This window comes from Fibrobacter sp. UWR2, assembly GCF_002210285.1.
GTDB lineage: Bacteria > Fibrobacterota > Fibrobacteria > Fibrobacterales > Fibrobacteraceae > Fibrobacter.
Map to the genome: position 1 here is coordinate 57,672 of NZ_MWQE01000002.1, position 57,671 is coordinate 115,342.

General features: G+C 54.1%; 51 protein-coding genes, 1 tRNA gene, 1 other RNA gene and 2 pseudogenes (1 of these 55 only partly in view). 25 read left to right on the top strand and 30 right to left on the bottom strand.

Going from position 1 to position 57,671, the window contains the following annotated elements:
* Window positions 1-17: 17 nt before the first annotated feature.
* The 3 genes and pseudogenes from B7994_RS04390 to B7994_RS14340 form a co-directional block, all read right to left on the bottom strand.
* Entirely contained in the window at window positions 18-1,745 is a 1,728-nt protein-coding gene (locus tag B7994_RS04390) for a diguanylate cyclase (protein WP_088637279.1), read from the bottom strand.
* Between the two features lie 9 nt (window positions 1,746-1,754).
* Window positions 1,755-2,726: an extracellular solute-binding protein gene (locus tag B7994_RS14335; protein ID WP_369832753.1), complete on the bottom strand. Its 972-nt coding sequence runs from the start codon at window positions 2,724-2,726 to the stop codon at window positions 1,755-1,757.
* A pseudogene (locus B7994_RS14340) lies at window positions 2,665-3,261 on the bottom strand (extracellular solute-binding protein); the annotation flags it as partial. The gene B7994_RS14335 and the pseudogene B7994_RS14340, both read right to left, overlap by 62 nt.
* A 113-nt stretch (window positions 3,262-3,374) precedes the next feature.
* On the opposite strand from B7994_RS14340, the gene B7994_RS04400 reads away from it, so the two are divergent.
* The 7 genes from B7994_RS04400 (at window position 3,375) to B7994_RS04430 (ending at window position 9,650) form a co-directional block, all read left to right on the top strand.
* Window positions 3,375-3,764: an NUDIX domain-containing protein gene (locus B7994_RS04400; protein WP_088637280.1), complete on the top strand. Its 390-nt coding sequence runs from the start codon at window positions 3,375-3,377 to the stop codon at window positions 3,762-3,764.
* A 70-nt stretch (window positions 3,765-3,834) separates the two neighbouring features.
* Window positions 3,835-4,272, top strand: coding sequence for a DUF3332 family protein (locus tag B7994_RS04405; RefSeq protein ID WP_088637281.1), 438 nt, complete (start codon window positions 3,835-3,837; stop codon window positions 4,270-4,272).
* Between the two features lie 185 nt (window positions 4,273-4,457).
* Complete coding sequence (locus B7994_RS04410; RefSeq protein ID WP_233143019.1) at window positions 4,458-5,126, top strand: tetratricopeptide repeat protein; 669 nt, start codon at window positions 4,458-4,460, stop codon at window positions 5,124-5,126.
* Window positions 5,123-6,247: a serine/threonine protein kinase gene (locus tag B7994_RS04415; RefSeq protein ID WP_088637283.1), complete on the top strand. Its 1,125-nt coding sequence runs from the start codon at window positions 5,123-5,125 to the stop codon at window positions 6,245-6,247. The genes B7994_RS04410 and B7994_RS04415 overlap by 4 nt, the downstream gene beginning before the upstream one ends.
* A gap of 17 nt (window positions 6,248-6,264) precedes the next feature.
* Window positions 6,265-7,719: a sigma-54-dependent Fis family transcriptional regulator gene (locus B7994_RS04420; protein ID WP_088637284.1), complete on the top strand. Its 1,455-nt coding sequence runs from the start codon at window positions 6,265-6,267 to the stop codon at window positions 7,717-7,719.
* Window positions 7,720-7,890: 171 nt separating this feature from the next.
* A complete protein-coding gene (locus B7994_RS04425) occupies window positions 7,891-8,325 on the top strand; it encodes a hypothetical protein (protein WP_088637285.1) in 435 nt (144 codons plus the stop codon).
* Between the two features lie 29 nt (window positions 8,326-8,354).
* Window positions 8,355-9,650 carry a hypothetical protein gene (locus B7994_RS04430; protein WP_144063752.1) on the top strand — a complete coding sequence of 432 codons (1,296 nt, stop codon included), beginning with the start codon at window positions 8,355-8,357 and terminating at the stop codon, window positions 9,648-9,650.
* 61 nt (window positions 9,651-9,711) lie between these two features.
* Here B7994_RS04430 and B7994_RS04435 read toward each other — a convergent pair.
* A tRNA-Ala gene (locus B7994_RS04435) sits at window positions 9,712-9,784 on the bottom strand.
* Window positions 9,785-9,888: 104 nt separating this feature from the next.
* Between B7994_RS04435 and B7994_RS04440 the strand changes: the two genes are divergently transcribed.
* The 6 genes from B7994_RS04440 to hisB all read left to right on the top strand — a co-directional run bounded on the left by B7994_RS04440 (window position 9,889) and on the right by hisB (window position 16,634).
* Window positions 9,889-11,001: a hypothetical protein gene (locus B7994_RS04440; protein WP_233143021.1), complete on the top strand. Its 1,113-nt coding sequence runs from the start codon at window positions 9,889-9,891 to the stop codon at window positions 10,999-11,001.
* Window positions 11,002-11,093: 92 nt separating this feature from the next.
* On the top strand, window positions 11,094-11,909 hold the full coding sequence (locus B7994_RS04445; RefSeq protein WP_088637287.1) for a PDZ domain-containing protein: 816 nt from the start codon (window positions 11,094-11,096) through the stop codon (window positions 11,907-11,909).
* A 162-nt stretch (window positions 11,910-12,071) separates the two neighbouring features.
* Window positions 12,072-14,495 (top strand): putative LPS assembly protein LptD, encoded by a 2,424-nt coding sequence (locus B7994_RS04450; RefSeq protein WP_233143022.1) that lies wholly within the window; start codon window positions 12,072-12,074, stop codon window positions 14,493-14,495.
* On the top strand, window positions 14,492-15,058 hold the full coding sequence (locus tag B7994_RS04455; protein WP_233143023.1) for a nucleoside triphosphate pyrophosphatase: 567 nt from the start codon (window positions 14,492-14,494) through the stop codon (window positions 15,056-15,058). The genes B7994_RS04450 and B7994_RS04455 overlap by 4 nt, the downstream gene beginning before the upstream one ends.
* The gene (locus tag B7994_RS04460; RefSeq protein WP_233143025.1) at window positions 15,055-16,050 is read left to right on the top strand and encodes a RodZ family helix-turn-helix domain-containing protein; all 996 of its coding nucleotides are present in this window, start codon (window positions 15,055-15,057) and stop codon (window positions 16,048-16,050) included. Before B7994_RS04455 ends, B7994_RS04460 begins: the two co-directional genes overlap by 4 nt.
* A complete protein-coding gene (hisB, locus tag B7994_RS04465) occupies window positions 16,050-16,634 on the top strand; it encodes an imidazoleglycerol-phosphate dehydratase HisB (RefSeq protein WP_088637289.1) in 585 nt (194 codons plus the stop codon). Before B7994_RS04460 ends, hisB begins: the two co-directional genes overlap by 1 nt.
* Window positions 16,635-16,711: 77 nt before the next feature.
* Here the strand turns inward: hisB and B7994_RS04470 are convergent, their stop codons facing one another.
* From B7994_RS04470 to B7994_RS04525, 13 genes and pseudogenes are all read right to left on the bottom strand, one after another.
* Window positions 16,712-18,154: an NADH-quinone oxidoreductase subunit N gene (locus B7994_RS04470; RefSeq protein WP_088637290.1), complete on the bottom strand. Its 1,443-nt coding sequence runs from the start codon at window positions 18,152-18,154 to the stop codon at window positions 16,712-16,714.
* A gap of 3 nt (window positions 18,155-18,157) precedes the next feature.
* The gene (locus B7994_RS04475) at window positions 18,158-19,696 is read right to left on the bottom strand and encodes a NuoM family protein (protein ID WP_088637291.1); all 1,539 of its coding nucleotides are present in this window, start codon (window positions 19,694-19,696) and stop codon (window positions 18,158-18,160) included.
* A 7-nt stretch (window positions 19,697-19,703) separates the two neighbouring features.
* Complete coding sequence (nuoL, locus tag B7994_RS04480) at window positions 19,704-21,659, bottom strand: NADH-quinone oxidoreductase subunit L (protein ID WP_088637292.1); 1,956 nt, start codon at window positions 21,657-21,659, stop codon at window positions 19,704-19,706.
* Entirely contained in the window at window positions 21,652-21,957 is a 306-nt protein-coding gene (gene nuoK / locus B7994_RS04485; protein WP_088637293.1) for an NADH-quinone oxidoreductase subunit NuoK, read from the bottom strand. Before nuoK ends, nuoL begins: the two co-directional genes overlap by 8 nt.
* The gene (locus B7994_RS04490) at window positions 21,954-22,562 is read right to left on the bottom strand and encodes an NADH-quinone oxidoreductase subunit J (RefSeq protein WP_233143027.1); all 609 of its coding nucleotides are present in this window, start codon (window positions 22,560-22,562) and stop codon (window positions 21,954-21,956) included. Before B7994_RS04490 ends, nuoK begins: the two co-directional genes overlap by 4 nt.
* Window positions 22,562-23,035 (bottom strand): 4Fe-4S binding protein, encoded by a 474-nt coding sequence (locus tag B7994_RS04495; RefSeq protein WP_088637295.1) that lies wholly within the window; start codon window positions 23,033-23,035, stop codon window positions 22,562-22,564. Before B7994_RS04495 ends, B7994_RS04490 begins: the two co-directional genes overlap by 1 nt.
* Window positions 23,036-23,048: 13 nt before the next feature.
* Window positions 23,049-24,122 carry a complex I subunit 1 family protein gene (locus tag B7994_RS04500; protein ID WP_233143029.1) on the bottom strand — a complete coding sequence of 358 codons (1,074 nt, stop codon included), beginning with the start codon at window positions 24,120-24,122 and terminating at the stop codon, window positions 23,049-23,051.
* Between the two features lie 51 nt (window positions 24,123-24,173).
* Complete coding sequence (locus tag B7994_RS04505; protein ID WP_088637297.1) at window positions 24,174-25,313, bottom strand: NADH-quinone oxidoreductase subunit D; 1,140 nt, start codon at window positions 25,311-25,313, stop codon at window positions 24,174-24,176.
* Window positions 25,310-26,032 carry an NADH-quinone oxidoreductase subunit C gene (locus B7994_RS14425; protein WP_369832757.1) on the bottom strand — a complete coding sequence of 241 codons (723 nt, stop codon included), beginning with the start codon at window positions 26,030-26,032 and terminating at the stop codon, window positions 25,310-25,312. Before B7994_RS14425 ends, B7994_RS04505 begins: the two co-directional genes overlap by 4 nt.
* An 18-nt stretch (window positions 26,033-26,050) precedes the next feature.
* Window positions 26,051-26,569: pseudogene (locus B7994_RS14430) on the bottom strand (NADH-quinone oxidoreductase subunit B); the annotation flags it as partial.
* Window positions 26,560-26,940 (bottom strand): NADH-quinone oxidoreductase subunit A, encoded by a 381-nt coding sequence (locus B7994_RS04515; protein WP_088637299.1) that lies wholly within the window; start codon window positions 26,938-26,940, stop codon window positions 26,560-26,562. The gene B7994_RS04515 and the pseudogene B7994_RS14430, both read right to left, overlap by 10 nt.
* A gap of 63 nt (window positions 26,941-27,003) precedes the next feature.
* Window positions 27,004-27,594: a hypothetical protein gene (locus B7994_RS04520; RefSeq protein ID WP_088637300.1), complete on the bottom strand. Its 591-nt coding sequence runs from the start codon at window positions 27,592-27,594 to the stop codon at window positions 27,004-27,006.
* Entirely contained in the window at window positions 27,591-29,729 is a 2,139-nt protein-coding gene (locus B7994_RS04525) for a bifunctional (p)ppGpp synthetase/guanosine-3',5'-bis(diphosphate) 3'-pyrophosphohydrolase (protein WP_088637301.1), read from the bottom strand. The genes B7994_RS04520 and B7994_RS04525 overlap by 4 nt, the downstream gene beginning before the upstream one ends.
* Before the next feature lie 249 nt (window positions 29,730-29,978).
* Between B7994_RS04525 and B7994_RS04530 the strand changes: the two genes are divergently transcribed.
* The gene (locus B7994_RS04530) at window positions 29,979-31,550 is read left to right on the top strand and encodes a hypothetical protein (RefSeq protein ID WP_088637302.1); all 1,572 of its coding nucleotides are present in this window, start codon (window positions 29,979-29,981) and stop codon (window positions 31,548-31,550) included.
* A gap of 552 nt (window positions 31,551-32,102) precedes the next feature.
* Here B7994_RS04530 and thrH read toward each other — a convergent pair.
* Together thrH and B7994_RS04540 are read right to left on the bottom strand one after the other, a co-directional pair.
* Window positions 32,103-32,720: a bifunctional phosphoserine phosphatase/homoserine phosphotransferase ThrH gene (thrH, locus tag B7994_RS04535; protein WP_088637541.1), complete on the bottom strand. Its 618-nt coding sequence runs from the start codon at window positions 32,718-32,720 to the stop codon at window positions 32,103-32,105.
* 67 nt (window positions 32,721-32,787) lie between these two features.
* Complete coding sequence (locus tag B7994_RS04540; protein ID WP_088637303.1) at window positions 32,788-33,669, bottom strand: Hsp33 family molecular chaperone HslO; 882 nt, start codon at window positions 33,667-33,669, stop codon at window positions 32,788-32,790.
* A gap of 107 nt (window positions 33,670-33,776) precedes the next feature.
* Between B7994_RS04540 and B7994_RS04545 the strand changes: the two genes are divergently transcribed.
* From B7994_RS04545 to B7994_RS04575, 7 genes are all read left to right on the top strand, one after another.
* The gene (locus B7994_RS04545; protein ID WP_088637542.1) at window positions 33,777-35,090 is read left to right on the top strand and encodes a radical SAM protein; all 1,314 of its coding nucleotides are present in this window, start codon (window positions 33,777-33,779) and stop codon (window positions 35,088-35,090) included.
* 48 nt (window positions 35,091-35,138) lie between these two features.
* The gene (locus B7994_RS04550) at window positions 35,139-35,684 is read left to right on the top strand and encodes a DJ-1 family glyoxalase III (RefSeq protein ID WP_088637304.1); all 546 of its coding nucleotides are present in this window, start codon (window positions 35,139-35,141) and stop codon (window positions 35,682-35,684) included.
* Between the two features lie 44 nt (window positions 35,685-35,728).
* On the top strand, window positions 35,729-36,157 hold the full coding sequence (locus B7994_RS04555) for a hypothetical protein (RefSeq protein WP_088637305.1): 429 nt from the start codon (window positions 35,729-35,731) through the stop codon (window positions 36,155-36,157).
* Complete coding sequence (locus tag B7994_RS04560) at window positions 36,157-37,263, top strand: NAD-dependent epimerase/dehydratase family protein (protein WP_088637306.1); 1,107 nt, start codon at window positions 36,157-36,159, stop codon at window positions 37,261-37,263. Before B7994_RS04555 ends, B7994_RS04560 begins: the two co-directional genes overlap by 1 nt.
* Window positions 37,260-38,036, top strand: coding sequence for a glycosyltransferase family 2 protein (locus B7994_RS04565; protein ID WP_088637307.1), 777 nt, complete (start codon window positions 37,260-37,262; stop codon window positions 38,034-38,036). The genes B7994_RS04560 and B7994_RS04565 overlap by 4 nt, the downstream gene beginning before the upstream one ends.
* A gap of 397 nt (window positions 38,037-38,433) precedes the next feature.
* Window positions 38,434-39,315: a fibrobacter succinogenes major paralogous domain-containing protein gene (locus tag B7994_RS04570; protein ID WP_088637543.1), complete on the top strand. Its 882-nt coding sequence runs from the start codon at window positions 38,434-38,436 to the stop codon at window positions 39,313-39,315.
* A 15-nt stretch (window positions 39,316-39,330) separates the two neighbouring features.
* Window positions 39,331-40,266, top strand: a complete 936-nt coding sequence (locus B7994_RS04575) for a hypothetical protein (RefSeq protein WP_088637308.1) — start codon at window positions 39,331-39,333, stop codon at window positions 40,264-40,266.
* On the opposite strand, the gene slyD is transcribed toward B7994_RS04575, so the two are convergent.
* From slyD to B7994_RS04590, 3 genes are read right to left on the bottom strand one after another with little or no spacing between them, the layout of a single operon-like run.
* On the bottom strand, window positions 40,263-40,877 hold the full coding sequence (slyD, locus tag B7994_RS04580) for a peptidylprolyl isomerase (protein WP_088637309.1): 615 nt from the start codon (window positions 40,875-40,877) through the stop codon (window positions 40,263-40,265). The two genes, B7994_RS04575 and slyD, sit on opposite strands and share 4 nt — an antisense overlap.
* Window positions 40,878-40,936: 59 nt before the next feature.
* Window positions 40,937-43,507: a U32 family peptidase gene (locus B7994_RS04585; protein WP_088637310.1), complete on the bottom strand. Its 2,571-nt coding sequence runs from the start codon at window positions 43,505-43,507 to the stop codon at window positions 40,937-40,939.
* Window positions 43,508-43,521: 14 nt separating this feature from the next.
* Complete coding sequence (locus B7994_RS04590) at window positions 43,522-43,926, bottom strand: hypothetical protein (protein WP_088637311.1); 405 nt, start codon at window positions 43,924-43,926, stop codon at window positions 43,522-43,524.
* Window positions 43,927-44,029: 103 nt separating this feature from the next.
* On the opposite strand from B7994_RS04590, the gene B7994_RS14030 reads away from it, so the two are divergent.
* The gene (locus B7994_RS14030; protein ID WP_158213074.1) at window positions 44,030-44,197 is read left to right on the top strand and encodes a hypothetical protein; all 168 of its coding nucleotides are present in this window, start codon (window positions 44,030-44,032) and stop codon (window positions 44,195-44,197) included.
* Between the two features lie 14 nt (window positions 44,198-44,211).
* Window positions 44,212-45,126 carry a dTDP-4-dehydrorhamnose reductase gene (gene rfbD / locus B7994_RS04600; RefSeq protein ID WP_088637313.1) on the top strand — a complete coding sequence of 305 codons (915 nt, stop codon included), beginning with the start codon at window positions 44,212-44,214 and terminating at the stop codon, window positions 45,124-45,126.
* 25 nt (window positions 45,127-45,151) lie between these two features.
* Here the strand turns inward: rfbD and B7994_RS04605 are convergent, their stop codons facing one another.
* The 5 genes from B7994_RS04605 to ssrA all read right to left on the bottom strand — a co-directional run bounded on the left by B7994_RS04605 (window position 45,152) and on the right by ssrA (window position 51,823).
* Window positions 45,152-45,655 (bottom strand): RidA family protein, encoded by a 504-nt coding sequence (locus B7994_RS04605; protein ID WP_088637314.1) that lies wholly within the window; start codon window positions 45,653-45,655, stop codon window positions 45,152-45,154.
* A 206-nt stretch (window positions 45,656-45,861) separates the two neighbouring features.
* The gene (locus tag B7994_RS04610; RefSeq protein WP_088637315.1) at window positions 45,862-47,568 is read right to left on the bottom strand and encodes a sodium-dependent transporter; all 1,707 of its coding nucleotides are present in this window, start codon (window positions 47,566-47,568) and stop codon (window positions 45,862-45,864) included.
* 41 nt (window positions 47,569-47,609) lie between these two features.
* Complete coding sequence (locus B7994_RS04615; RefSeq protein ID WP_088637544.1) at window positions 47,610-48,893, bottom strand: chloride channel protein; 1,284 nt, start codon at window positions 48,891-48,893, stop codon at window positions 47,610-47,612.
* 149 nt (window positions 48,894-49,042) lie between these two features.
* A complete protein-coding gene (locus B7994_RS04620) occupies window positions 49,043-51,316 on the bottom strand; it encodes an aconitate hydratase (protein WP_088637316.1) in 2,274 nt (757 codons plus the stop codon).
* A gap of 147 nt (window positions 51,317-51,463) precedes the next feature.
* Window positions 51,464-51,823: a transfer-messenger RNA gene (gene ssrA / locus B7994_RS04625) on the bottom strand.
* A gap of 344 nt (window positions 51,824-52,167) precedes the next feature.
* On the opposite strand from ssrA, the gene B7994_RS04630 reads away from it, so the two are divergent.
* On the top strand, window positions 52,168-53,790 hold the full coding sequence (locus tag B7994_RS04630; protein WP_088637317.1) for a cellulase family glycosylhydrolase: 1,623 nt from the start codon (window positions 52,168-52,170) through the stop codon (window positions 53,788-53,790).
* An 8-nt stretch (window positions 53,791-53,798) separates the two neighbouring features.
* Here B7994_RS04630 and B7994_RS04635 read toward each other — a convergent pair whose 3' ends face one another.
* From B7994_RS04635 to B7994_RS04645, 3 genes are all read right to left on the bottom strand, one after another.
* Window positions 53,799-55,049, bottom strand: coding sequence for a VWA domain-containing protein (locus tag B7994_RS04635; protein ID WP_088637318.1), 1,251 nt, complete (start codon window positions 55,047-55,049; stop codon window positions 53,799-53,801).
* Between the two features lie 135 nt (window positions 55,050-55,184).
* On the bottom strand, window positions 55,185-55,673 hold the full coding sequence (locus B7994_RS04640; RefSeq protein WP_088637319.1) for a GNAT family N-acetyltransferase: 489 nt from the start codon (window positions 55,671-55,673) through the stop codon (window positions 55,185-55,187).
* A gap of 20 nt (window positions 55,674-55,693) precedes the next feature.
* Window positions 55,694-56,575 (bottom strand): LysR family transcriptional regulator, encoded by an 882-nt coding sequence (locus B7994_RS04645; RefSeq protein ID WP_088637320.1) that lies wholly within the window; start codon window positions 56,573-56,575, stop codon window positions 55,694-55,696.
* A 586-nt stretch (window positions 56,576-57,161) separates the two neighbouring features.
* Here B7994_RS04645 and B7994_RS04650 point away from each other — a divergent pair.
* Window positions 57,162-57,671: the 5' end (the start) of an N-6 DNA methylase gene (locus tag B7994_RS04650; RefSeq protein ID WP_088637545.1), read on the top strand. The gene runs 1,104 nt beyond the window's last position; 510 of the gene's 1,614 nt are visible here — the first part of the coding sequence; the start codon lies at window positions 57,162-57,164; its stop codon lies beyond the right edge, outside the window.

The window sequence follows — 57,671 nt, forward strand, 5'->3', positions numbered from 1 at the left end:
CAATCGGCGGGCTTTTTTTATTTCCTTGAGTCTCTTTCTATCTCGGCGGCCTTGTAGTCTTCTTGCGAGGTGCGTTCTGGCTCCCAGATGATAACCCTGTTGCGTCCGTTCTCCTTGCCTTCGTATAGGGCTCGGTCTGCCATTTGGATACTCCTGTCTGCCCCGAGGGCATGATCGTACTGGGAAACTCCCAGCGTAATGGTGACCTTGATGGAGAGCTTCCCGAATATGACGGTCGTGTCTTCGATGGTCTTGCGGAAACGTTCTGCGGCAATCTTTGCGCCTTCGAGGTCTGTCTCGGGGAGCAGCGTGAGGAATTCCTCTCCGCCATAGCGGGCGAGCACATCGTACTTGCGCAGCAGGTTACGGATTGTGGCCGCGACATGCTTGAGGACCTCGTCGCCACAGGCGTGCCCGTAGGTGTCATTCACATTCTTGAAGTGGTCGATATCGATGAATATGAAGCAGAACGGTTTCCTAGTACGCGTCACGCGCTGGATTTCGTTGTCGATGGTGCGTAGCATGTCACGACGGTTCGGTAGCCCGGTCAGTTCGTCTGTTCTCGAGATCAGGTCGAGTTTCTTGTTCGCTTCCTCGAGTTCCTTCGTGCGTTCCTGCACTTCCTGTTCCAGCATCTCCCGGTGCGCGTTCAGTTCGGCAATCTGGCGCTTGATGGTGTGGTGCATGATATTGAAGTGCTTCGCCAGGATACCTATTTCGTCTTGCCTCTTGCCGAGATCGATGTCCTCGGCCTCCATGTCACCTTCGGATATTTCGATGGTATGCTGGATGAGCCGCCCCATCGGGAGAACAAGCATACGGTAGAGCCAGAAAGATATGAGCAGGATAATGACGAGCGCTGCGGCGAGCATCACCTTGCTCACGAGCAGGAGCGAAGATACCTGCTCGTCGATTTCGGACTTGGGTTGCAGCGACAATAGTCCGATATCGTATGCGGCATCATATACGTAGTTCGCAAGGTAGGTTTCCCCGTTTGAAAGCGTATAGAACTTGATATTCTTGGTTTCATCGTTCTTGGGGTTGAAGTTCTTGATTCCGAGTTCCGATATCTTGTGGTGGCCGGTAAGCCATGTCTCGAGGTCGGGATGGTATATAATCTCGCCGTCGGAATTGATGGCGACGTAGTAACCCTTTTTGCCGACCTTGCTTTCGGATAGGATTTTCCAGAGCCTCTGGGCCGAGAAACTTGCAATGAGGCTGCCGTTGCCTTTCGCATTGTCGGCGACGACGGTAGCGAAAGCGCGCTTGGGCCTCATGTTGTCGGAATCGCGGTACCAGCCCGAGATATGGAGCCTGTGAGGAGTAATCTTCGAGAAGTCGATGGGGTACTTTGTCGGTACCGACGCAATCATGGAATTGTCGCAGATGAGGCTGTTGTTGCGACCGAATAGCGAAATCTTTTCACCCGATATGAATAGCGGCGAGATGTTGTAACTCTTGAGATAGCTTGTCGAGATGGAGGGGTCCATGCTCTTGATTTCCGACGTCTTGGCTAGCAGCATGAGCTGGTTGCCGAACTGGAACATCTCGTTGTGGAGGGTCGATGACATTTGCTGCAGGTGAACCTTGTTTGCCTCGTGGGTCGATTCCAGAGCCATCTGCGTCTGGCGGTTGGCAAAGTAGTACGTGCCACCGACGGTGACCGCGGCCATCGCGCACACCAGGAGCAGCAGGCTCTTGACAATAATGCTCTTGGATAGTTTTAGGACTTTTGCTTTGCTCATGGGTCTAGTTTACCTTTTTCTTTTACGAGTGTACGAAAAAAGGAAACTAACGATTAGTACAAAGCAGAATATGAAAGGAGTCGGGTTTAACCCGCTTGCTTCGGCCTGGGCCGCAGCTTCGTCCGTGTTCTCGGACTTTCCGGCTTTGCCCATCGCTTTTTCCCAGACTTCCTGGAATTCGGCAAACGTCATGGTGCTTGTAGGGGTGTAGCCAAGTTGGTTATTGATGATGTCCGAGTAGTTCTTTATAATTTCGTAGAGTTTTTCTTCGGAGTAGGGAACGGGAAGTTCCAGGTGGTCCCAAATGGCGCTGAACATGGAGACGAGTGACTGCTCGATTTCGCCCCATTCGGGGAGAGCTGGGTATGTCTTGCCTGTCTCGAGTTGCGTGACGAGGTTCTTGTACGCCTCGTCTTCGGCCCAGGATTCAAGAACCTTCTTGGATGTGGGGAGGAACCCTATCTGTTTTGTGTATTCGTCGAGAGTCTTGTCCTCGGTCAGGAAGAGCAGTAGCTGGATAGCCTCCTTCCTATTGTTCTTTGCCGGAATGGCAAGGTTCGAACCTCCGATAAAGCTGACGCTACCCGCTGTCCCCCTCGGGATGGGGAGTACGGCGACTCCGTCCGATCCGATTCGTGCATTCGACAGCCCGCCCTGCGAACTGTGGATGCGAGTCTGCATTACGACTTCGGCTGTGCTTACGATAAAGGCCAGTTCGCCGTTGTTGAACTGCTGTGCAATCTCTGCCGAGTTTGCCTGTAGTGACTCGGTAGAGACAAGCGAATCGATTACGAACGAGATGTATTTGGCAATCCCTTCGAGCGTGTGGGGGGGAGAGCATATTGGAGCACCATTTGCCGTTCTTGTCCTTGTCGACAAAGGAACCGCCGTAACTCCATATCCAGGGGGCAAAGTTGTGGGGAATGTTCCAGTCGCTCTTGCCGGGGAGCGCGTAGCCGCGAATCCTGGCGCCGTCTTCAAGAAATTCCTTGCCCTGGTTCACCTTCTTCACGGCTTCCGCGAAACCCTTGTAGTTCTGGATGTCTGCGGGCGTTATGCCGTATTTTTCCATGATGCGCTTGTTGCCGAGTACGGGGCGGATGTCGATAAACCAAGGGATGGAATAGATGTTTGTGTCGGCGTCGATGTGCGAGGTGTACCATGAAACCGGTACAAACCGGTTGGAGTCAATCTTGTCGAGACTTGCGTTCAGGGGCTTGAGCTCGCCACGTGCAGCGAAGTAGGGAACCCAAGTGGAGCCCAGCTGCAGTACGTCGGGTGCATCGTTGCCGGTCTCGAGCATTGTAGAGATGCGGTTCCAGGCCACGCCCCAGTCGAGTACGGTTACCTTTGTTGGTATGCGCGTCTTCTGGGTGAAAGCTTCGAGCTGCTGTTCCAGTTTTTCTTGTGGGGTGGCCCCGTTGGGCATGATCCAGATGCTGAGCGAATCGGCCGCAAGCGCCTGCGACGCAAAAATCGCTGCAGATAGAGCGAGTCTCCTAAACCTAAACACCATATGTTTTCCTTTTCCCTTTGGGGCTACCGGGCGATAGCGAGGTAATCCCTTGTTCAAATTATATAATAATTTGTAGATTCTGCATGGTAAAATTTGATAAAAGGAGTGTCTTTATGCTGGTTGCCTGTGGTATAGCCGAGCGTGACGGGAAGGTCCTTATTTGCAAAAGGCCGGCGGGAGTGCCGTATGCCGGGTGCTGGGAATTCCCTTCGGAGGTGGTGGAAGGCGATGAAACCCTTGAAAACTGCTTGGAAAAGGCTTTTTTCGGGAGGCTGTCGGTAAATTTGTACGTAACTCGCCTGATTGGCGCCCATGATTCCGTTTGCGATAAAAATTGCCGTATTTTTACGTTTAGGACCGATTTTTTGGGAAGAAAAACACTATTGACGGGCTATGATGGTGCTAAATGGGTGAGCGTCAACAAGTTACGCAACTTTAGGCTGTTCCCGGATACTGTGACATTTGTCAAAAAAATGGAAAATTTTTTTAAAATTTCTGTTTAAAAAGCTTTTTTTATTTATATTTTTCATGTCGTAAATACGATAAACTAAACCCCCTTAAGGAGATTGAAAAATGAAAAAAGGTATCGCTGCTCTCGTTTGCGCCGGCATGATCACCCTCACGGGCTGCTATGGTAGCAACGCTTGCTTCGAAAAGCTTCACAAGTGGAACGGCACGCTTGGCAACAAGTGGCTCAACTCTATCGTCCACTTCTTCCTCAACATCTTTGGTGTTTACATCATCTGCCTTGGCCTCATTGACGGCCTCGTGCTCAACACCATCGAATTCTGGACCGGCTCCAACCCGCTCGCTTCTGGCGACTCCTACTTCGAACAGGACGCTCAGGGCAACTCCATTGCCGCCGTGAAGAACTCCGATGGCACGATGTCTGTTGAAGTGACCACCGCTGCTGGCGAAAAGGCCAACCTCACGCTCCAGCGCGATGAAAACGTTGTCCGCGCTCTCGACGCCGAAGGCAACCTCGTCGCTCAGTACAACATCGAAAAGTAATTCTGCTTTAGACATGTTTCTGGAACCCTGGCTCTTGCCAGGGTTTTTCTGTTTGTAAACCAAAAAATGCGCTTTTTTTACGGTCTGGGGCGCATTTTTCCTGTTTTTTAATGTATTTTGGGGGTATGACAAGGCGTGTTTGTAACCAGACACATCTTTTTTGGCGTTTGGCATCATGGGCGGCAGTGTTTTTTACTGCAATCGCCCTTTGCGCCTGTGTAGATGACTATGTGAACCGTGGTAACGAGGCTTTGCGCATCGGGGACTTTGACCGCGCCGTTACGAATTTTTCGAAGGCGCTCGATGAACAGCCCGCAAATAGGGATGCCCGTTATGGCTTGGCACTTTCTTACTATGCCATTGCCGAAGACCGTGAACACCTCAAGTCGGCGACGACCGAAATGTGGGAACGTACGGTCAATGAATTCCGCATCCTTTCGAAGGTCGATTCCACGGACCGTATTGCACCGGCGTACTCGACAAGCCTTTTCTACCTAGCGCGTGCGACCCTGATGAAGAACGGGCGTGCCAACGTGATTTCGCTATTGGACCAGTCGATACGGCTTGACAGTGCTAATTACTTTAGTCACAACTTGAAGGCGATTTTGCTCGGGAACATGGGCCGTATCGAAGAAGCGAAGAAGATTTTCGTGTTCATCGTAACGAAGGAACCGAAGTTTGCATCGGCCTACCTGAACCTTGGAAACCTATACTGGGCCGAAGGCGACGTGGAGTCGGCGTGGGATATATGGTCGATGGGCCACGAGGCTGTGCCCGCAGATGTTGAACTAGCACGCTGGACCGCCACTGCCGAGGATTCTCTAAAGGCGCTTGTCTCGTCGGGAGAACTATGAGCGTACTTGCGGGGGTCGAACGTTGCGTGCTGTTGCACGAAGGCGGCGAGGCCCGCATTTACAAGGTATATTCCGGCTCCAAGGCGTATGCGCTCAAGTGGTATGCCGAAGGTTCCCGTATAGATGCCCGTGTAATGGATTGCCTGAGTGGCGAAAAGTTTGCGGGGGTCTACCATGTGCTTGAAACAGGCGAGAAGGCGGGCCGGCCTTACCTAGTATACGATTATGTGGAAGGCGTTCCGCTTGCAGGTACGTTCTCGCTGCCCGTCCCGTTTGCTATCTCTGTGGTGAGGAGCCTGGTGCAGTCGCTTGCCGGGCTTGAAAAGCGCGGCATCCATCACGGAGACTTGAATCCATCGAACGTGCTACTTGACAGGGGTGGCGGTCCGACGCTCATCGATTGCGGGATTGTCGGGCCGGGCGCGCTCCCTTATGCGGCGCCGGAAAGGTTCCAGGGGAGGGCGGCCGACACGAAAAGCGACTTGTACAGCTTGGGCCTGTTGCTGTATCGCATGGTGGCGGGAGAAGACCTGCTCAACTGCGCCCGGTACGAGGACTACGCGCAGGCGGCCTCGCAGATAGAATCTATGGAACCGACCTCTCGCCTGTACGGCAAGCGGATCGATGTGCAGGCGCTGTCGGCGCTTGACCCCTTATGGGGAGCGACTTTGCGTGCAAATCCGGACGACCGCGCGGAAGATTTCGAGGAGTTGGACGAACTGCTCGAAATCGCATTTGACAAGATTTGCGGGGGGAGCGTCTCCTGGAATTCTTTACGGGCGGGCCTTCTTGCGACTCTTGCCCCAAAAATTGGAACGAATCGTGACGAATCGGCTCATATTTGCGAACTACCGCGTGAATTTGTTGTGAGGAAGCCCACAAGTAGGCGAAAGGCCTTCCTTTTTGCGGGTGTTTTTGGTACTATATTGATATTGTTGTTGCTTTTCCTGGCGCTTTGGCCTAGGAATCCTTCTATCGACGAGACTGGGGCGCTTCTGCTCCAGAATTCGAGGACGATGGAAGATTGGGGGGCGCCTTCCGATTCTTCTGTCGAAGGCGTTTCCGGAAAAGTACTCGAGTCGCTTCCTATGCCAGGGGAGAGCGGTGAGGATGTTGAATAACGAACGGAGTCATGTGTATGAAATCGGAATCGATGCTTGCGACAGAGAAGATGCTGGATGTGGTCAAGACGCTCCTTGACGAGGAACAGCCGGAGAGCCTCTTCACGAAGATTCTGGAGGTCGCCAAGGGCGTGCTCCACGCGGATGCCGGCGTCCTGGATATTGCTGGCGAGACTCCGCTCCATTTCTCGAATCCTGAACAGGTAAGCATTTCTATTTCTGCGGTAAGGCAGGCGAAGAACGAGAAGCGCGCCGTAGTCTGGAACCAACTCGATGACGATGGAGCGGACCTTTCCAAATCTATCGTGCAGAACCAGCTTACGAGTATCATGGTTTCGCCGTTCCGCACTCCCGATAGCGAGTCGGGCTACCTCTATTTGCAGCGCGCCGCCCGCGAGGAGCCGTTTACCGAAGAGGACAGCCAACTGTTCGATGATTTCGTTGCGGTTTGCGAAAAGTTCGCGTTTGCCGCCTACGACCGCCTGCGCGACAAGGAATCGCTCGATATGCTCAAGAACGTGGTGCGCAAGGACGATATCGTTTATTCGAGCAAGGTCATGGCGGATCTCGTCGCCTTGGCCGAAAAACTGTCTACGCTCCCGCTCCCGGTAATCATTCGTGGCGAGACCGGTACGGGCAAGGAAGTGTTTGCGAGGTTCATCCACAAGCACAGCCCGCGCGCTGACCGTCCGTTTATCGCGGTCAACTGCGGCGCCATTCCGGAACACTTGATTGAATCCTTGCTGTTCGGACATGCGCGTGGTTCGTTTACGGGCGCTGTCGATACCCGCAAGGGCTTTTTCGAGGAGGCCGATGGCGGAACAATCTTCCTGGACGAAATCGGCGAACTCCCGATGAACATGCAGGTTAAGCTTTTGCGCGTACTGCAAGAAAAGCACATCACGCGTGTGGGCGATAACCGCGAGATTCCAGTGAATGTGCGTGTCATATCGGCGACACATGTGGATCTCGAGGCCGCAGTCCGCGAGAAGCGCTTCCGCGAAGACCTCTATTTCCGCATACAGGTGATGCCGTTGGTTATCCCGCCTCTGCGCGAACGCGGGCAGGATGTCGTTTTACTGGCCGAAGAATTCGTGAAGCGCTATGGTGCGGAGTACGGCCGAGGTCGCTTCAAGATGAGCCGCAATACCGAAAAGGCGTTGCTGGGCTACCACTGGCCGGGTAATGTACGCGAACTTGAGAACCGCATCCAGAAGGGCCTGGTTCAGGCGGTGCACGGTGTTATCCAGCCCAAGGACATCGGGCTTGACGAGGTGCAAAAGGAGGCGAAGGAGTCTCCCCGCACGCTCAAGGAAGCCCGCGAGGCTGTGGAGCGCGATGTTATCGGGCGTGCCCTGCGCGATAGCAATGCGAACCTGACGCTTGCCGCCACGATTCTCGGGATTGACCGCAAGGTCCTTCGCGAGGTCATGGAACGTTTGGGCATGAAGAAAGAGGATTTCAAGAGTTGATTGTCGGCCTGGTCACAAAAAAACGGAACGAAAAGTCCTGTGAGGGCGAAAAGTCTCGTTTTTTTACTTTGTCTTTTTGCACGAATAATCTATATTATGGCTAGAAAGGCTCAAAAAGCCTAAAAAGATAGCCGGAAGGAAAATTGGCACAGTTTTTGCAGTAGAAACAGTATGAAGTACGCAACTTTCATATCGATGGTATCCCTGGTGGCGACGATGTCGTTCGCCCAAGGTACTGCGATGCCTGCGTCCAGCGTTCCGACCCCTGCCGAAAACATGGAAGTCTCTAACGGGGCTCCTGATTTGGGTGCTAAGGAAAGTGCAGAATGGCAAAAGATGCGTGCTGAACGTAAACAAGCCCGCGAACAGATCCTCTCCCGCTTGAGAGAGAGCACCAACGCGGAAAAACAGCACATTCGCCAGGACGTTTCAAAAAAACGGAACGAAAATTCTCGCTTTGAGGGGAAACCGCAAAGACAGCAGCCTCGCGAACGTCAATCTTTTCATGAGAGACCCGATTCTCCTAATATGAATCCTGCGCAAGGCTATCAGCCCTATATACCACCCTGTCCGTGGTGCATATGGCCTCCGATGCCTAGGCAATGATCAGGTCGCATTCTGTCGCCCTTTTGTTGATGCTTGGTTCTGTGCTTTACGCTCAGAGCCAAGTTGATTTGTATACGCAGGCCATGAAGGCCGAAGAGGCGGGCAACGTTACCGAATCTGTTTCGCTTTTTGAGCAGGCGCTTGCCGCCGGTGGTGAATATTCCGACGAAATCCGTGAAATTCTTGCGCAGTATTACGAAGCGCTCGGGCTTGCTGAAGACGGCTCGGGCTCATTCTCTTTCCGGTTGCAGAGCGATGTTGGTTATTACGGCCTGCGTTATACCGAATTTGGGGCGAAGAAGGATTCCGCCGGGAATAGCGATGGCGACATCACCGAAAACGGGGGCGACATCTTTGCTTCCTTGAACTTGTACCTGGATTACACCAGGGGGAACTGGAGCCACTCGCTTGGTATAACCTTTGTCTCGGACTGGTTCTATGACAACAAGGACATGCCTGCACTGGACACGAACGACTGGAACATTGCTCCGGGGTTAGAGTACTCCCTCGTGGGGCGCAACATTTTGCTCGATGTGGGTGTCGACTTCAATATCTCGAGTGACAAGGTGTTCAGGCCTGCCGGATATGCGTGGATCGAGTACGATATCTACAAGTACGAAACGCTGCGCGTGGGTGTGGCCGCATTGGGCTACTATCGCAAGGATGGCCCTGCTACGGCATCCTTGATGGGTTCGCTGCACCGCACCGCAGAGACTGGTTTTAACTTTTCTGTATACGTGGGTGCGAAGTACGAGGCCGACTACATGCTGAACATTCTCGACTATGTTGAGCAGGTTCAACAGGGCGGGTATCAGGGGGGTGGGAGCGTAATACCTGACGATAACCCTTGGGCCAGGTGTGTGGCGGATCATGGGGATTCTGTCTGCGCGAACCAGTACAACGGGGTTCTCCAGACGTATATAGAAGAATATTGGGCTGAGCAGGGAGACATCTGGAACAGCCAGAATCCTTGGACGAATCCGCAGGACACTACTGCTGTGCTGCCTACCTACTGGACCCGCTGGGTCGGTCCGTCGGTGCGTGCGAATGTATCGTACCTGTTCAAGACGAATATCGCCCTTGAGGTTTCTCTCAACATGTTCTATGCATTGGTTGTGGACGGAGCTTCCAGTGAATACGAAAAAATGCAGAAGTTCTCGGGCTCATGGGGCTTCAAGTTCTCGTGGAAGCCGTGGTGGTTTAGCCTTTATGCGGGTATCGAACAGACGTTCCTGGATTATAACTTGCCTGAGGAACTTTCAAATTACTTTACCGAGCGCAACCTGCTGACTTCGATCAAGGCTGGCGTGAAGGTCGAATTCTAACGAAAAGGCTTGCCTGACGCTGTAAAAACAAGAGAGGCCGGCATAAACCGGCCTCTTTGCGTGGAGATAGTGGGAGTCGAACCCATGACCTACAGATTGCGAACCTGTCGCTCTACCAACTGAGCTATATCCCCAGGTGCGCCAAATATATTTTTTATAGGCGGATTCGTCAAGCGGGAACCCGTAAAAATCCGTAAAAAGTGGAAAAACGCCATAAATTTTTCTATTTTAGCCAAAGATGAAAAAGATTCCTGCACTTATTGTTGTTTGCCTGTTGCTCCTTGCTTCGCTTGTCTTTGCGTACCCTGCGCCTGCAGCCCGAAACGGGTTTAGCAACATGAACGTGACTACCGAGTATTCCGAACTCCTGAAGGAGAAGAATGCCCGTAACGATTCGCTGTTGCCTGCCCTCGATGGCGATAAGGCCTTTGCCGAGGTGCTGCGCCTGAACCCGAACTTCTGGAGCCTCGGGAGCGCTATGGAAAAGGAAGGTTCGCTTGTCACCAAGCTTAATGCGCAAATCGTGTTTATCGACGGTATCCGCGAGGATCCTTTCTGCGAACTCTTGAAGGGCTCCAAGAGCGATGCCTCCACATGGAATGTGCGCATCGGTGTGGACTTTGTTTCGGGCGGATCCAATACGGTGCATATCCACGTGCAGCAGTGCTTGGACTACGTGCGCGACCAGTTGGGCTATGCCATCAAGCAGGGCGACAAGATTATTGTCGTCCCGCCGAAGAAGGTCCTGGACAAGCTCCGTGAAAGCGAGATCCCCGATGCCATCGACCTCGATATGCAGCAGACGCTCCTGAAGGCGCATGAGGAAGTGGAACTCGACGGCAAGTGCCCGAAGAACATCGAGGCCTACATCATCCTGATGAACGTGTACAATCAGGTCAAAGACAAGAAGATGGATTACGTTGTCATCAACGACCAACTGAACAAGCAGCGTAACGGCGGAAGCCGCGTGCAGAGCTGTGCCTTCAGTCGCGAGTGGAATAAGCGTTACCAGGAAAGTGCGAGTTTCGAGTGCGATATCGACCATGACCGCTGCCTGTACCGCCAGGAAAACGACGGTAATTCCGAATGGAGCATCAACTACGAGCAGGACCGCTTCGAGTACATCAACAAGAAGTTCCTGTTCTTCAACTTGAACCCGAAGAGCATCCACAAGGGCGGTTCCATGTTGGATTTGCGCCTAATCCGCCTTTCAACCAAACTCTACCTGGAAGCCTACATCAACCTGAAGGGCGAACCCGTGACACTCGGCCTGATTATCGTGCCTGGGGACAAGACCATCGAGGATTATGATGACGGGGAAGAAGACGATGGTACCATGGTTGAGGATTGATGGTAATTTTTTGTGAAAAAAGGGCTCCCAACGGCCTACAGACGATTTTTTATAGTATATTTAGTACGTACAAGATTTATTAGGAGAATTTTATGAATTCCTTGATCAAGTTTTCTATTGCGGCCGCGATTGCTGCGGCTCCTTCCCTTGCCGACGAGAACTTTGGCGGTATTGGCGTTACGATTTACCAGGTTCCCGCTGGTGTGTATGTTGCCGAGGTTATTCCCGGTGGTCCTGCTTCTGAAACCAAGCTCAAGACCGGCGATGTGATTGTTGCGGTGGATGGCGTTTCCCTGAAGGGCAAGACCATCGATTTCTCGAAGGAACAGATCCGTGGCCAGATCGACAAGCCGGTCGAACTCACGTACGTGAGCGAAGGCGATACGCTTTCGGCTGTCGTGCGCCGTGCATCGATGCTCGTGAAGGATTTCAATGCCGAAGACGTTTCGGCCTGGTATGGTGACAAGCAGGAATTCAATGCTGCTGAACTCGAGACGTTTGCAAGCGGTAGCGAGACCGACAAGCAGTTGCTTGCTGTGCTCAGCCGTGGTACCGTGGTGGCAAGTGATGCCGAGAAGGTTTCTGCGAGGAACTTGAACGGCGTGTTCGTGAAGAAGGCCGAGGTGGTCGCTCCGAAGGTCAATTCGAACAAGGGTGTCAAGTCCAATGGTGCCGTGCTGAAGGGCTTCAGCCGCAATTCGATTGCCTTTACGCTCAAGACCGCTGGCACGACTGTCGTGAAGGTCTCCGATCCGAACGGCGAAGTGGTCGCGACCGTGCGCGTGGATAACGCTCCGGCCGGATTCAATTCCGTGTCTTGGAATTCCGAGAATATCCCGAGCGGTCGCTACATGGTGAGCATCGAACAGTCCTTCGGCATCTCCGGCAAGTTCGCTGTCTTGAAGTAGAACAAACTAACAAATTTGAGAAATCCTGCGTCCTTGTGGAGGCAGGATTTTTTTGCTATTTCTCGCATAAAATGGGTATTTTGGGCCTTTTGCCTATCGTCTATTATTTATATTTGCTCCGACGTGATTTTGTCTAGAACCCATAGTCCGCTATGGGCCGTTTTGCTGTTTGCAATAGCGGCCTTTGCTCCTGTAGCCTTCGCACAGGATATGACGCGCTTTGAACTGGAAGAGCGCGAACAGCCTGTGGAGGACACGACCGAGGTGGACTGGATGAACGACACCACGGGGACGGACACTATCGAGTACCATGCGGTAGACCTTGTGTACGACGTGGAAAAGGAAACTTTCAACCTGAATGACGGCGCTCAACTCAAGTATCGTACCGCGACGCTTGATGCGGACACCATCTGGTTCGATCAGAGAAACAGTGTGCTTGTGGCTGCAGGTGAGCCTGTGCTCCGTGAGGCGAAAAATCCGTCGCTTTCGGGAATGCGCCTCAAGTACAACATGAACAGCCGTATCGGCGAAATCTATTATGCAACCACCTTCCAGGACAACCAGCAGTTGAACGGCATGGAGGTGCGTCGCTTGCCCGACCAGAGAATCCAGATTGCACGTGGTGACTTCAGTACCTGTAATGATTCTACGCACCAGCACTTCTTCTTCTACGGACGCCGCATGGTGGTGAAACCGAAGGAGACCATCACGGCACGGCCTGTGGTACTCAACATTGCCGATGTGCCTGTGGCGGTTCTCCCGATGATTGTCGCACCGCTCAAGAGCGGGCGCAAGTCGGGCCTCCTGACACCCAAGTTTGGTGGTGACCAGGTGCAGGGTTACTACCTGCGTAATCTCGGCTTCTATTATGCGCCTAACGATTACTGGGATGCGACTATCTATGGTGACATCATCGAAGGTGACGAGGCTCGGTTCGAACGCTCGACATTGACAGGCCAGGTGCGCTACAACAAGCGTTATGTGCTCGACGGAAACGTGTCGTACACGGCATACCTCGAAGAATTTGATTTTGGAAACAGCGGTTACGATATTCGCTTTACGCACAACCAGAACTTGACTCCCGATAGGAAGCATACGTTGAGCGGTACGGGTTCATTCGTGAGTAACCAGAACATCCGTAAGGATAACGCGCTTGATGCGGAGACAATCTTGGACCAGCAGGCAAACGCCTGGCTTACTTACTCGGGCAAGTTCGGTACGAACAAGAGCCTTACCGTGAAGGTGGGGCAGGACCATAACCTCGTGACAGGATTTATCCGCAGGCAGTTGCCCGATATACGCTTCAACATGAGCGGTCCGCTTTTTAATTTCGAGACTGATGACGATGAAGTTGCTGCTGCCGACGGTTCGTTCAGTTCGTACCTGAAGAAACTCAACTACAGTTTCTCGAACCAGTTCAATTACGAAACTGAAGAAGGGCGCGATACAATCCTCAATGTGGATACGCTTGCGAAGTATGTGGGTTATTCGGGAACATATTCCTTGGATTATTCGGGCTCGCTGTTTAATGTCATCAACATCACTCCGCGTGCGACCTGGAGCGGTTATTGGACTGGCCAATCGTGGGAGAACCCCGAGGATTCTAGTAAGTACTGGCGTCGATATACGAGTCTCGATCCTGAACACAATACTTATGGCGAGTTCGCGTATAACCACAATTACAGCCTCACTGCCGATACAAAGCTCTATGGAATCTGGGTCCCGGAAATCGGGCGCTTTACGGGCCTTCGCCATATCCTTTCACCGAGTGTGTCGTACACGTATGCGCCCGAGATAGATACCGTCAAGACGTTCGCCCCGCATCCGCATTTGTCGCAGTCCTGGTACCAGAAGGAACAGCAGACTATCGGTTTTTCGCTTGGTAACGACCTGGACTTGAAATACCTGAAGGTGGTGGGCCATAAGCCCGATACCTCCAAGGGCGATACGGCGAAGGCGGTAGAAGACCAGTATGGTAACCGGAGACTCCTTACCACACGTCATAGCGTTTCGTACAACTTTGCAGCAGATTCCCTGAACTTCTCGGACATCAATTCGAGTTTCGGCCTGCAAATCTTGCCGGATTACCTGTTCACGATTACCACGCGCCATAGCCTGTACCATAAGTATTCCATGGAACCCAACAAGGTCCGTTTCCCGGAACTCACTTACTGGGGCTACGACTTTAGCCGTAGTTTCCGCTGGAGCGGAACGTTTAATGCCGGCCTCCCGTCGCAGATGGGCAAGTACGAGATGCGCAAGTGGTCCCTTGGACTCAGCTACCGCTATTCCTTTTCCAGTACGCGAGTAGGGAAGGACCTGTTCCAGGACAACATAAGCCATTCGACATCCATTACGGCGTCGTTCCAGCCGACGGTAAACTGGGAAGTTTCGTACAGCACGCAGTACGATTACAACGAAGGAAAGTTTGTTACGCACAAATTCACATTTAATAGGGCTTTGCATTGCTGGCAACTTGACTTCACGTGGACACCGACCGGGCCTGCTGCTGGATGGTCGTTCGCACTTTACGTGAAGGACCTGCCCGATATCAAGCTCAATGCCGGAAGCACGGAGACGAAGTGACGAAGATTATTCTAGCAAGCGGTTCGCCGAGGCGCCGCGAAATTTTGACACAGATTGGGGTGGATTTCGAGGTGGTGGTCTCGAACGAGGAAGAATGCCCGAAAAGCGCAAATCCGCTCGATTTCCCGCGTGAAAACGCCGCCATGAAGGCTCTCGCGGTCTCGAAAAAGGTTCCTGGGGCCTATGTCCTGGGTTACGATACCCTTGTTTTTCTGGATGGAAAGCCCCTGGGCAAGCCCAAAACGCCTGAAGAGGCCCTAGAAATGTTACAAAAACTGAATGGAAAAACTCACAAAGTTATTACAGGAATCGCACTAGCTAAAGATGCGCAAGTCGTTGATACTCAACAAGAAGAAACACAGGTACTTTTTCGGGAGAACTCCTTACGCGAGCTAAAAGATTATGTAAATTCTAAGGACCCGATGGATAAGGCGGGCGCTTACGGAATCCAGACCCGGGGGGCGCGCCTCATCAAATCGATTACTGGATGCTATTACAACGTAGTGGGTTTGCCAGTGGCCCTTACGTTAGAGATGCTGGCAAAGCGGGAGGTTGAGGTATGAATACGAACCCTATCGAAGATAAACGCCCGGATGAACGCCTTGGTGCCTACCTGACACGCGTTCGCGAGGCTAAGGGTTTATCCGTTGAGGATCTCGCCACTGTGACGAAACTCACAGTAAAAAACATTACGCTTATCGAAAGCGGCGACTGGAAGGCGTTCCCGGTGGAAGCCTACCTGCGCGGCTACCTGAATTCCATTTGTGAAAAACTCGGCCTCGAGCCGAGAAGGATTGTCGATTACTATCTGGGCGAGGCCGGAACTAAGTTCACGAGCCTCCTGTCTCCTGTTCAGGAGAAGGCGGTTAAGGTCTCTCCGATGACGGACGAAGAACGCAAGCCCCGCAGTAAGGCCGTGCCGATTGTCATTGTCTTGCTCGGACTGGCATTCGTGGTCGGGTCTCATTTCCTCAAGGAAATGGGTGAGAGCGACCAGGCTGCTGCAACTGCCGAAAAGGCAAGTGTAGAAGCGAGTGCCGATGCTCAGCCGGCCGATGCTCCTCTGGCGGAGATGCCGGACGGTGCCGAAGTGGTTCCGCCGGATTCCGTGCAGACGGATTCGAGTGCCAAGGATTCTGCGGCCAAGTCCAACAATGTCGTGACTCAGGCCGTGGTCGATGAGGCTGTGAAAAAATCTGAACTTCCTGCTTCTGCAACAATCTTTATTTCGTCGACTTCCGAGACGGAAGAGGCTGTTGTTTCGACGAAGACTCATTTTGAATTGGTCGGCTCAGGATCGATGGCTTCGTGGATTGGACTCAAGCGCCATGAGGACGATGGCTCGTTTGTGAAGGAAGCGAACATCGCTGTAAAGGATTCGCGCATGATCTACGACACTGACGATACTTTGTATGTAGTCGTCGGCGAACCGCGCGCTATTTCCAAGATGCTCCTGAACGGCAAGGAAGTAAAGATTCCCGAAGTGAAGTTTGGCCGTGTGGCTAAGTTCCGCGTGTTCGCGGGCGAAATCGTGAAGATCAAGGGAGGCCGCTAATGCGCGTTTCTAAAATATCCAGAAAGACGGGCGAAACCGATATCCAGCTTTCGCTGAATCTTGATGAAGCTTCGCGCGGTGTCGTGAATTCCGGCAACGGATTCCTTGACCACATGCTCGATCTCTTCCAGGTACATGGTGGTTTCCGCCTGGACCTTACCTGCAAGGGCGATACGAATGTGGATATGCACCACAGCATGGAAGATATTGCAATCGTGTTAGGCCAAGCGCTCGTGGAATGCCTGGGCGACAAGAAAGGTATCGAACGTTACGGATTCTACTTCGTTCCGATGGACGAGGCGCTTTCCCGTGTATGCGTGGACTTCAGCAACCGTATCGGATTCGTGTGGAACGTGAATCTCCCGGCGGCAATGGCAGGCGGTATTGAAGCCTCCATGTTCGAACACTTCTTCAAGAGCCTTGCCGAGAATGCGCGCATGAACCTGCACGTGGAACTTTTCTACGGTAGCGATAACCACCACTGCCTCGAAAGCATCTTCAAGGCTTTCGCTCGTGCAGTCGCTATGGCGGTCGCTCCGAGCCGTAACGTGAAGGGAGTGCCCAGCAGCAAGGGTGTCCTTTAAGCGAAAGTATATTGCAAAAAATAAGGCGCGAACAGAACTGTTCGCGCTTTTTGTTTTATAGCAATCGTTAAAAAACTCTAGAAGGAGAACCCTGCAAAGATGTTGTTGCTGAGGAACGGGATGAACCCCAGGGCGACAACGGCAATGCTGAGTGCTACAATCACTCCGCGCTGGCGCCGCGTAAGACGGAGCGGACTTAAGTGGCCGTCGTAATCTTCGACCCACGCACTCTTGATGAGTTGTATGTAATAGAACAGGGCGAGTACGTTGTTCAGGACAGCGAATGCGACAAGCATGTAGTGGCCCGTGGATGCCCCGCTAAAGAACAGGTGGAACTTGCCGAAGAAACCGGCAAGTGGCGGAATGCCTGCAAGGCTGAACATCGAAATCGCAAGTGCGATGGCTAGGCTCGGGTTCTGCTTCGAAAGCCCGCGTAGCGATGCGAACGTTTCTTCGCGGTGGTGCCCGATAATCCCGAAGATGAAGAATGCGAGGTAGTTCGAGACCGCATAGACGAACAGGTAGTAGACGATGGCCGTCTTTGCCGTTGTCGCAGGCCCGAGGAGAGCCACCATGATGTAGCCCGCCTGAGCGATGGAACTGTATGCCATGAACCGGCGGAGCCTGCTCTGCTTTAAGGCGCCGAGGTTACCCACGAAAAGAGTGGTTCCTGCAAGGAGCGCTATGAACGGGGCGATCTGTTCCTGTATCGGGGCGAAGGGGCCGAATACGAGCACCACGAGGAATGCGATTGCGGTAGCCTTCGAGGTTACGGAAAGGACTGCCGTGACGGGTGTCGGAGCGCCTTCGTAAACGTCCGGAGCCCAGGTGTAGAACGGGAACAGGGTGAGCTTGAATCCGATTCCGCAGAAGAGGAACAGCACGGCAACCCACAGGAGGGGGCTGGTGCCCGCGGCGACGGCCTGCTGGATGTCGCCAAAGTGCAGCGAGCCTGCAAAACCGTAGAGGTAACTGAAGCCGAAAAGTTCGAAGGCGGTCGCGACGGACCCCATCAGGATGTACTTGGTTGCGGCCTCGCTTCCGAGCTGGTCCTTCTTGTTCCATGCGGTGAGCGCGTACATTGGGATGGTCGCGATTTCGAGCCCGAGGAAGAAGGTGAGCATGTCGCATGCCGACACGACCGTCACGCCGCCGAAGGTGGCGAACGCGATGGCGCCAATGAATTCCGCAATCTGGTGCATTTGCGGCTTGCCATCGGCTCCGTGCTCGAAGTAGTCCTTTGCAAACCAGATGCCCAGAATAGCGCTAATGAGGAACACTTCGCGCATGAGCACGCCGAAATCGTCGATGCGCCAGTTGCTGATGAAGAATCGGCCTTCTCCGCTTGCGAGCGGGATAAAGTTCAGCACGATGAAGATGGCCACAAAACCGAAGTTTGCAATACGCCAAGGGACTTTCGACTGCGCGGTGCAGAAGAGTCGGCTCCCGATGACGATGAACGGGAACAGCAACAGCAGCAGGTCGGGAATAATAAACGTTGAATTGTATAAGTCTAGCATGGGTTAACCTCCAATCCCGCTAACAACGGGCTGGGTGGCCGCAGAAATTTTTTCAAAAATAGGTGCGATACTCCAGTCGAGCATATCGGAAATCCAGCTTGGACAGATACCGATGAACAGGAGACATGCGACAAGCACCACGATGACAAGTTTTTCGCGGAAGCATCCGTCGGAGAGGCTCTCGTACTTTTGCGGGAGCGGTCCATGCAGCATACGGTTGGCCGTCTGTAGGATATAAACGGCGGTTGTCGTGATGGAAAGGATTGCAAGAGTGGTCACGATGCGGGTGAGCGTGGAATCTTGCTGGAACGCTCCGATGAAGATTGTACTTTCGGCGATGAATCCGCTGAAACCCGGAAGGCCGAGGCCTGCGAAACCGGCTAGGACGAACCCTACGCCGAGGAAGGGCATCTTGCGCATGATACCGCCCATCTGTGTGATGTCGCGGGTATGCGTGCGCTCGTAGATCATGCCGATGGTCGCGAAGAAGAGCCCGGTGAGGAACCCGTGCGAAATCATCTGCAGGCTCGCGCCGCGCAGGCCGATGGGCGTGAGGGCGGCAAGCCCGAGGAAGATAAGGCCCAGGTGGCTAATGGAACTGTAGGCGGTAATGTACTTGAGGTCCTTGTGCCTAAGCGCAATGAAGGGGCCGAGCACGACATTGAATATCAGCAGGGCCACTACGTAGGGGAGCCAGATTTTTGCCGCTTCGGGCATGAGGAACATGGCTACACGCAGGCACCCGTAGGCGCCCATCTTCATCATTACGCCAGCAGCAAGCATCGAGACTGCGGTTGGGGCGGAGGAATGGCCGTCAGGGCTCCAGAAGTGGAACGGGAATAGGGAACTCGATACGGCAAATCCCATGAACATGAGCGGGAAAGCCCACATCTGGAATTCCATCGGGAGTGTAATCTTAGAAAGCTCCGTAATGCTCCAGCTATTCACGCCGCCTTCGAAGTAGAGCCCGAAGAGGGTCGCGAGAATCATCGAGGAACCGAACGCGAGCGTCAAGGTGAGTTTCTTTCCGCCGTAGTCCCTGCGGCCGCTGCCGTAGCAGGCAATCATCAGGTACATGCAGAGGGCTTCCATTTCGTAGAATACGAAGAAGAGCACGAGGTCGAAACTCATGTACACGCCATACACGCTTGTTGCGAGAATCTGGATGAGCGCGAAGAATACCTTCTGGTTCCCCTTGATGTTGTAACTTACAAGAACGCCTGCCCAGACGATAAATGCGGTAAGTGCAAGCAACAGTATGTTGAGGCCGTCGGCACCGACGATATAGTGTGCACCAATCATCGAAAGCCACGGGATATCGGTAAAGAACCGGAGCAGTAGCGGGGCAGCGGCCTCGCTTGCGGAAACGCTTCCCATGGCATAGACGCGGAAGGTCAGGTAACAGACGATTGCGAGGACAACCGATGCCGATACGGTGTGGATTCCGCGGAGCAACTTCGCGTGCGATTCCGGAATCGGGATGCAGGCGAGTACCGTGAAGAGCGGGATGACCCAGATGAGATTGAAGAGTATCGTATCCATATTGCGCCTACAGGGGAAGCTGGCCGAAGAATCGCCAGAGGAGAACGCCCACAATCAGTGTGCCGAGATAGAAGGGAAGGTAACCTACCTGTGCCGTGCGCACAAGGTCGCCCAACTTGTGGATGAACCAGACGGAGAATGCGAGGAGCCCTTCGATAACATAGTCGTTGAATGCACGCGATATGCGGGCAATGCCACCGAATATGAACTGGCGTACGACGGTGTAGTAGATTTCGTCGAAGTAGAACTTGTGGTAGACGACCTTGTAGAGGCCGCAACGGTTTGTTTCGTCGAGTGCGCGCTCGATTTTTGCCTTAGGACGGGCATACAGGAACCATGCGATAAGCAACGCGACGATTGCGATGCCGACGGCGACATACGGAAGCCATTCCGCATGGCTGACTCTTAGCAGGGTAGGTACGTGCAACTTGTCTGGAGTGAAATATTTTTCGAAGACGACCATGCCGAGGATACCTGAGAGGAGCGCCGGAATGGCGAGTACGACGATCGGGAGTGTCATTGCGGGATCTTCGTGCACGTGGCCCGCCTTGACACCCTCGTGGCGCGGTTTCCCGTGGAAGGCGAGGAAGAACAGACGGAACATGTAGAACGTCGTGAGCCCGCTTGTGAGGAGCGCAAGGCCGAATACCACGTAGTGGTGCCCTTGGAATGCCGCGAGGATGATTTCGTCCTTCGAGAAGAACCCGGAGAACGGCGGAATGCCCGAAATCGCAAGTATTGAGATGAGCGAGCAGACATAGGTGACGGGCATCTTCTTGCGGAGACCGCCCATCGCGTCAAGGTCGTTTGTATGGACCTGGTGGATGAGGCTGCCCGCAATAAGGAACAGGCTGCACTTGAAGAATGCGTGCGTAAAGATATGGAATGTGCTTGCAGTCCAGCCCGTGGTGATGACTGCCTGGCCAATCTTGCAGGCGCCGAGCGCGAACATCATATAGCCGAGTTGCGAAAGCGTGGAGTAGGCGAGAATGCGCTTGATGTCTTTCTGTGTGCAGGCGATGACGGCAGCGAAAACCATCGTGAAGGCGCCCACCCACATAATGATGGTGAGGGTGTTGCCACAGGCGGCAAAGAACGGGAACAGTCGCGCCACAAGGTAGACGCCCGCAACCACCATGGTCGCGCTATGGATGATGGAACTGACCGGGGTCGGGCCTTCCATCGCGTTCGGGAGCCAGATATGCATCGGGAACATGGCCGACTTGCCCCAACCGCCGGTAAAGATAAGAATGGAACCGAGTACGAGCGCATTTGCCCGAGTCATCTCGGTAAGCCCGAGATTGATGGTTTCCGTACGGAACGAGAATAGCGAAATGCCGTTAATCTGGGAAAAATCGAACGAGCCCACGACATAGCTCACGAGCACGATGCCTAGCAGGAAGAAACTGTCGGCGAAGCGTGTGAGGATGAACGCCTGCTTGGAGGCGCTCACGGCGGAGGGCTTGTGGTACCAGAAACCAATGAGCAGGTAGCTGGACACACCCACGAGTTCCCAGAAGATAAACATCTGGAACAGGTTTGTCGCGACGACGAGCCCGAGCATGGAAAAACTGAACAGCGAGAGCAAGGCAAAGAAACGCCCCTCGGCGCGGTCCTCGCGCATGTAGCCGATGCTGTAGATGTTCACCATGAGGCTGATGAACGTGACGACGACGAGCATCATCACCGAAAGCGGGTCGACGAGCATGCCGATTCTTGCGACCAGGTCATCGACGAAAGGAATGAAGGTGTACTCGAAGAGTATCGCCTTCTGCGGGGCGAATGTTGAGCAGAAGTAGTGGACCGCGACGAGAATGGCGGAAAGCGCCGATACACCGTTGAGGGTGACGGCGATGGCTGCGGCTGCATTTGCATTCTTGTTGCCGACGAACAGCCCGTTGATGACGAATGTCAGGAGCGGACAGAGGAAAATTAGGTAACCGAGAGTGACGTCGTTAATCATGGAGGTCCCTCAACTGGTCTACGTCAAGGCTCTTATGGCGACGGTACATGGTGACGATAATGGCAAGGGCGATTGCCATTTCGCATGCCGTGACGGCGATGACGAAAATACTGAAGAGCGCACCCGCCGTGGCATCGTGCGCGGTGAAATAGGCAAAACTGATAAAGTTGATGTTCGCCGCGTTCAGCATGAGCTCGATAGAGATGAGCATGCCGATGAGGTGACGCCTGCGCATAAGACCCCAGACGCCGATACCGAACAACAGGAAGGCGAGAATCAGGCAGTTCATTAAATTCATTGCTGTACCGCCTTTTCTTTTTCGACTTCGTCCTTTGTCTTGCGGGCAACGGTAATGGCGCAGATGAGCGTCATCAAGAGGAGCACGCTGACGACCTCAAATGGAATGATGAAGCCGTCTGGCCCATAGCCGAGCAGGCGCATGGCTATGGGCTCGAGCCCTGAATAGTTTTCCGGTGCGCTGACGGTTCCGCTCGCAAGTTCTGGAGTCGGCAAGATGCACTTAATCATGATGAACACGAAGGCGACCGATAGCGCGAAGGCTGCAAATACTCGCGGAATCTTTGTCGTGAAGGCGTCTTCGCCGAGGTGACTTGTCAAGAGGATGGTGAACACCACGAAGATGACGACGCCACCCACGTAGACCATTACCTGGGCAAGCGCGATGAATTCAGCATGCAGGAGCAGGTAGAGGATGGCGGTTGCCACAAAGCTGAAAATCAGGAACACGGCGCTTTGCAGGATGTTCTTCACCGCGACAGTACAGACGGCGGTAAACAGCATGATGGCGGCAACTACGTAGAATGCGATGTCCATGCCTCCCATGGGGAAGGCGAGAGGAATGTCTGGCAATTGCAGGTTCGGTAAGGCTAGATTCGGAAACATTATCCTTGTCCCTCCTTCTTGTTCAAGATCATTTCGAGCGAATTCGGATCGGTTGTCGCTACCTCGAAATCCTGGTTCATGCGGATGGCTCCGAAGGGGCAGGCCTCTACGCAGAGACCGCATTGCGTGCAACTAGCGAAGTGATAGACGTAGCGGCCCAACACCTTCTTGCCGGCAATGTTCTTTGTCGAAAGAACGTTGATGCTTGCATTCGGACAGGCGCGTTCGCACATGCCGCAGGCGGTGCAGCGGTTGTTGCCCTCTTCGTCCTCTATCATTTCGAGGCGGCCGCGGAAGCGTTCATGCATCTTTAGGGTCTTGCGATTTTCCGGATACTGCTCCGTAACAATGCGCCTCGGGTCAAAGAAGTACTTGAGCGAAACGGAAAGCCCGCACATGAGACTCCACGGCCCCGTGATGCAGCGCTTGAAGTAGCGCTTGAAATACTGGATTAAGGTGATATTCTCTTGCATAGCAAACTCCCGCCTAACCACAGACCACAATGTATGCCGCACCGGCGACAAGCAGCACGAGGTTCACGGGCAACAAAAATTTCCATTCAAAGTCCATGAGTTGGTCCACGCGCGGGCGTACGAACGTCCAGCGGACCATCATGTAGCACCAGATCATGAAGAATACTTTCGCGAAGAACCACACGACTCCAGGAACCATGTTGAGATAGTTGTCAACAAAAGCAACTCCGATGCAGGGCGGAAGGAACCCCCCGAGGAAGCACGTGGTGGCAAGAGCCGAGTTCGTCACGAGTGCGATGTATTCGGCGAGGTAGAACATGGCGAACGGTGTGCCGTTGTATTCCGTATGGTAGCCGCCCGTAAGTTCTTGCTCCGCTTCGGCGATGTCGAAGGGTGCGCGGTTCATTTCGGCGGTACTCGAGATGAAGAAAAGGATGAAAGCGATAATCCCGAGTACGGGAATCTTGAAGATCCACCAGTCGGCGATTGTACCATCTTGCCCGAGCGTGATACCCATGAGGTTCGTGGAACCCGAAATCATCACGACGAACAGGAGGATCATCGCAAACGAAATTTCGTAGCTGATCATTTGGGCGCCGCTACGGAGCGCGCCGAGCAGGGAATACTTATTGTTGCTGCTCCAGCCGCCAAGCAAGATGCCCAGCACACCGAAGCCGTTCACCGCGATGATAAGCGGAATGCCCATCGAGACGTCGGCGACGACGAGATTCCTGCCGAAGGGGATGAGCGCGCATACGATGAAGGGGGCGATAAGCACGATAAGCGGCGCAAGGTAGAACATGAGCTTGTCTGCGCCGCTTGGGGCATAGACTTCCTTGAAGAGCATCTTGAGCACGTCGGCGATGGTCTGGATTGTACCGTGCCAGCCGAGGCGCATGGGGCCAAGCCTGCATTGCACGTGTGCACATACCTTGCGTTCCATGTAGATGAGTATCGGGGCCGACCCGATGTTCACTGCACATACCGCGACGACGCAAATGAGCGCGTTTACCAGGAATGCGACAATGCTGTTGAGCGTATCGCTCTGGAGACTTGCTGGCAAGAATTCCGCTACTCGCGGGACCATTTCACGAACAAAGTCGCCTATGGGGTTTGTAACTGAGGGAACAAACATAAACTACCTGTCAATTTCGGGAATGACGGGGTCGAGGGTTGCCATGATGGTTACGAGGTCAGATATCTTGTGACCCTGTGCCATCTTGTTGAGTGCTGCAATATGCGGGAAACTAGGCCCACGCGTGTGGATGCGGTAGGGCTTCTCGCCGGTAGTGGCTGCGACCACGTATGTGGCGTACAGGCCCTTCGCCGTCTCGATTTCGCTGTAGTAGCGGCCCTCGGGAAGTCGCACCGGCTTTTCCTTGCTGCGCCAGGGACCTTCTTTGGGGAACTTGTCTACACACTGCCGCAGGATCTTCATGGACTCGTGGATTTCGGCGATGCGGATCTTGTAGCGGTCGTAGCAGTCACCGTTATGGAATACGGGAACTTCGAAGTCGAACTGGTCGTAGATGCTGTAGGGGTTCATGCGGCGAACGTCGAAGTTCACTCCGCTGGCGCGCAGCACCGGGCCTGAGCATCCATAGGCGATAGCGTCTTCCTTGGTAAGCACGCCGATGCCGATGCTTCTTTCGAGCACGATGATGTTCTTGGAGAGGAAACGCTCGTAGTCGCGCATCGCGTCTTCGAGGTGGTCGAGGAACGCCTTGACGCGCGGGACGAACGTGTCCGGTACGTCGGCCCGGCTTCCGCCCGGCCTGAAATAATTGGTGGTGAGGCGCGATCCGGTGACCTCTTCGAGGATGTCATGGATCATCTCGCGTTCCTTGAACCCGAACAGGAGGCAGGTTTGCCCGCCCAGGTCACCGCCGAAGCAGCCGTAGAACACCAGGTGAGATGCGATGCGGCCGAGTTCCTGGAGCATCACGCGGATGTATTCGCCCCTTTCGGGCACGCCGACGTTCATGCCTTTTTCTAGCGCAATCACAACCCCCAGGTTGTTCTGAATGGCCGTAAGGTAGTCCTGGCGGTCACTAAGTGCAATGTATTGCAGGTAACTCATCGATTCCGCCTGCTTTTCCATGCCACGGTGGATGTATCCAAAGTGCGGGACGACTTCCACAATCGTTTCGCCATCCATGCGCAGCGCAAGGCGCAGCGCACCGTGCGTACTCGGGTGCTGGGGACCCATGTTGATGAAGAATTCTTCGGTATTGGTTTCGCGCTGGATGCGGAATCCTGGAGGCAACTGTGCGGTCATACGGGCCTCCTGATCATTTCCGGGTGCGTGAAGTCCTTGCGCAGCGGGTAGCCTACGAAATCTTTGTCGAGGAATATGCGACGCTGGTCGGGGTGACCTTCGAAGTTGATGCCGAACATGTCGTAGACTTCGCGTTCCTTGACTTCGGCGCCCGGGTAGAGATGGCTGATGCTCTTGACGCTTGCGAGGAGCGATGTTGGCCGTTTTTCTTCGGGAATGCTGAAGTCCTTCTTCGTCTGCACGCAGAGGAAGAGTTTGTGTCCGTGTTCGAGACTGCGCAACATTGTCACCATGTCGAAATGGTCGTCGTAGTCAATGGCAGTCACGTCGATGAGGTAGTCCATGCTGAATTCGGGGGAACTCTTCACGAATTCCACAATTGGCAGGTAGTCTTCGGGTTCTACCATCACTTCGAGCGGACGGTCGGCGGGGATTGCCGCCACGACGTCTTCAATCGGGTCTTCGCTGTGGGTGTGCACCGTGACCTTAGGAAATTTTTCGCGCAGCTTCGCGAACAGTTCGGACTGTGTAAGGCCGAACCTCTTGAACGGTACGCGAGGTACTTCCGGAAAATCTTCCTTCTTCACGCGGATGGGCTTGAAGGCGCTCTTGTAGTCCGGGTGCTCTTCCTTGAACTTCGCGCGGGCTTCCGCCATCTGTTCGTCCTTCATTTCTTCGAGGGCGGCCCAGGTCTTTGCGGCTTCGCGGTAGCGGTCCATAGTGGAAACGTCCTTCGGCCTGCCTTCGTGCCACGGGTGGCGGCAGGTTTCCTTCAGGATCTTTTCGCGTAATGTCAGGAGCCCGTGGAACAGAGCCTCGGGGCGTGGCGGGCATCCGGGAACGAACACGTCGACGGGAATCAGGTTCTGTGCGCCTCGGACGACGGAATAGTTGTCGTAGATGAACGGGCCGCCGCTAATGGTGCAGGCGCCCATGGCGATCACGTATTTTGGCCCGGGAATCTGCTCCCAGAGCATCTGGATGGCAGGAGCCATGCGGCGGGTTATTGTTCCGGCCAAAATAAAAAGGTCCGCTTGTCGCGGGGACGAGCGGAACACTTCACTGCCGAAACGGGCAATATCGTAGCGGGCCATAGAACTGCTCATCATTTCGATGGCGCAGCAACTGGTGCCGTACGTAAGGGGCCAAATTGAATTTGCTCGTGCCCAGTTCACCACGTAGTCGATGGCGTTCACGACGTACTTTCCGCCGGGAATCGGGTCGAGAATCTTGGGGGCTAAATTGACTATTCCCATTTGAGGATTCCTTTTTTCCAGGCGTAGGCAAGGCCGGAAACGAGGATGGCTATGAAAATTGCGAGGTCGATAAGGACAATGACGGGCGAAAGTGCCGTGTGGCCAGCCATGATTTCCTTGAAGTTCATCATGACGGGGAAGAGGAACAGCGCTTCGATGTCGAATACGAGAAACAGGAGCGCGAACAGGTAGTAGCCCACCTTGAACTGGATGCGGGCGTTACCGATGGTCTCCATGCCGCATTCATAGGGCGCCATCTTGTTCTTGGTGTTCCTAGTCCTGTAGCCGAGCAGAAGCCCGGTGACGGTCGCCGCAGCGGCGATGAACGCGCCCAGGAAAAGGAATATTGATAGGATGATATATTCAGACATAGTAGCTCTTATTAGTCTTTGGTCATTCGTCAATAGTCTTTAATCAATAGTCATTTCATATTATTAGTAGAAGTTCTGGAGCTCCTGTACGGTGCCGAACAGCGTGTTGCCTATCTGGAATCGGTCAATGATATGCTTGAAAAGGTCCTTGAATTCCTCGATGGTCGCGTTGTTCATTGCGGTAAGTTTTTCCTGAATGGAGCTCACGAACCCAGAGTTCATGGGCTTGGCCTTCATGTCCTGCATGGAGCCGCTCCACTGTTGCAGGATGGTGTCCGTTTCCATACGCGCGATGATGTAGCGGGTCGTGGAAAGCAGTTCCTGTAAGAAATGTACGAGGAAAATTTCCTCTTGCAGGATACCCCAGCGTTTGTCCTTGGAATAGAGCGTGGCGATATCGGCCTTACCGTAGAATACGGCCGCCTGTGCATATTCGAGGCATGTCTTGAGAACTCGGTCAAGACGGTTTATCTCTTGGGCGAGGTTCTTGAACCATTCGAGGTTCATTGCCGACCCGTCGATTTCGCCCTTGGCGTCGAGCGGCATCACTGCACGGAAGGCATAGTACACTTCCTCGTAGTAGCGGTTGCGCATACGGCAGTTGAAGGCGCGGTTCTTGAGTGTGTAGTCGCTGTGGTGTAGGGGTGTTATCATGCTTTAGAAACCTCCCTTACGCCGGAAATCTGCTTGATCTTCGTGATGATGGAATCGACCTGCTCCGTGCGGAAAGCCTTGAATTCCATGCGGATACGGCCCGTAGACTGTGCGCTAGCGACACTCATGCGGTCAAGCGACACGTCGGACCCCTTCAGCTGTTCCAAGACATCGAGGGTGATGTTCTTACGGTTGTCCGTATCGATAGTGAGGTGCGTCATGAAGGGCTTCGAGACATCGGCGCTCCATGCGACTGCAATTTGCTGCTCCGCTGGGAAGTTTTTGAGGTTCGTGCACGCGCGGTTGTGCACCTCGATTCCAATCTTTGGCCTGAGGATGCCGACAATCGCGTCTCCGGGGAGCGGTGCACAGCAATCCGCGAAATGGATCACGAGGCTTGTTTCCTGGCCAATCTGCAGGGGCATTTCCTCAGGGACGGCCTTCTTGTCGCTTCCGAATGTCGGGAAGAACCGGAGCGCCATTTCCTTGGGGAGAGAACTCCCGCCCGTAATGAACCTGTGGATGTCCTGCAGGGGCAGTTCACCCTGGCCGACGCGCTCGTAGAAGTCGTCCATCGAGAGCGTTCCGAAGTACTTGCGGATTTCGTCCTCGCTGGGGCGCTTGTCCTTCTCGACTTTTGCAAGCCTGAGCTCGCGCGTCCAGATTTCCTTTCCGAGGCTACGGGACTGCTGTATGATGCTGGTCTTCATCCAGCGGCGCAGTTCCTGCTTGGCCTTGACCGTCTTGACGATATCTAGCCATTCGGGGCTCGGTTCCTGGCTCGGGCTCTTGAGTACCTGGATGGTCGCTCCGTGGGTCACGACCTTGTCGAGGCTCACAACCTCTTCGTTGATGCGGGCACCGATGCAGTGCAGGCCCAGTTCCGTATGGATGGCGAACGCGAAGTCGAGCACAGTGGAGCCTTCCGGCAGTTCGATGGAGGCTCCCTTCGGGGTAAACACGGTCATGCCTTCCGGCTTCAGGTCCACCTTCAAAAAGTCGAGGTATTCCTTGGAGTCCGAGATTTCGGACTGCAGCTTGACCATGTGGTCGAGCCAGGCGAGTTCTTCGCCCTCGTGCTGGGTTTCCATCTTGTAGGCCCAGTGCGCGGCGAATCCCTTCTCGGCGGTCAGGTCCATGTCCTTAGTGCGGATCTGGACTTCGACCATCTTGTTCTCCGGCCCGATGACCGTGGTGTGGATGCTCTGGTACAGGTTTGGCTTCGGGGTCGCGATGTAGTCCTTGAAACGGCTTTGCATCGGGGTCCACAGGTTGTGGACGTAGCCCAGCGCCAGGTAGCATTCGGGAATCGTCTCCACGATGATGCGGATGGCGAAAATGTCGAAAATGTCCTCGAACTGGCAATCACGACTGATCATCTTGTTGTAGATGCTGTAGATGTTCTTGGTGCGGCCCTGGATGGTGCAGTCGAAGTCTTCGAGGGCCATCTTGATTTGCAGCGGGCCTATGACGGACTGGACGTACTTCTCGCGCTTTTCCTTGTTTTCGATAAGCGCGTCGACTATCTTCTGGTATTCGTCCGGATTGACATACTTGAAACTCAGGTCCTCGAGTTCGGTCTTGAGCTTGTACAAGCCGAACCTGTGGGTGAGGGGCACGTAAATGTCGAGCGTTTCCTGCGCGATGGAACGGCGCTTTTCGGGCTTCATGTAGCGCATGGTCCGCATGTTGTGGATGCGGTCGGCGATCTTGATCATGATGACCCGCGGGTCCTTTGCCATCGCAGTGATGAGCTTGCGGTAGGTTTCCGCCTTCTGCGCAGTCTTGTTGTGCTCTTGTGCAGCGGTAATTTTCGTGACGGCGTCCACCATGAACGCGGTCTCTTCACCGAATTCCTCCGCAATTTCTACGAGCGTGTGCTGCGTATCCTCGACTACGTCGTGGAGCAGGCCTGCGAGCACGGTTGGCTGGTCTTGTTTGAGTTCGGCGAGAATCTTTGCGACTTCGAAGGGATGCTCGGTATAGGGCATGCCGCTCTTGCGGTATTGCCCGTCGTGGGCGTCTGCGATGAAGGCAACAGCGTTCCTAAGGACCCGACGGTCGAGGTTCGGGTTCTTCTTGATGAGCACGTCGACTATGTGCTCCTGATTCGGTGTCAGGTCCACTGTTTTCATCTACCATAATTATATCTAAAATTGATGCTTTTGGAAGGGTAAAAAGGGTTAAATAAGCGAAAAATATGGGTTTTTCGGACCATAAACTTTTTTTGCAATCGCCTGAAAGCACTTGTTTTGGGCCTGTACGAGTACTTGTTGTAAGTACGAACAACGCTTTATAAAAAGAAACGAAAATTTTGAATGTGGAGGAAATTATTTTATGTTCACTAATCGGGTCGAATTCACGACTCGAAAAGTGGGTTGGTTATGAATAAAAGGAAATTCCTATTTCCGGTGGCTTTGGTTGCCATCGGCTTGTGGGCTTGCGGAGAGGAGACGAACGTAGGCCCTGAAACTTGCACAACACCAGATTGCATTGCGGCGCAGGAACCTGAACCTGCGAGTTCTGCAACTGTTCCTCCGGTAGGGGATACCCTATCCTCATCGTCGGTGATGGGGCAGGAACCGCACTATCTGGGCGACCAGGATTCCCTGAAGGATACGACGCAGGCGATGTCATCGAGCGCCGTATTGCCGCAAGAATCGTCGAGTTCGACTATAGTGCTGAGCTCGAGCACGTTGCCTCCTGTTACCTCGAGCAGCTCGTATCACCACCATCGCAGTTCAAGCAGTTCCGTCGTAAAGCCGGTTGAATCTAGCTCGAGTGCCGTGGTTGTGCCGCCGACACCAGGCAATGACTTCGTAGAAGACCATCGTAGCGAATGCCAGATTGGCGACATCCCGACGAGCGTGAACAACGCCAAACTCCCGGACCCGTTCAAGGGCCTCGACGGCAAGCGTATTTCCACGAAGGACGAATGGAAGTGCCGTCGCGAAGAAATCGGCGCCATGTACGAAAAGATTATGTTCGGCCAAAAGCCGCGTAACCCCGAGAAGGTCGAAGGCTCCTTCTCTGGTGGCAAACTCAAGGTGTCTGTGACCGACAAGGGCAAATCCATTTCCTTCTCTGTCAGCATTTCTGGAGGCGGAACCAAGGATAAACCGAAACCCGGCATCATCGGCTTTGCGAGCTTTGGCGGTTGCGGAAGTCTGGGCGCCTCTACAAACGGCCTTGGCGTCGCCATGATTTCGTTCAATCCTGATGACGTGGCTCCTGAAAACGGCGGCGGCTCCTTCTTCCAGCTCTATGGCGGCTCCGATGCAGGTACTGCTATTGCTTGGGCGTGGGGTATTAGCCGTGTAATCGACGCCCTTGAAAAGACACCTGAGGCGGGCATTGATGTGCACCATCTGGGCGTCACCGGGTGTTCCCGCCATGGCAAGGGTTCCCTGATTGCTGGTGCGTTTGACGAACGTATTGCGCTTGTGATTCCGCAGGAATCTGGTTCCGGTGGTGCGTCTCTCTGGCGTTCTATCGCCCAGGTGAACAGGCAGAAGGGCACTCAGTTCGTGCAGGGCCTTGCCAGTGCTGGCACTGAAGGCCGTTGGATGAAGAGCAGTTTCAAGAATTACGATGGCAAGGAAACCACCCTCCCGTTTGACCAGCATATGCTGACGGCCATGGTGGCTCCGCGTGCGCTTCTCCTGCTTGACAACCAGTCCTTCGACTGGCTGGGCGAGGTACCGTCGAACTATTGCGGCAATGCTTCTCTTGAAGTGTTCAAGGCCCTCGGCATCGAAGACAATTACACCTATGCGCAGAAGGGTGGCCATGACCACTGCAGTTTGCCGCAAGACCATTACGATGAGGTAAAGGCTTATGTCAACGCCTTCTTGAACGAGAGCGGAACGACAAAGGGCAAGGTCGAATCCTTCAGCAGCGTCGCCAAGTGGAACAAGTCCGAGTGGATTGACTGGGATACGCCGAATTTAAAATAACTTCTCTCCCGATATAACTCCTGATAAATCGGGCGGGGCTGGGTAAAACCGGCCCCGTTTTTTTGTGATTGTGCGCGAAACTGCTCGTTTGACAGCCTGCGAAACTGCGCGTGAGACTGTTTGTTTGACTGCCCGCGAAACTGCGCGCGCTTCGTTTGGGCGCAAATTGCACCGGAAGGCGTTTGCTTGTGCTTCGTTTGGGCGGTAATTGTTCCGGAAGGCGTTTGCATGCGGGGGATGAATGCGGCGGAATGGCCAAAATGACTAAAGCGACAGACTAAATGCAGGGGGTGCGGGTTTTAGTCCGTAAAATATTAGTTTATTCGTAATGAAACTTGGTGATTTTGTCATTTTCTACGCAGATTCTGCGTTGAATAAGCTTTTGGGAGGCTGTTTTTCTCCAGAAAGTGAATTATTTTGATTACTTTGTGTGTAAAATTACGGACTAAAAGGGAGGGGTTGTCATTTAGTCTGTCAAAATGCGAAAAATGCTCTGAAAAAACACCCCGCGCGTAATAAAAAAACGCGCGCAGTTTAGTGCACGCGCAAAAATTACAGCGTATTTTGGAACTGGTGGAACTTCTCCAGCAGTTCGGCGTACGTCTTGGTGGCTTCGAGCTGCGGGAACTGCGCCACGATGGAGTCCGGCGCGCAGAAGAAGCACCCCTTGTCGGCCTGCTTGAGCATTCCCGTGTCGTTGAAGGAGTCTCCCGAAGCGAACACCTTGAAGTTCAGCTCCTGCAGGTGCTTCACGACCTTCGTCTTCTGGTCGCTCATGCGCAGGTGGTAGCCCCTGATGCGGTCGTTTTCCACCACGAGATTGTGGCAGAAGATGGTCGGGAAGGCGAGGTTCTTCATGATGGGGTAGGCGAATTCCTGGAACGTGTCCGAAAGGATAATCACCTGCGTCTCGTCGCGGAGCTTGTCCATAAAATCGCGCGCGCCGTCGAGGAGCCCGAGGTTCGCGATGACATTCTGGATGTCCGAGAGCTTGATGCCCTCGCGGTCGAGGATGGCGATGCGGCCCTTCATGAGCACGTCGTAGTCGGGGATGTCGCGGGTAGTGAGTCGCAGGTCCGCGATACCCGTCTTTTCGGCGACGGCAATCCAGATTTCGGGGGCGAGGACACCTTCAAGGTCCAGGGTAACGACACATTGCTTCGTAAACATACTGATTGTCATCCCCGCTGTTCGGCTTGCTCAGGGCAGGCTCCGGCGGGAACATCTCCTTTAACGTTTAATTCTTTCGTCTTTCGTCTATGATGGCGCGCAAGTCTGCGACCGTAATCTGGTACGGCGTGCGGCAGAAGTCGCAGATGACTTCCAGGTCCTTGCCTTCGGCTTCGAGTTCCTGCAGGTCCTTGAGCGGGAGCGTTGCAAGCGTCGCTACCGTGCGTTCGCGGCTGCAGGGGCAGTATGCCTTCGGGTCGATTTCTTTCACGATATCGATTTCATAGGGCCCGCGCAGCTGGTCCAGCAGCTCGTCCAGGTCAAAACCCTCGGGCGTGTTCATGTCCTTGAACTTCGGCAGGTTCTGCACGATGACTTCGATCAGGTTGATGTCCTTGTCCTCGAGGTCGGGGAAAGCCTCGATGTAGAAGCCGGCGGCGTAGTCGAGCTTGCTCGGGTCTTCGCGGTTGAACGCCGCCTCGATGCCCACGGCGGAGCGAATCTGCTCGGACTGCAGCAGGTAGGTGGCGAGGTTCTGGCCCATCGAAACGGCGGGCGCCTCGATGATGCTCTCATGGACGCGCTTGCCCTGCTCGTTGAGCTTCACGACCTGCACGCTTTGCGGGATGAGCGCAGGCTCGTTACCGCCCACGGCCTGGAGTTCTGCCTGCGGGATCATCGCGCGCACGAGGCCCATCGGCGTCGTGTCGGAGGAAACCTTCGTGATTTCGCCACCGAAGCGCGTAGTCAGCGAGACGGTGCCCGCGTACTTGAGGCTTGCACTCAGGAAGATGCTTGCGATGGAGTTCTCGGCCAAAAGCTTGAGGGCGAACCCCTGTGCGTTGTGCTGCTTGCCGATTTCGTTCATCGTCGCGGTCAAGTCGACGACAATCAGGCGGAAGGGCGTTTTTTGGCCCGTGGCGCGGATAATGCGGTCCTTGAAATTCATGGGCACAAATGTAGTAAAAAATATAGCCCGAGGGAAGTAGAGTGGTATGTGTTGTTATAATTGTACCAGTGGAAAAACAGCTATTTATCAAATTGATTCAACCCAAGATGCATCGTCGTCCAATGGATACGGACATAAAGTTGCACATGGCACCTCCTTTGGGCCTGCTCACGATTGTGAATCTGGTCAGGAAAGAGCACAGGGTGCAACTGGAAAATGAAAATATTCAGCAAATTCATTATGATGATGCGCCTGATATTGTTGGAATATCGGTTACGGTTGACACCTTGCCGAGGGCCATCGAGATAGCGCGACGTTTTCGTGAAAAAGGCTCCATTGTTGTTGCTGGGGGAATTCATGTGACGACCGCCTTTGATACGATCCCGGCGGATGCTTTTGACGTTCTTTGTATTGGTGCTGCGGAAGGTACTTGGCCGGAGATTATAAAGGATTTCCTGGACAACAATCTGAAGCGTGTCTATCGCTGTCCAAAACTGCAAGATGGAAACCTTGTAGTTTCTCCTGCATACGATTTCCTCAAGAAAGGCGAATACTTATACTGTCATGTCGTTCACACAAGCAGGGGTTGTCCTTTTAGGTGTGATTTTTGCTATAACAGCGCTAAAGCACATCAATACCTAAATCGCAATATTCAAGATGTCTTGGCGGATATCAAGGCGGTTCGTTCGAGACACATCATGTTTATCGATGATAATTTTGCAGGGAACCCAGTATGGACAAAACAGTTCCTGAAAGAAATTATGCCGTTGCGATTAAAGTGGAGGGCGGCCGTGTCCATCAATGCCGCATTCGATGATGAACTGCTTGACTTGATGAAAAATTCGGGATGCCAAAGTTTGTTTATCGGTTTTGAAAGTATCAATCCGGATTCTGTAAGTGGAGTTCACAAGGTTCAGAACCACACGCAGGAATATGAGAAAGCGATAAGGGCTATTCATGAAAGGGGTATCATGATTAATGCTAGTTTCGTGTTCGGGCTGGATGGCGATACGCCTGAAGTCTTTAAGTCGACTCTAGATTGGATTGTGAAAAATAAGATTGAGACGGTCACATCCCATATTCTGACGCCTTATCCGGGAACGGCTCTCTATGACAGGATGAAATCGGAAGGAAGAATCCTTACAGATGACTTGACCCTTTACAATACGGCTCATGTGGTTTATCAACCAAGAGGGATGACAAGGCAGGAACTGTATCAAGGGTATCATTGGATCTATAAAGAAATATATAGTTTGAAAAATATATGGAAACGTCGTCCGGAGTCTAAGGGCATAAGAGCAGCCTACTTTACATTCAATCTCTTATACCGGAAGTATGGAAAGTTTACCGATATGCTCTGCCATTTGATATCGTATGAAAAAATAGGGGCGATTGCAGAACGAATAGCGAAGTCGGTCTAAGATGATTAGTCCTTGATTTTATTATTTTCCTCAAAAAAGAGGTTCAATATGCAGATACTTTTCCTTATGGCCGATGGCTTTGAAGAAACCGAGTTCGTCACACCGTTCGACTACCTGCAGCGTGCGGGTTTCCAGGTGGCGCTGGCGAGTGTTTCGGGTGATTCGTCTGTGACGGGTGCCCACGGGCTCAAGATTGCTGCCGATTTCGCGCTTTCGGGTGCCGATACCGCCAAGTTCGATGCCGTGCTCCTGCCGGGTGGCGGTCCGGGCGTGCAGCGCCTCAAGGCGTCTGACGACGTGGAGCGCGTCGTGTGCGACTTTAACGACAAGAACAAGTGGATTTTTGCCATCTGTGCGGCACCGCTCGTGCTGAGCAAGGCCGGGCTTCTCGTGGATCGCACTGCGACATGCTTCCCGGGTTGCGTGGAGGAACTGGTCTGCAACAAGTTCGTGGAAGACCGCGTGGTGGTGGACGGCAATATTGTCACGAGCCGCGGTGCAGGTACCGCCGAGGAATTCGCGTTCGAGTGCATCGCTCTGCTGGGCGGGCGTGATTTGTCCGAAAAAATCCGCAAGCAGGTCGTGGCGCGCTAGGCGTTTTTTGTATATTGTTTGCATAAACAACAAACGAGGTTTTTATGAAGTTTACCCATGCTTTGATTCTTGCAAGTTCGCTCGCTTTTTTTGCTTGCGGCGATGATGAATCCTCCACCGGTCCGAGCAACGATACTGCGGACTGCTCCGTGACCGACGGCGTGAAGGTCGTTTCCCCGAAGGGCGGCGAGGAATTCAAGGTAGGCGAGACCATCAAGGTCGTGTTCGGTTCCGATATGGATTTCGGCGGCTTCGGTATTGAACTTCGCTATGACGAAGGCGCGAAGAAGGTGAACCTGCTCGAAGAAAGCATCGACGATGCGAAGATTGACGGCAAGACCTGCAACGAGTACAGCATCAAGCTGGATGCTGACCTTGGTGTGGTCGCGACAGACGACGCCTTCATTTACGTCTACCCGTATTCCAAGCAGTCCAAGGCGGGCAAGTCCGGGACCTTCAAGGTCAAGGAGTAATGAACCCCCGCTTCGACGACAGTAGTTTCACCGTGGCCATCGTGGGCTGCGGTGGTTTTATCGGTAGCCATTTGCTCGACGCCGTGCTGGAACGTACCCGCTGGCGCGTTTTTGGCGTGGATCTCGATTTCTACAGGCTGCAGCACCGTCTGAACCATGAACGGTGCGAGTTCCTGTGTGCGGATTTGGCCGACCCTGCTGTCGTGGAGCGCATCGCGCAGTTCCCGCTGGTGGTGAACCTCGCGGCCATCTGTACGCCGAGCCGCTACATGGGGGAGGCGTGCGAGGTTATCCGGAGCAACTACGACCATCCGGCGGCATTGGCCTCGGCTTGCGCAAAGTCGGGCTCCTGGCTTGTGCATTTTTCGACTTCCGAAATCTATGGGCGTACGACGCCGGATTCGGATGAACTGATTGAAGACGAAACTCCCGTTGTGTTCGGGCCCGTTGCTGCGAGCCGCTGGAGTTACGCGACGGCGAAACTCCTGGCGGAACGGTTTATCGCGGGGCTACCTGGGCTTAAGTGGACTGTTGTCCGCCCGTTCAATTTTGTCGGGCCGTACATGGACTTTATGCCGGGAGTGGACGGCGAGGGAATTCCGCGGGTGCTTGCGAACTTTTCAACGGCGCTATTGCGTGGCGAACCCCTGAAACTTGTGAACGGCGGGATGGCAAAACGCAGTTTTACGAGTGTCCATGATGCCGTAGACTTCTTGTTTGCGCTTTTTGCCGCAGGGAGTGGTGCGCAAGGTGCTGGTTCCGAGACAGCGCAAGATGCAAGTTCTAAAACTGTGCCGAACTCGAGTGTTTTCTCGCAGGCGTTTAATGTCGGGAATCCTGAGAACGAGGTGAGCATTGCGGAACTTGCGCAGAAAATGCGCACGATTTTCGCGAAGTTGCGCGGGGTCGATGTTTCTACACTGCCAGAACCGCAAAGCGTTTCGGGCGAGGAATACTATGGCGCGGGTTACGACGATTCGATGCGCCGCATGCCCTCGGTCGCGAAAGCGCAGCGTCTGCTCGGGTTCAAGGCGCGCATCCCGCTTGATGTCGCTTTGGAAGAATCGCTCTCTTGGTTCGTGAAGCATTATTCCGTTGAACAATGACTCCCGATTACTTCATCTTTGTTCCTGCCTATAACGTATCGCAGACTCTCGCGGGCGTACTGGGGCGCATTCCGCCCGCGGTCTTGGAACGCGCTGAAGTGCTCGTGATTGACGACGGCTCGAAGGATGATACCCGCGGGGCCTATGAAAACTTTATTGCGGGGGAGGCCTGCGCTGTGTTCGGTAAGGCTTGCGCAGCCCACCTGCAGTATATGCGGTTTGAGTTCAATCGCGGTTATGGCGCCGTAGTCAAGACAGGTATTTCCGAGGGGCTCCGCTCCGGCGCAAAATACATTGCCTGCTTGCATGGCGACGGGCAGTACCCCGCCGAACAGCTTGGTGAGTTCTTCGCATGCCTCGAGTCCGCGCGCAACCGGCCCGAGGCAAGTAACCTGCTCGAATTGGCTTTAGTCCAGGGTTCCCGCCATGCCATTGCAGGGGGCGCGAAAGCCGGCAACATGCCCCTCTACAAGCGCCTTGGCGGAGCGTTCCTCACCGCGTTCGAGAACGTTACCTTCCGGCAAAAGCTTACGGACCGCCACAGCGGTTTCATTGTCTACAATGCGGAATTCCTGAAGACACTCGACCTCAAGAAACTGAGCCCGAGTTTTGATATCGATTTGGAAATCATTTCCATCGCCGATGCCCGCGGCTACCGGCTGGCCGAACTCCCCATACCTACGCGCTATGCCGGCGAAAAATCCAACCTCAATGTAGTCACTTACGGCCTGCGTGTGTTGCGCCAGACCTGGCGCCGTTTCTGCCTGCGGTAAAACTTTTTTCGCCAGCGCTAAGTCCGTATTTTTTCTGTAGGGCGTATAAATTGCGGATTTTCTTTGAGTTTATAAGCCCTTTTATTGTGTTGCGTGTGAAAAAAAAGTCTGTTTTTCAGGTCGGGGGCGTATAACAGGGACTCTTTGTTTCGGTTTATATGCCCTTTGTTACGTTGTATGCGAGCCTATGTGCTGAATTGTGGCTTACAGGGACATATAAATTGCTTGTTTCGACACATCTTATATGCCCCCGAACAAAAACAATGCGTTTGCAGGACTTGTTTTTTGCCCTTGGGGCATATAAATTGCGAAAATAACTCCGGTTTATATGCCCCGAGGGTAAAAAACTCGAAAAAAATTATATGTTTAAGGGGAAATACGCCTCGTGGAGGAGAAAATGCGCTTCTGGATGAAATATTTGGCCGTATCGGCTGCATTGGCTTTATTCATTGCCTGCAGTGACGATGACAGCGATTTTGCAACCCGTCCGAATGCAAAGGCATCTTCTTCTAGCGTTTCGTCGTCATCTTCAAGTGACTTGCCGCAGTCGAGTTCTAGCGAGACAAGTGAATCCAGCAGCAGTGTTCTCGCGGACTATGTTGACCCTTCGACAGTTGTAAAAGGAACCATGACAGATGAACGTGATGGACAAACCTACAAGACTGTCACCATTGGCACGCAGACCTGGATGGCGGAAAACTTGAACTATGCCTACCTGCAGCCGACAGATGAATTAGATTCATCGAGTTTTTGTCACAACGATTCCGCTGAATCCTGCACCAAGTATGGTCGGTTATACCTATGGAGTGCTGCTATGGACAGTGCGGGCGTATGGAGTACAAACGGGATGGGCTGCGGTAGCGGCGAAGAATGTTTCCCGACGTACCCTGTGCGCGGAGTTTGCCCCGAGGGTTGGCATTTTCCGGATTCAACGGAATGGGAAATACTTTTTTCGGCGGTTGGCGGTTTCGCTACGGCGGGAAAAATCCTCAAGGCCTCCAGTGGTTGGGATAGCGATCTAGAAATAAGTGGCAATGGTACGGATGCCTACGGGTTCTCGGCGTTGCCTGTTGGCCCCAGAAGCTATAATGGGAGTTATCATGACAGGGCCGATGTCACGATTTTTTGGACATCGACAAAATCCGGAGAGGGCGATGCTTACTATATGCGTCTGTGGAACAGTCTCGACGATGCTTTCTTGAGTGACGCTAAAACGGAAACGGGGGCTGTAGTCCGATGCGTAAAAGATTATATTTCAAATAAACCGTCCGTACTTTGATGTGAAGGTGTGTCTATGAAAAGGTTCTTGACGACGATTATTCTCCTCCTGGCTTGCACTTCGGGCGCATTCGCGTCGTACGTCGCAGTTCTTGAAACCGGCGTAGATCCGACGGTAAAGAAGAAAGTAAAACTTTCTGACCGACAATACCTCACGAACGTCTTGCGCGAGGAAGCGGTCAAGCAGCTCCCTGCAGAAGACGACTATACCATCATGACGCGCGAAAATATCAGCGCGATGCTCCCGCCTGGGAAGGCCATCGAGGATTGTGAGGGCAGTTGCCTTGCGGAGACAGGCCGGAATATTTCTGCAGATTATATTTGTCAGGCTCACGTGGGCAAGTTCGGTTCTAAGCTCACGATTTCTGCGGAAATCTATGAGACTGCGGGCAATAAGCTTATTGCGAGCTTTAACGGAAATGGCGCGAACGTGGATGCGCTTCTGAAAATCATCAAGGAGAACGCTCCGGAATTCTTCGGTAAGGTGAAATCCAACAGGGATGCGGGTTCCGGCGGTATCGGCGAGGCTCCAAAGGGGGCGCAGAAGGGTGGACGCCGTGCGCAGGGTGCCGGAGGCATTGGTGATAATGACCTTGATTCTGAGGAGGATGCTGGTGCAGACAAGGTTGCGGTCACTCCTGCTAGGAATGTAAAATTTGACGACGATGATGATGACATGCCCAGGTCGAACAAGCCCATTAACGAAGTCCCGTCTGTGACAAATCCTCAAAACAGGGTATGGATCCGTTGGGGGCTGATTGGTGGCGGCAGTGTACTGCTTACGATGGGCATTGTCCTTGCCGCCATGGGGAGCGTCGATACTTCGACCGAATATGACTACGACACTTTCGAAGAGAAAACGACCGATAACGGCGGGGGTGCAAAACTCGGCATAGGAATTGCCTTGTCCATCATCGGAGCCGCCGGTATAGTCGTTGGATTCTGCTTCTAGCCGTGGTGCTTGTCGTGGTTGGGGCAGCCGCAGCCGCCCTTGCCGTCGCAGTTTTCCTTGTGACCGTGGTGGCCGTGGCCTTCGCCGCCGCATTCGCATTCGTGGCCATCTTCGCCACACTTGCATTCGCCATCGCCCTTGCCGCCACAGCAGCAGTGGCCCTGCGGGTTGAGTTCCTCTTCGGTGGCCTCGCGCACGCTCACGACCTCGATGGCGAAGTTCAGGTTCTTGCCCGCGAGCTCGTGGTTCGCGTCAATTATGGCCTTGTCGCCCGCGACGGACTTGACGCGGATGGGCATCGGGCCTGCCGGGGTCTGCGCATAGAACTGCATGCCCGGCACGACCTTGTCTACGCCCTGGAAAACGTCGATCGGGACTTCCTGCGTCAGGCGTTCGTCGTACTCGCCGTAGCCTTCGCGCGGGATGACCTTCACGTCGAACTTTTCGCCGACTTCGCGGCCTTCCATCGCCTTTTCAAGACCGATGACGATCATGTGGGCTCCCTGGATGTACTGGAGCGGTTCGCGGCCTTCGGAAGAGTCGATGACGGCTCCTTCGTCGGAGGTGAGGGTGTAGTGCATCTGGACGACGGTCTTATCGGCGATTTTCATGGTGTTCCTTTGGCCCTGCGTTTGAGGGCGGTGAAATTTATAGGCGCAATATAGAAAAATTAGGCCTTCTTGCGGTCTTGCCAGACACTCTCGTTGAAGAGTTGTCCTTCGCTGAGACCGTATTTCTCTTCGACGCCGGCGAGGCGGATGGCTTCGGCGATGGAAACCTTTCCGCGGATGGCCTGCGTGTAGATGAGCGCCTTGCGGTGGACCGTTTCGGCGTCTTCCTGGAGCATCTCGAGGCGGAAGTGGCTCACTCCGGCCTTTTGCAGTTCGGGCAGCAACTTGAGCGCGGACTGCGGCTTGCCTACGAACAGCGTGTTGCGGCATTCCGCGTCGCTCTGCAGAAAGTGACGTTCGCCCTTGTGGTCCAAAATTTCGACTTTGTGCAGGGTACAGATCTTGCCGCATTCGGGGAACCGCCTGCCGCTGGTAAGCGCGCGGGCGAACGCGCAGTATTCGGAATGGAATGCGGGCATGTACTGGTGGAGGGTGAGTTCCATGCGGCTGCCGTCGATGTCGCCTAGCAGGTCGAATAGCTGTGTGCTGTTCAGGTCCCACGAGGGGTGCAGCGTCTGTAGCCCCTGTGACAGAAGCCAGTCGTAGTTCAGACTGTTCGCGGCGTTCAGGCTGTAGTCACCGGTGAGCGGGATGCCGCTTTCCTTGAGGATGGAAAGTGCACCGAGGTTGCGCACCAGCGCAAAGTCGGGGCATAGCCGCAGGATGTTCTTGAGGTAATGGCTTTCGCCCGGCTTGTGGATGCGGAGCGTGGCCATGCCCGCCTTGAAACCGAGTTCGCGGATCTGCTGGAGCGATTCGTCGTATTTGACGCCCCAGTCGAAATCCATGATGATGTTGTCGATGTCGAGGCCTTCGAGAGCGGCAACTTGCTCGGGACTGCGGACAAGGACCGATATGACGGGGCGGGCGTTTGCGGCGTTGCCGGCTGTGGACGGCGTGGCGGTCTTGCCAAACTTCACGCTGTTGAGGAGGGCACGGCCCGCAATGGCGCTCGGATTCAGTTCCTTCCATTCGCAGCGCTTAGCATCGAGCAGTTCTATCGCCTTCTGGCGTAGCGTGCGTAGGAGTTTGCCGGGAATGAAGGCTCCGCGCTCGACATTGACTTCGAGATTCCTGAGGCTGTAGGCGGTTGCGCTCAGGCCCGAAAGTTCCTTTTGTGCGAGGTCGCGCAGTTTATCGCCCGCATCGCCATTCCTTGAGGCTTCCAGCACCGTATCGCTCTCGACTTCGATGCGGTTGCGCGGCACGTCGTAGACGGCGAGCTTGAGCAAACTGCCGATTTTCCCCGAAAGTTCCATGTTCACGGGGATGCGCTTTGCCTGCTCGCGGTCGGTAAATGTCTTGCGTAGTTCCTTTTCCAGTGCTGGCGAGTCGTTGCGGTAAACCTTCATGCCGGTGGCAATCTGTCGTGTATTGAAATCGCGCCCGAATTCGAGCCGCAGGTACTTCGGGTCGCCGCGCTTGGTGTGGGGGAGGTGCGTCACTTGCGATGCATACAGGCGGCTGCCGATGCTTACGCCGAGGGCGGCATTTTCAAACAAAATGCCGTCACCCGGCCGCGGCCCCATACCTGCAGCGAAATCGTCGGCGCAGTTTGAACCATCGACAAGCGAGTCGTCTAGCCCCACTATGACACACCCGCGTTCCACTTTCGCGACGGTTCCGAGGTATAGCCCGTGATGGTTGCTGAACGTACCGTCCACAAGTTCCTGGTGGTTGTCCCCGTCGAGCCAACCCGCGCGCAGGCCGCGGCTGAACAGGACTTCCAGCGGTTCCATGTCCTTGCCGTCGAGCGGGATGCGGTTCAACGCCTTGCGGTATGCCTTCGCGACTGCCGCCACGTATTCCGGGCTCTTGAGGCGACCTTCTACCTTTAGCGAATCTACGCCGATTTCTTCAAGCTCGTTTAACTTCGGGAGGGCGCACAAATCGTGCGGGCTGAACAGGAACTGCGCATCGGTATCGCGGAATTCCTTGCCGTCTACGAATATGCGATAGGGGAGCCTGCAACTCTGGGCGCATTGCCCGCGGTTCGCGCTCCGGCCGCCAAAGTTCTCGCTGGTGAGGCACTGCCCCGAATAGCTCACGCAGAGCGCTCCGTGTATAAATACTTCGAGTTCTAGCGGGGTCGCTTCCTTTATGCGTGCGATTTCCTTGAGCGAGAGTTCTCGTGCGAGTACGGCGCGGTTGAACCCGATTCCCGCGACCAGGTTGACGGCCTCCGCGCTTGCAAGCGTCATCTGCGTGCTCGCGTGAATCTCCTGCGTGGGTGCGATGGCGCGTATCAGGCGCGCAAGCCCGATGTCCTGGATAATGAAGGCATCCGGTTCCAGCGAGATGATTTTTTCAAGAAACTCGGGTAACTCCCGCAGTTCGCGCTCGAATACGAGAACGTTCATCGCAAGGAACGTGCGCACTCCGCGAAGCCTTGCGTAGCGGATCATGTCGTAGACATCGTCGAACGAAAAGTCTTCCGTTCGACCGCGCGCGTTCCAGTGCGGAACCCCGAAATAAACGGCATCGGCGCCGTTTGCGACGGCGGCCTCCAGCATCTCGCGCGTGCCCACGGGCAGGAGAAGTTCCGGAGATGGCCTCGTACTCGAATTCATATAGATAAAGATAATTATTGTAGGAGGTCTTCGAACCTGTATCCGAACTTCACGATGGCGCCGGATTCTCGATTTTTTAGGACCTTCTTGTGGGCGAGCCCTTCGATGATGGCGTTGTCCAGGTTCCTCTGGATATTCTCGGCATCGCCCGCAAAACTGACCTCGATGACTCCTTCCAGGTATGTCTCCTGTGCCCAAGTTTCGGCGGATGTCGCTCCTACCTGCTTGATGATGGCGACAACGCGGTAGTCCGGGTCCATCTCGTAGATAGCCTCGTGGATAAAGATATCGTCGTCAGGAGTGTTCCCCTTGCTTGTGAAAATATGCGATGTACCGGATGCCCCTGAATCCTGGTTCCGTACAGAAACGGAACCTTTGTAACCTTGACTTGTAAACCAGGCCCAAACCTTATCAATCATAATACATTTTTCCAGATTAGCAGTTTTCCTCTACCATATTTATAATTAAATTTTGAATATGACAAGACTTATTGGAATTTTGTTGTTTGCAATCTCTTTTTTTATGTTGTCCGGCTGTACCGATTCCGAAAAGGTTGCCGAAATCCAGGAACTTACTGCCAAGAAGGATTCTCTGGAACGGAACATAGGAATTTTACGTATAAAGGCTGATTCGCTTGCACGCGAAAACGAGGCCTTGCACAAGCAGCTTTCTGATTTGGACATGGACTGATTTAGAGGTTCCCTATGAAAGTTTTAGTGACTGGTGTCGGTGGCCAGCTGGGTCACGATGTGATGAATGAACTTGCCAAGCGCGGTTACGAGGGCGTGGGTAGCGATATCGCTCCGGCCTATGCGGGAATTGCGGACGGAAGCGCCGTGACTACCATGCCGTACGTGCAGATGGATATTACCGATTCGAACGCTGTTTCTGCGGTAATCGAAAGTGTCAGGCCCGATGTCGTAGTCCATTGCGCAGCCTGGACTGCGGTGGACCTGGCCGAGGACGAAGACAAACAGCCCAAGGTCCGTGCCATCAATGCGAAGGGAACAGAGAACATTGCCAAGGTGGTCAAGGCGCTCGATGCGAAGATGGTCTATATCAGCACGGACTATGTTTTTGATGGCCAGGGGAGTGAACCCTGGAAACCGGACTGCAAGGACTACAAACCGCTGAATGTTTATGGACAAACTAAACTCGAGGGTGAACTGGCGGTAAGCGGGACTCTCGAGAAGTTCTTTATCGTACGAATCGCATGGGTATTTGGCCTCAATGGCAAGAACTTCATCAAGACGATGCTGAATGTGGGCCGTACGCACGATACAGTGAAGGTCGTAAATGACCAGATTGGTACGCCGACCTATACACTCGACCTGAGCAGGCTGCTTGTCGACATGATCGAGACGGACAAGTACGGTTACTACCACGCGACAAACGAGGGTGGTTTTATCAGCTGGTACGACTTTACAAAGGAAATCTACCGGCAAGCGGGTCTAAAGACGAACGTGTTGCCCGTAACCACTGCGGAATACGGCCTAAGCAAGGCGGCTCGCCCCTTCAATAGCCGTCTGGACAAGAGTAAACTGGTTGAGGCCGGGTTCAAGCCCCTGCCCACATGGCAGGATGCCCTTTCCCGTTATTTGAAAGAAATAGAAGGTTAATTCGACCTTCTATTTGAAAGTCTGATTACTGTTCAATCCAGTTCATTCTTCCGGTGAACTGAACTTCTTCGGGTACAGCCTGGAAGGTGCAGCTGATTTCGACGGCGGCATTCTTCGGGAGTGCTTTTACACCGACGGCGGTACGTGCGTGCTTGCCATTTTCGCCGAGAATCTGTACCGCGAGTTCGCTTGCTCCGTTCAGTATGGCCGGCTGCTCATGGAAATCCGCTGCGGACTGCACGAACCCTTGCATTTGCACGAGTCTGAGCGTTTCTCCATGCTGGAGTTGAGTCATGGCTGCAGCGATGTTGTTCAAGAGGCAGATGCGTGCTGCCTCGGTTGCCTTTTCGACGGAAAGTTCGGCCGGAACGGTGCCGCAGTAGGCCGAGAAATCGCCCTTGACGCTCGGGAGTTGGCCCGAGACGACGATTGTATCGCCAAAGCGTGTTGCCGGGATGTATGCCGCAAGCGGTACGGGGCATTCGGGGAGGGTGAGCGCCAGTTCTTCGACTTTCTTCTTGATATCCATTGTGAATTTTCCTTTTCCCGATTTAGCCATCGCAATGTTCTGGCGTCGTCATGGCGGACTTGATCCGCCATCTCTCGGGATTCTGCGTTAAATATACTTACTTCTTCTTGAGCACCCTTGTGAAGCAGAATGCGCAAAGGGCCGTAATCGCCGTCCACGACGCAATCATAAAAATGAGCCCACCGGTAGTGAATTCAGCGTCCATGCTAGTTCTCCTTTACGGCGCTGGCCGCGTTGTCGGTTTCGTCGGAATTGCCGAGAGGCATCTTCTTGATGTCCTTGCTGCGCCCCTTTTCGGCGGGGCCGCCCTTGCGCCAGGCGTAGGCGATGGCGACGTTCAGGAGGATAAAGAGCAGAAGCAGGAACCCGCGGAAAGCCCAGGTGAAGCCGACCTTCGGGAAGGTGTGCCCGAGGAATTCGACGGTTGCGGTCGGGTCCACGTTGCTGAGCGTGATGAACGGAAGGCCGTCCGTTGCAGTGAACGATACGAGCAGCACGATCAGGTAAATCGGGCATACGTACATGATGATGGGGCGCAAGAAGCGCGGAAGCTTGATCTGTGCGCCGTCGTTCATCGTGGCGAATGCTTCGTTTTCGCCCGGTTCGATATCCACTTCGGGTGGGAGGTCGCCATTGGCCTGCGCTTCCTTAGCCTTGCGGCGCCCGAGCACGAGGCTGAATAGGACTGCCTGGATCATGCCGACAAACACGATGAGGTACGTACCGCCCCAGAAGTCAAGTTCGTCGACCGTGCCCGCGGCAAGGCCGAAGATGGCGGTGAGGCTACCGATGAACGTGATGGTGCTGACCGTGGTCACCGACTTTTTACGCGTGAACTTGAGGTCGTCTTCGCAGAAGCTGATGAGCGGCTGGATGATGGAAATTGCGCTTGTGATGCCCGCGAAGAACAGCATGGCGAACCAGACTGTCTGCAGGAACCCGCCGAGCGGGAGCGTGCCGAACACGTAAGGCATTGTCTGGAATCCGAGCCCGAAGGTGCCGAGTTTGGCGCATTCCTCGATGTTCGCGCCCGCGATGAGAACCGCCATCGGGATGACGACTGTACCGCCGATAATCACTTCGGCAAAGCCGTTTGTGGCGCTAGCCGTGAGCGAAGAAAGTACGAGGTCTTCCTTGGGCTTGAGGTAGCTCGCGTAGCAGAAGATGATGGCCATGCCGAGGCTCATGGTGAAGAATACCTGGCCGGCCGCCGCCATCCATACCTTGGGGCTTGCAAGTTCGGAGAGGTCGGGGTTCCACATGAATGCGAGACCCTTGCCGATGCCCGGGAGCGTAAGCACGCGTACCACCAGCACGAGGCCCAAAATCAAGAGGATGGGCATGCAAATCTTGTTCGCACGTTCGATGCCCTTGCGCACGCCGAACGAAAGTACGACCATGTTCGCGGCGAAGGTCACGAGGAAGAAGATAATCGCCACGGGGATGCCGCCGACGCAGGTCTTGAGCATAATGTAGTTGCCGAAGAACTCCGTCATCTTTTCGGGGCCCTGCGCGACGATTTCCATCAGCGTGCCGGTAGCCGAATAGAAGGCAAACGCGAGAATCCACGACTGGATGAATCCGTAGTAGAAGATGATGAAGATGGGCGGTAGTAACCCGAGAGAGCCGAGGTACTTTGCCCAGGGTTTCTTCTTGTGGAAGATAACGTGGTAGGTGCTCGGGGAGGTGCCGTAGTTGTGGTAGCCGGCGTAGCGCCCGAGGGTCCATTCTATCCACGCGAGGGGAATCCCGAGGAATACGAATGCGATGAGGTAGGGGATGATGAACGCGCCGCCGCCATTAGTTGCCGCCTGGACAGGGAAGCGTAAAAAATTGCCGAGGCCGACTGCCGAACCGGCAACAGCCAAGATGACTCCTATTTTGGAGCCCCAGTTTTCACGATTGTTTTGCATGCCATAAATTTAGACATTCTGTGCCGTATGGCAACCCGCCTTTAGCGCAAACGCAGTTTCTTTTGTGCGTAAATGCTTTGGCCGCCGTTGCATAGGTAGGCGACAGTACAGGCGACAAAGAATGCCGGCAGGGTATCGAACCCGAACATTTCTGCCCCGATGAAGATGGGGGCGAAAAGCGTGTTGGTGGCGGCACCGAAGACGGCGGCATACCCGAGGGCAGCGGCAAGCGGGAGAGGTACGCCCGCAATGGTCGCGACGGCCGTGCCGAGGGTTGCACCGATGGTGAATAGCGGGGTGACTTCGCCGCCCTGGAACCCGACCGAGAGCGTGACTATCGTAAGTACGAGCTTGAAGATCCAGTCGTAAGCGTAGATGCCCGTGTCGCTTGCGGTAAGCGCCGCCGGATTGGCAAAGCACATGTCGACCAGGTTCGTGCCGAGGCCGGAATAGCGGCCTTGCCAGAGCAGGATCATGAGCACGCTGAGCACTGCACCCATGATGGCGACGCGCTTGAAGGGATTCGGGAACTTTTCGGCGAAGAATTTCCTGGATAGTGTGAGGAGTTTTGCGAACCCGCCACCGACAATCCCGAAAATAAGTCCGAGGAGGGCGAGCTTCAGGATAAAGTAGACGTTGAGGCCGGATTCGCTGTACAGGAGACTGGCGAGGTTCCAGTCCGGCGAGAAACTGTTCAGGTCGAGCGTGAAGCGCGAATTCCCGAGCATTTCCGAAACTTTATAGGCCGTGATGGCGGCAACGGTGGCGGTGAGCAGGGCCGTAAGGGCCAGGTGACCGGCGATGAGGATTTCAAGCGAGATGGCGATTGCAGCCATCGGGGTCTGGAAAAGACCCGCGAAGCCTGCCGCCATGCCTGCCACGAGCAAAATGCGGGGGGCGTTTTCCACATGGATTTTCGAGCTGATGTTGTGCCCGAGGGTGGCGCCAATCTGCATCGCGACACCCTCGCGCCCCGAGCTCCCGCCGAACAGGTGGGTAATCCACGTGGCCGCCATGATGAGCGGAATCAGGCGCAGGGGAATTTCACGTTCATTGCCGTGCGCGGCATCGAACACGAGTCCCATGCCGCGTTCCGTGCCCTTGCCGACCTTCTTGTACGTGAACACGATGGCGATGCCACCGAGGGCGAGGGCCGGAATCCAGTACAGAGGGTTGGCGTCGCGGATTGCGCCGACGCGGTCCAGCACCTGGCCAAAGAATGCGGTGAGCGTGCCGACGATGGCTCCGAGTACGAGCGCCACCGCCACGAGCACCGGCTGCGAAATCCAGTGCATCACCTTTTCCTTGATTTTTTCCTTGGCCATCTTCATGGCCTGCTCCTTCATCTCGGGGCTCATGTTCTTGTAGATTTCTTGCCAGTTCCTGTAATCCATCGCGTATCCTTTTTTCGCCGCCAAATTTAGAAAAAAGCCCCCGCTTTTGCGAGGGCTTATAAATGACTATTGACTTACGATTACTTGTTGTTCGCGCGGATGAGGTTGAGGGCGGAACCTGCCTTGAACCATGCCCACTGCTGTTCGTTGTAGGTGTGGCTCAGTGCGATGTTGTCGACAGAGCCGTCCTTGTGGTGGGCGACGAGCGTGAACTCGGAACCCGGAGCGAACTTGGTGAGGCCGACGATGTCGAATACGTCCTGTTCCTGGATCTTGTCGTAGTCGGCGGCGTTCTTGAAGGTGAGGGCGAGCATGCCCTGCTTCTTGAGGTTCGTCTCGTGGATGCGGGCGAAACTCTTCACGATCACGGCCTTCACGCCGAGGAAGCGCGGTTCCATGGCAGCGTGTTCGCGGCTGGAGCCTTCACCATAGTTTTCGTCACCGATTACGATGGAGCCGACACCAGCGGCCTTGTACTGCTTGGCGAGTTCCGGGACTTCCTTGTAGTTGCCGTCGTTGCCGAGAACCTTGTTGGTTTCGCCGTTGAAGGCGTTCACGGCGCCGATGAGCATGTTGTTCGAAATGTTTTCGAGGTGACCGCGGTAGTTGAGCCACGGGCCGGCCATGGAGATGTGGTCGGTGGTGCACTTGCCCTTGGCCTTGATGAGGAGCGGGGCACCGGCGATGTCCTTGCCGTCCCAAGCCGCGAACGGAGCGAGAGCCTGCAGGCGCTTGCTTTCGGGGTTGATGGAAACGGTAATCTTGGAACCGTCTTCTGCCGGAGCCTGGTAGCCGGCATCCTTGACTTCAAAACCCTTCGGCGGCAGTTCGCACTGTTCCGGCGGGTCAAGCTTCACAGCCTTGCCCTCGTTATTCACCAGGGTGTCGGTCATCGGGTTGAAGCGGATGTCGCCGCTGAGCGCTGCAATCACGGCCATGAGCGGGCTAGCCACGAATGCGTGCGTGTTCGGGTTGCCGTCGGCGCGCTTTGCAAAGTTGCGGTTAAAGCTGTGGACGATGGTGTTGAGTTCCTTCTTGTCGGCACCGGCGCGGTCCCAGCGACCAATGCAAGGACCGCAGGCGTTCGTCATGATGGTTGCACCGAACTGCTTGAACAAGTCGATGAGGCCGTCGCGTTCGGCGGTGTAGCGCACCTGTTCGGAACCCGGGTTGATGAGGAGCGGGCACTTCGGGCTGAGACCCTTCGCGAGGGCCTGCTTGATCATGTTTGCTGCCATGAACAAATCTTCGTAGCTGGAGTTCGTGCAAGAACCGATGAGGGCGGCGCTCACGACCGGCGTAGATTCCGGCTTGGTTTCTGTGGCCTTGAGGGATTCTGCCATGTCGGTCACGGCGAATGCACGGTCCGGGCTGAACGGGCCGTTGTAATGCGGGATGAGCGTGTTGAGGTCGATTTCCACAACGCGGTCGAAGTATTTTTCCGGTTCGGCTTCAACTTCCGGGTCTGCCTTGAGGTCGGCAGCAATCTTGTCGGCGGCGTCAGCGACGTCGGCACGGCCAGTAGCGCGGAGGTAGCGGCTCATGGAATCGTCGTAGCTGAAGGTGGAGCAGGTGGCGCCCACTTCGGCACCCATGTTGGCAATCGTTGCCTTGCCGGTGGCGGAGAGGCTACGAGCGCCTTCGCCAAAGTATTCGATAATGGCGTTGGTGCCACCCTTAACGGTGAGGATGCCAGCGAGCTTCAAGATAATGTCCTTGGCGGTAGCGAAGCCCTGGAGCTTGCCGGTGAGCTTCACGCCGATCATCTTCGGGTACTTGAGTTCCCACGGGAGGCCGACCATGGCGTCCACGGCGTCTGCACCGCCCACGCCAATCGCGAGCATGCCGAGGCCGCCGGCGTTCACGGTGTGGGAGTCGGTACCGATCATCATACCGCCCGGGAATGCGTAGTTTTCAAGCACCACCTGGTGGATGATGCCTGCACCCGGGAGCCAGCAGTCAATGCCGTACTTGGCAGACACGGACTGGAGGAAATCGTAAACTTCCTTGCTTTCTTCTTTGGCGCGGGGCAAATCCTTTTCGACGCCGTCGCGGGCGATAATCAGGTGGTCGCAGTGCACGGAGCTCGGCACTGCCACGCGGGCCTTGCCGGCGGTGGTGAACTGCAAAAGGGCCATCTGGGCGGTAGCGTCCTGCATGGCCACGCGGTCGGGGTGGAATTCGGCAAAATCCTTGCCGCGTTCATAGGTCCTGTTCTCGGCGCCATCGATTAGGTGGCTGTAGATAATCTTTTCGGCGAGGGTGAGCGGACGGCCCAGCTGCTTGCGTGCAGCTTCAACGCGGGCAGGAATGCGGGCATAGACGCCCTGGATCATGTCGAAATTGAAAAGCATAGTTACCTCTTAATTTTTCGCGCGAAAAGATAGAAAAAACGCTCCATTTAGTCGAGAGCATGCGACGAACGAACATGCTTGAAACGTTGAACGAGCGGTCTTGTAAAAGCAGAAAAATAAGGGCTCTGCACAGCAGAACCCTTATTTTTCTGGAGGTGAGGGGAGTCGAACCCCTGTCCAAAATCACGTCCATGTCCATTCCTACAAGCTTTCCCTTCGTATTTAAGGTCTCGCCTTGTCCACGCCCAAGAAGGTCGGCGCAGATTTCAGCCAGCCTAGTGAATCTCGGAACCTACCCCCAGGCATGGCAGATTCCTATCCCATATTTCGTCCGGACGTACATCCCGATGGGAGCGGAATGAGGCCCGGCGTTGCCGCTAATTAGGCAGCGAGTGCGTAGTTTTCGTCAGCACTTATTTTTTTTCAGACTTTTTTACGAGTGCCCTCGTCTGAGACCTCGGCTTGCAACTAACACTTCGGTAACCCTGTCGATGCCAAAGCACCCCCTGGTTATTTGGTGTTGGTTATAATATAACAAAATGTCGTTTTTTATGCAAGCGAATAACAAATAAGGCTTTGGCAGCGACAGGCCTGTCGACTAAATGCGAGCTGGCGAGCATTTAGGCCCTTAAGCTCACGAAGTGAGCGCAAGGCCCCGAAGGGGTGAGGTTGGAGCGAATAGCTCCGACCGAAGCAAACCAGATCACCCCCAAGGAGAAAGGGTGGGTAAAAATGCTTTCATTTAGGCGAGGCAGAACAGTATGTGCTTTTATCGAAGATATTCCTCTCCCGGTACAAATGCGACTTTTTTATATATATTTATACTCAAAAACAAGATTTTGGAGATTTCGATGAATATCGCGAGTGCCAAGCCAGGTTTCTTTGTTCAAGACCGTTTCCTCTACAGCAAGGATAACGAGAAAGTCATTTTACGTGGCATTAACCACATGTTTATCTGGACGGACCGCGAAGGCAAAACGATTCCCGAAATGGCCAAGACCGGCGCAAACTGCGTTAGAATCGTCTGGAATACCCGTGGGCGCATCAGTGACCTTGATTCCATCGTCGCCATGAGCATCAGCAACGGAATGATTCCCATTGTGGAACTGCACGACACCACCGGAAACTGGGACAAGTTGCCCGAGGTTGTTGATTTCTGGCTGCGTGACGAAATGCTCCAGATGATCAACAACCATCAGGAATACCTCATTCTCAATGTGGGTAACGAGCCCGGTTCGCATGAGATTGATCCTGGCGAGTTTTTTGATACGTACAACGTGATTGTCACCAGGATGCGTGCAGCAGGGATTCGCGTGCCCATCATGATCGACGCTGACAACTGGGGCCAGAACGAGAAGAACCTGCTTTCCGTGGGTCCGAAGCTTTTGCAGGCGGATCCGGAACACAACCTTCTTTTCTCCATCCACATGTGGTGGCCGAGTGAGCGTCACGATGCCGCGGTGACAGGCTTTGCGACCGTTTCGGAGCGTGTTACCGCATGTCTCGAGAAGTCTATCGAAGTGAATATCCCGCTTGTCGTGGGTGAATTCGCCCCGATGGCAGTTGCCGGCGTGCGTGAAATCCCTTACCGTCATATCATGGGTGAATGTGAACGCCTGAATATTGGCTGGCTCTGCTGGAGCTGGGGTCCGGGCAACTCCGACAGTCCCGAGATGGATATGACGGAACACGGCTCGTACAACACGCTTGTCGGCTGGGGTAAGGAAGTGGCTGTCGATAGCCCGCTTGGAATCCAGAACACGAGTGTTATCCCGAACTTTATCCAGAATAAGGATTTTACGACCGGCTCGCAGGGCGGTGGCGCGAACATCATCGAGAACGGCGATTTCTCTGCCGAAAATCCGCTTGATGGCTGGACTACCGATTTCTGGGGAGGCAAGGCCGAAGTCGTCGCCCGTGACGGTGCGATACATTTCGATATCAAGCAGGCGGGCAAGGAAACTTGGGGCCTGCAGTTCAAGCAGCACCTTGTGCTCCGCAATGGTATCACCTATATCTTCAGCATGCGGGCGAAGGCCGAAAAGCCGCGTACGCTCAACGTGAACATCAAGCGCGATACTGAGGAATACACTCCGTATGCGAACGGGCGTATTCTGGACTTGAGTACCAGCTGGCAAAATTTCAGCTGGAAGTTTACTATGAAGGAGGACACCGATTCCGATGCCCTCCTGATATTCGACATGGGTGGGTCCCCGATATCCTGGACGCTTGCCGACATTAGCCTTGTGCAGGCTCGCAGTATCGCCGATCGCCTTAACCGAACCTTCCAGCGCAACGTTCAGAAGAACTCCGGTTATTTCAACGCACCCAATGGCCCGTGGGAGCTCCACCTTTACAACGTGAAGGGTGAACTCGAAGAAGTTCTTGACCGCGGTAAAGGTGGGGAAGGCATGCGCTCCTATCCGAAAATTGAGAAGGGGGGCATCATGGTCGTCAAGGACGTCCCGGCTTAATCTGCCATTTATTCCACGTACTTCTTTATAAGCCTTACCATCAGATCGGCGAGGATTTCGACCTCGTACTCCCCAACGGAAGCCTTGATATGGTCTCCGCCGATTCCGCTGTCGTTGGTGAGGAATACATACGTTCCGCCTGTTGCGAGGTCGAAGAAACGCAGCATGAATTCCGTGTCCTTGTCAACGCCGCTTGCAGCCACGGGGATGACCTTGATGCCGTTCTTGGCGAAGTTTTTAATGGATTTCTGCAGACTCTTGATGACCTTATCGGTGTGGTGCGCAGGAGCGTCAAGGACCAGGAAGGCTATGCGGGAACGTGCAGACTCATTCCAGGAGAGTTTTTGTAAGGAGGATTCAAGCGCGGTATGTACGGCTTCGGGGTAGTCTCCGCCACCGTTGGCTTCCTGCTTGGAGAGGAAATTCTGCGTCTTGGAGACATCGTTCGAGAAATCGTCGTAGCGCGTGATGTATTCGTCATCTTCATCGCGGTAGACAAGCGCGGCTGTACGCAATTTAATCGAGTTGCCCGAACTTGCATGTTCAATTATATAATCGAGGTCGGATTTGAGAAAGTCCATTTCGTCGCCCATGGAGCCTGTCGCATCAACGATGAACGCAATGTCTGCGGCATCTTCAGCCTGCTTTGCTTCGCTTACAATTACGTTGATTTCGAGTTCCTGGTCTTTTTTGCCTGAAATCTTTACCGTTTCTGTGTAGTCGACCCCGTTGATGTTGAGTGTGTAGCTGTCGGTGGTGGAGTCGTCCGCAGCTCCACCGAACATGCCAATCCAGCAGTACGCATATCCTGCGTTATCTGTCCTGGTCGCAAATTCCACGTCTTTCCCCTTAAGGAGTTCGACGGAGACGTTTGCGATGCCGACACTGTCCTCATCGATAACCTTTACGGCCACGAGCTTATTTGGGAAAAATTTCCAGTAACTTGTCTTGTCATAGAACTCGTTTTCATTCAGTAGGTCTGTCCAAAATTTCCAATTGTCTAGGTCGCTCCATTCCCCTGCAGTGAGCAAACCGGACTTTCGAGTGTTGTCCTCGTCACCCACGCCGCCTTCGTCTCCATCGCTAATTTCTTCTCCACCAGGACCATCTCCCTTGTCCACCGCCGAGTAAGACTCTTCAGACATTCCTGCGACATCTCCAGGAAAACCTGTAACGCCGTCTGCGCTACAGTCATTGCCACTGCAGGCCATGAAAAACATTGTGATGCCTGCCATCAAAAAGAGTTGGATTTTTTTCATTTTAAGCCCTCCTTAGTATTGGTACTTAAAATGTATTTTTGTAATGAAACGAATTCAATAAGAAAAGTGATGGATTTTGAGTTTTTTTCGTAAAAACATCTTGCACGGATGCTTTTATGAAACAGCATGTTTCATTTACAGTTCTATATAATGCGGGATGATGTCCTCGTAATTCCCGTCCTTGAGCAAAAAGCCCTTGGGAATCACGCCGAGTTGGGTAAAGCCGAGTTTCTTGTAGAGCTTGAGGGCCGAGGTATTCGTCGCGACAACCGCGTTAAACTGCAAAATCCTGAAACCGATTTCCTTGGCCTTCGCGAGGCAATTCTTCACGAGAAATTCACCGATATGCTGGCCACGCTTGTTCTTCTTGACCGCATAGCTCGCATTCGAAATATGCCCGCAGCGCCCGACATTGTTCGGGTGGAGAATGTAGAGCCCGACCACCTCGCCGGAGTCTGTGTCGATCGCGATGCCCGTGAACGACTGCGACTTGAAAAAGGCGTCGCCTGTCTGCGCGTCAAGTGTTTCTTTCTGCGGGAACGCGATTCCGTCTTCGACGATGTCGTTCCAGATTTCAATCGCGTCGTTGATATACTTTGTATTATATTGTTCAATTTTAAGCATGAGAATGATCTCCTTTTTTTTTATTCCCCCAGCACGTGCCGGAGCGTGTCGAGGAAAAGTTCCCCCGCCCGCGTGAACTGCTGGCCCCGCCGCCAAATGATGTACATGTTGGTGGTGAGTTCGGGCATGAGCGGCCTGAAACACAGGCGCGAAGTACGGCTCGTATCCACCAGGCCGTCGAAAGTGAGCAGGTAGCCCGTACCCTCTTTGGCAAGCACCGAACCGTTGTACGAAAGATCCAGCCCCACAATCACGTTCAGCTTCGAAATATCGTCGCCGAACCATTTCGGTAAATCCGCCACCATCGCCTGGCGCGACGCCAACAGCGGCTTGTCGAGCAAGTCCTTCGGCTCGATGAAATCCCGCTTGGCCAAAGGGTCGTCGCGACGCATCACCACGCCCCAGCGGTCCACCGAACGCACCGCAAGGCAGTTGTATTTTTCCAAATCGACGTTATCTACAACCACCGCGAAATCAAAAATGCCCTTGTCCAACTTTTCCAAAGCGCGCTCGCTGTCGCCCGAATATAAGTTGTACTTAATCTTCGGATAGTCGTCCCGGAGAATCGCGATGCACTTCGAAAGAAAATTCACGTTCCGTGATTCCGCGCAGGCAATGGCGATTTCACCCACCACCTCGTCTTCCTTCAGCGACTTGAAATCCTGCACCGTCCTGTCCGCCATCGAAAGGATATCCTCCGCACGCTCCCGCAAGAGTTCCCCCGCAGGCGTCAGCCGAATCGCATAATTCGTGCGCTCGAAAAGCTTCTCGCCCAGCTCCTCCTCCAACTCCTTAAGCTGGCGACTCACCGTCGGCTGTGTCACGCAAAGATTATCCGCCGCGCGCGAGACATTTCCCAACCGCGCCGCCTCCAGAAAATACCGCAAAACTCGAAGTTCCATACCCGAAAACTAATAAAATTCAAGCCCCGCAGGTATGAAATTGTAAAAATAATGCCCGAAAGGAATAACTGATTGATTTGACGGGGGGAGGTGTCCCCCTGGTTCGCACTTCGTTGCTCTCCACCCCCTCGCCTAAGGGGCTCCGCCCCCTAAAACCCCCGGCTTGACCCGCCCGCCCACCCAAATGTCATGCCCCGCTTGACGGGGCGTATCCCTTTTATCGTCATTCTGAGCGTAGCCGCAAGGCGAAGTCGAAGAATCCAGTCACTTTTTTACTACTATTTCCCACTGACATAGCCCTTTGCCACCCGGCATTGGGCGACCGGAAATTTTGAGATTCGTCTCTTATTCTTGGTACAGAAAAATCACCACTTTCTAAAGTCACTAAAGGATAAGACGAACGCTCACGTCCCAACTGGGGCGTGGGTCGTTTTGTGCTTATTTAGTGACTGGGTTGTGGTGACCCTTCTGTACCGATAGGCACGTAAGCGACTCCACGCCTTTTTTGTTTTCCCGACATCTTAGGCCAACGTCTCCGTGCATAAGAGGTGACTCGTTCATTTTTTACATGGAGCATGCCCCGATTATGGCAAAGAAAAAAGCGGTCGAGACCTCACTGAACCTCGAAAACATTCTCTTTAACTGTCGCGATATTTTGCGGGCTGCCCGAAATTCGGGTTCGTTCTTCGAAAAACGCGACATGATGCTCACGCTCGTGTTCTTGCGTTTTATTGGCGAAAAATTTGATGACGGTGTCGCCAAATTGCGCAACGCACTGATAGACCAAGGACTCGATCCCGATGATGAAGGGGTCCGCATCGCATTTTTTGAGGATATCTCCTTTACAGACGGAACTTACTATTTGCCTCCCGAAGCTCGCTGGTCGAATATCATCGACACTCCTGCTCCAAAATTGAATTCTGCGCTTGACGGAGCTCTGCACAGCATTGCTACCGACTCGAAAGACCTCAAGGGCTGCTTTGTCGAAGGCACGTTCATGACGCGAAACCTTGCCCCCAACGATATCAAGAAATTGGTGGACGAGGTGAACAAGATAAGCCATAAAAAGTTCGGCGAAGAAAAGGACTTGATCGGC

Coding starts and splice junctions, on each gene's coding strand:
- hisB (WP_088637289.1), top strand. CDS start 16,050: ATGCGCGTTTCTAAAATATCCAGAAAGACGGGCGAAACCGATATCCAG.
- B7994_RS04570 (WP_088637543.1), top strand. CDS start 38,434: ATGCGCTTCTGGATGAAATATTTGGCCGTATCGGCTGCATTGGCTTTA.
- B7994_RS14030 (WP_158213074.1), top strand. CDS start 44,030: ATGTTGTCCGGCTGTACCGATTCCGAAAAGGTTGCCGAAATCCAGGAA.
- B7994_RS04415 (WP_088637283.1), top strand. CDS start 5,123: ATGAGCGTACTTGCGGGGGTCGAACGTTGCGTGCTGTTGCACGAAGGC.
- B7994_RS04520 (WP_088637300.1), bottom strand. CDS start 27,594: ATGATAACACCCCTACACCACAGCGACTACACACTCAAGAACCGCGCC.
- B7994_RS04635 (WP_088637318.1), bottom strand. CDS start 55,049: ATGAAAAAAATCCAACTCTTTTTGATGGCAGGCATCACAATGTTTTTC.
- B7994_RS04590 (WP_088637311.1), bottom strand. CDS start 43,926: ATGATTGATAAGGTTTGGGCCTGGTTTACAAGTCAAGGTTACAAAGGT.
- B7994_RS04545 (WP_088637542.1), top strand. CDS start 33,777: ATGCATCGTCGTCCAATGGATACGGACATAAAGTTGCACATGGCACCT.
- B7994_RS04505 (WP_088637297.1), bottom strand. CDS start 25,313: ATGACCGCACAGTTGCCTCCAGGATTCCGCATCCAGCGCGAAACCAAT.
- B7994_RS04475 (WP_088637291.1), bottom strand. CDS start 19,696: ATGGATACGATACTCTTCAATCTCATCTGGGTCATCCCGCTCTTCACG.
- B7994_RS04585 (WP_088637310.1), bottom strand. CDS start 43,507: ATGAATTCGAGTACGAGGCCATCTCCGGAACTTCTCCTGCCCGTGGGC.
- B7994_RS04645 (WP_088637320.1), bottom strand. CDS start 56,575: ATGGAACTTCGAGTTTTGCGGTATTTTCTGGAGGCGGCGCGGTTGGGA.
- nuoL (WP_088637292.1), bottom strand. CDS start 21,659: ATGATTAACGACGTCACTCTCGGTTACCTAATTTTCCTCTGTCCGCTC.
- B7994_RS04630 (WP_088637317.1), top strand. CDS start 52,168: ATGAATATCGCGAGTGCCAAGCCAGGTTTCTTTGTTCAAGACCGTTTC.
- B7994_RS04605 (WP_088637314.1), bottom strand. CDS start 45,655: ATGGATATCAAGAAGAAAGTCGAAGAACTGGCGCTCACCCTCCCCGAA.
- B7994_RS04525 (WP_088637301.1), bottom strand. CDS start 29,729: ATGAAAACAGTGGACCTGACACCGAATCAGGAGCACATAGTCGACGTG.
- B7994_RS04640 (WP_088637319.1), bottom strand. CDS start 55,673: ATGCTTAAAATTGAACAATATAATACAAAGTATATCAACGACGCGATT.
- B7994_RS04575 (WP_088637308.1), top strand. CDS start 39,331: ATGAAAAGGTTCTTGACGACGATTATTCTCCTCCTGGCTTGCACTTCG.
- B7994_RS04400 (WP_088637280.1), top strand. CDS start 3,375: ATGCTGGTTGCCTGTGGTATAGCCGAGCGTGACGGGAAGGTCCTTATT.
- rfbD (WP_088637313.1), top strand. CDS start 44,212: ATGAAAGTTTTAGTGACTGGTGTCGGTGGCCAGCTGGGTCACGATGTG.
- B7994_RS04620 (WP_088637316.1), bottom strand. CDS start 51,316: ATGCTTTTCAATTTCGACATGATCCAGGGCGTCTATGCCCGCATTCCT.
- B7994_RS04615 (WP_088637544.1), bottom strand. CDS start 48,893: ATGGCCAAGGAAAAAATCAAGGAAAAGGTGATGCACTGGATTTCGCAG.
- B7994_RS04550 (WP_088637304.1), top strand. CDS start 35,139: ATGCAGATACTTTTCCTTATGGCCGATGGCTTTGAAGAAACCGAGTTC.
- B7994_RS04560 (WP_088637306.1), top strand. CDS start 36,157: ATGAACCCCCGCTTCGACGACAGTAGTTTCACCGTGGCCATCGTGGGC.
- B7994_RS04405 (WP_088637281.1), top strand. CDS start 3,835: ATGAAAAAAGGTATCGCTGCTCTCGTTTGCGCCGGCATGATCACCCTC.
- B7994_RS04555 (WP_088637305.1), top strand. CDS start 35,729: ATGAAGTTTACCCATGCTTTGATTCTTGCAAGTTCGCTCGCTTTTTTT.
- B7994_RS04565 (WP_088637307.1), top strand. CDS start 37,260: ATGACTCCCGATTACTTCATCTTTGTTCCTGCCTATAACGTATCGCAG.
- B7994_RS04540 (WP_088637303.1), bottom strand. CDS start 33,669: ATGAATTTCAAGGACCGCATTATCCGCGCCACGGGCCAAAAAACGCCC.
- B7994_RS04610 (WP_088637315.1), bottom strand. CDS start 47,568: ATGCAAAACAATCGTGAAAACTGGGGCTCCAAAATAGGAGTCATCTTG.
- B7994_RS04530 (WP_088637302.1), top strand. CDS start 29,979: ATGAATAAAAGGAAATTCCTATTTCCGGTGGCTTTGGTTGCCATCGGC.
- B7994_RS04470 (WP_088637290.1), bottom strand. CDS start 18,154: ATGCTAGACTTATACAATTCAACGTTTATTATTCCCGACCTGCTGCTG.
- B7994_RS04515 (WP_088637299.1), bottom strand. CDS start 26,940: ATGTCTGAATATATCATCCTATCAATATTCCTTTTCCTGGGCGCGTTC.
- B7994_RS04430 (WP_144063752.1), top strand. CDS start 8,355: ATGCTTGGTTCTGTGCTTTACGCTCAGAGCCAAGTTGATTTGTATACG.
- B7994_RS04425 (WP_088637285.1), top strand. CDS start 7,891: ATGAAGTACGCAACTTTCATATCGATGGTATCCCTGGTGGCGACGATG.
- B7994_RS04445 (WP_088637287.1), top strand. CDS start 11,094: ATGAATTCCTTGATCAAGTTTTCTATTGCGGCCGCGATTGCTGCGGCT.
- B7994_RS04390 (WP_088637279.1), bottom strand. CDS start 1,745: ATGAGCAAAGCAAAAGTCCTAAAACTATCCAAGAGCATTATTGTCAAG.
- B7994_RS04420 (WP_088637284.1), top strand. CDS start 6,265: ATGAAATCGGAATCGATGCTTGCGACAGAGAAGATGCTGGATGTGGTC.
- nuoK (WP_088637293.1), bottom strand. CDS start 21,957: ATGAATTTAATGAACTGCCTGATTCTCGCCTTCCTGTTGTTCGGTATC.
- slyD (WP_088637309.1), bottom strand. CDS start 40,877: ATGAAAATCGCCGATAAGACCGTCGTCCAGATGCACTACACCCTCACC.
- B7994_RS04460 (WP_233143025.1), top strand. CDS start 15,055: ATGAATACGAACCCTATCGAAGATAAACGCCCGGATGAACGCCTTGGT.
- B7994_RS04490 (WP_233143027.1), bottom strand. CDS start 22,562: ATGTTTCCGAATCTAGCCTTACCGAACCTGCAATTGCCAGACATTCCT.
- B7994_RS04495 (WP_088637295.1), bottom strand. CDS start 23,035: ATGCAAGAGAATATCACCTTAATCCAGTATTTCAAGCGCTACTTCAAG.
- thrH (WP_088637541.1), bottom strand. CDS start 32,720: ATGTTTACGAAGCAATGTGTCGTTACCCTGGACCTTGAAGGTGTCCTC.
- B7994_RS14425 (WP_369832757.1), bottom strand. CDS start 26,032: ATGGACCGCTACCGCGAAGCCGCAAAGACCTGGGCCGCCCTCGAAGAA.
- B7994_RS04440 (WP_233143021.1), top strand. CDS start 9,889: ATGAAAAAGATTCCTGCACTTATTGTTGTTTGCCTGTTGCTCCTTGCT.
- B7994_RS04500 (WP_233143029.1), bottom strand. CDS start 24,122: ATGGTCCCGCGAGTAGCGGAATTCTTGCCAGCAAGTCTCCAGAGCGAT.